Source organism: Mesorhizobium sp. WSM4313 (assembly GCF_002294725.1).
Classification (GTDB): domain Bacteria; phylum Pseudomonadota; class Alphaproteobacteria; order Rhizobiales; family Rhizobiaceae; genus Mesorhizobium.
This window is the reverse complement of the sequence record NZ_NSFT01000005.1, coordinates 335,604-391,383: the sequence shown is the minus strand read 5'-3', so window position 1 is coordinate 391,383 and position 55,780 is coordinate 335,604. Positions and strand designations below refer to the sequence as shown.

56 protein-coding genes and 1 tRNA gene (2 of these 57 only partly in view) are annotated in these 55,780 nt (G+C 64.6%); 31 read left to right on the top strand and 26 right to left on the bottom strand.

Features of this window, described 5'->3' with window-relative positions; all coding sequences use genetic code 11:
* Positions 1–69 carry the 3' end of a methyltransferase domain-containing protein gene (locus tag CK219_RS15050; protein ID WP_095767515.1) on the top strand. 804 nt of this gene lie to the left of the window's left edge, so only the last 69 of its 873 coding nucleotides appear in the window; its start codon lies beyond the left edge, outside the window; the stop codon is at positions 67–69.
* Positions 70–86: 17 nt separating this feature from the next.
* On the opposite strand, the gene CK219_RS15045 is transcribed toward CK219_RS15050, so the two are convergent.
* From CK219_RS15045 to argJ, 5 genes are all read right to left on the bottom strand, one after another.
* Positions 87–266 carry a Flp family type IVb pilin gene (locus CK219_RS15045; RefSeq protein ID WP_095767573.1) on the bottom strand — a complete coding sequence of 60 codons (180 nt, stop codon included), beginning with the start codon at positions 264–266 and terminating at the stop codon, positions 87–89.
* Between the two features lie 111 nt (positions 267–377).
* Complete coding sequence (locus CK219_RS15040) at positions 378–698, bottom strand: hypothetical protein (protein WP_095767514.1); 321 nt, start codon at positions 696–698, stop codon at positions 378–380.
* A 164-nt stretch (positions 699–862) separates the two neighbouring features.
* Positions 863–1,285, bottom strand: coding sequence for a (deoxy)nucleoside triphosphate pyrophosphohydrolase (locus CK219_RS15035; RefSeq protein WP_095767513.1), 423 nt, complete (start codon positions 1,283–1,285; stop codon positions 863–865).
* The gene (locus tag CK219_RS15030; RefSeq protein ID WP_176477018.1) at positions 1,282–2,061 is read right to left on the bottom strand and encodes a GNAT family N-acetyltransferase; all 780 of its coding nucleotides are present in this window, start codon (positions 2,059–2,061) and stop codon (positions 1,282–1,284) included. The genes CK219_RS15035 and CK219_RS15030 overlap by 4 nt, the downstream gene beginning before the upstream one ends.
* Complete coding sequence (gene argJ / locus CK219_RS15025; protein WP_095767512.1) at positions 2,061–3,302, bottom strand: bifunctional glutamate N-acetyltransferase/amino-acid acetyltransferase ArgJ; 1,242 nt, start codon at positions 3,300–3,302, stop codon at positions 2,061–2,063. Before argJ ends, CK219_RS15030 begins: the two co-directional genes overlap by 1 nt.
* Before the next feature lie 191 nt (positions 3,303–3,493).
* Here argJ and CK219_RS15020 point away from each other — a divergent pair, with 191 nt between their 5' ends.
* The gene (locus CK219_RS15020) at positions 3,494–4,087 is read left to right on the top strand and encodes a TetR/AcrR family transcriptional regulator (protein WP_095767511.1); all 594 of its coding nucleotides are present in this window, start codon (positions 3,494–3,496) and stop codon (positions 4,085–4,087) included.
* Positions 4,088–4,147: 60 nt separating this feature from the next.
* Here CK219_RS15020 and CK219_RS15015 read toward each other — a convergent pair whose 3' ends face one another.
* A complete protein-coding gene (locus tag CK219_RS15015; RefSeq protein WP_095767510.1) occupies positions 4,148–5,065 on the bottom strand; it encodes a peptidylprolyl isomerase in 918 nt (305 codons plus the stop codon).
* A 263-nt stretch (positions 5,066–5,328) separates the two neighbouring features.
* Here CK219_RS15015 and secA point away from each other — a divergent pair, with 263 nt between their 5' ends.
* The gene (secA, locus tag CK219_RS15010; protein WP_095767509.1) at positions 5,329–8,061 is read left to right on the top strand and encodes a preprotein translocase subunit SecA; all 2,733 of its coding nucleotides are present in this window, start codon (positions 5,329–5,331) and stop codon (positions 8,059–8,061) included.
* 102 nt (positions 8,062–8,163) lie between these two features.
* Here secA and CK219_RS15005 read toward each other — a convergent pair whose 3' ends face one another.
* Positions 8,164–10,749, bottom strand: coding sequence for a LuxR family transcriptional regulator (locus CK219_RS15005; RefSeq protein WP_095767508.1), 2,586 nt, complete (start codon positions 10,747–10,749; stop codon positions 8,164–8,166).
* Between the two features lie 243 nt (positions 10,750–10,992).
* Here CK219_RS15005 and CK219_RS15000 point away from each other — a divergent pair, with 243 nt between their 5' ends.
* From CK219_RS15000 to CK219_RS14975, 6 genes are all read left to right on the top strand, one after another.
* Complete coding sequence (locus tag CK219_RS15000; protein WP_095767571.1) at positions 10,993–11,265, top strand: DUF4242 domain-containing protein; 273 nt, start codon at positions 10,993–10,995, stop codon at positions 11,263–11,265.
* A 52-nt stretch (positions 11,266–11,317) separates the two neighbouring features.
* Entirely contained in the window at positions 11,318–11,527 is a 210-nt protein-coding gene (locus tag CK219_RS14995; protein WP_245340484.1) for a hypothetical protein, read from the top strand.
* A 254-nt stretch (positions 11,528–11,781) separates the two neighbouring features.
* Positions 11,782–12,234 carry a hypothetical protein gene (locus CK219_RS14990; protein ID WP_095767569.1) on the top strand — a complete coding sequence of 151 codons (453 nt, stop codon included), beginning with the start codon at positions 11,782–11,784 and terminating at the stop codon, positions 12,232–12,234.
* A 277-nt stretch (positions 12,235–12,511) separates the two neighbouring features.
* Positions 12,512–13,915, top strand: coding sequence for a lipopolysaccharide biosynthesis protein (locus tag CK219_RS14985; protein ID WP_095767507.1), 1,404 nt, complete (start codon positions 12,512–12,514; stop codon positions 13,913–13,915).
* Positions 13,915–15,195, top strand: a complete 1,281-nt coding sequence (locus CK219_RS14980; RefSeq protein ID WP_095767506.1) for a GNAT family N-acetyltransferase — start codon at positions 13,915–13,917, stop codon at positions 15,193–15,195. The genes CK219_RS14985 and CK219_RS14980 overlap by 1 nt, the downstream gene beginning before the upstream one ends.
* A 71-nt stretch (positions 15,196–15,266) precedes the next feature.
* Positions 15,267–16,427, top strand: coding sequence for a YncE family protein (locus tag CK219_RS14975; RefSeq protein WP_095767505.1), 1,161 nt, complete (start codon positions 15,267–15,269; stop codon positions 16,425–16,427).
* A gap of 100 nt (positions 16,428–16,527) precedes the next feature.
* On the opposite strand, the gene CK219_RS14970 is transcribed toward CK219_RS14975, so the two are convergent.
* A tRNA-Leu gene (locus CK219_RS14970) sits at positions 16,528–16,612 on the bottom strand.
* 332 nt (positions 16,613–16,944) lie between these two features.
* Here CK219_RS14970 and CK219_RS14965 point away from each other — a divergent pair.
* Both CK219_RS14965 and CK219_RS14960 read left to right on the top strand, forming a co-directional pair.
* The gene (locus CK219_RS14965) at positions 16,945–17,535 is read left to right on the top strand and encodes a YqaA family protein (RefSeq protein ID WP_095767504.1); all 591 of its coding nucleotides are present in this window, start codon (positions 16,945–16,947) and stop codon (positions 17,533–17,535) included.
* 23 nt (positions 17,536–17,558) lie between these two features.
* Complete coding sequence (locus CK219_RS14960; RefSeq protein WP_095767503.1) at positions 17,559–18,077, top strand: disulfide bond formation protein B; 519 nt, start codon at positions 17,559–17,561, stop codon at positions 18,075–18,077.
* A gap of 162 nt (positions 18,078–18,239) precedes the next feature.
* Here the strand turns inward: CK219_RS14960 and CK219_RS14955 are convergent, their stop codons facing one another.
* Both CK219_RS14955 and CK219_RS14950 read right to left on the bottom strand, forming a co-directional pair.
* Positions 18,240–18,797, bottom strand: a complete 558-nt coding sequence (locus CK219_RS14955) for an HNH endonuclease (protein ID WP_095767502.1) — start codon at positions 18,795–18,797, stop codon at positions 18,240–18,242.
* 111 nt (positions 18,798–18,908) lie between these two features.
* Entirely contained in the window at positions 18,909–19,568 is a 660-nt protein-coding gene (locus CK219_RS14950) for a DNA-3-methyladenine glycosylase (RefSeq protein ID WP_095767501.1), read from the bottom strand.
* A 91-nt stretch (positions 19,569–19,659) separates the two neighbouring features.
* Here CK219_RS14950 and gluQRS point away from each other — a divergent pair, with 91 nt between their 5' ends.
* The gene (gene gluQRS / locus CK219_RS14945) at positions 19,660–20,526 is read left to right on the top strand and encodes a tRNA glutamyl-Q(34) synthetase GluQRS (protein WP_095767500.1); all 867 of its coding nucleotides are present in this window, start codon (positions 19,660–19,662) and stop codon (positions 20,524–20,526) included.
* A gap of 4 nt (positions 20,527–20,530) precedes the next feature.
* On the opposite strand, the gene CK219_RS14940 is transcribed toward gluQRS, so the two are convergent.
* Positions 20,531–20,788, bottom strand: a complete 258-nt coding sequence (locus CK219_RS14940; protein WP_245340483.1) for a hypothetical protein — start codon at positions 20,786–20,788, stop codon at positions 20,531–20,533.
* Positions 20,789–20,971: 183 nt separating this feature from the next.
* On the opposite strand from CK219_RS14940, the gene CK219_RS14935 reads away from it, so the two are divergent.
* Positions 20,972–21,862: a DMT family transporter gene (locus CK219_RS14935; RefSeq protein ID WP_095767498.1), complete on the top strand. Its 891-nt coding sequence runs from the start codon at positions 20,972–20,974 to the stop codon at positions 21,860–21,862.
* A 151-nt stretch (positions 21,863–22,013) separates the two neighbouring features.
* Here the strand turns inward: CK219_RS14935 and CK219_RS14930 are convergent, their stop codons facing one another.
* Positions 22,014–22,865 carry a YihY/virulence factor BrkB family protein gene (locus CK219_RS14930; RefSeq protein WP_095767497.1) on the bottom strand — a complete coding sequence of 284 codons (852 nt, stop codon included), beginning with the start codon at positions 22,863–22,865 and terminating at the stop codon, positions 22,014–22,016.
* 58 nt (positions 22,866–22,923) lie between these two features.
* On the opposite strand from CK219_RS14930, the gene CK219_RS14925 reads away from it, so the two are divergent.
* From CK219_RS14925 to CK219_RS14895, 7 genes are all read left to right on the top strand, one after another.
* The gene (locus tag CK219_RS14925; protein ID WP_095767496.1) at positions 22,924–23,790 is read left to right on the top strand and encodes an SDR family oxidoreductase; all 867 of its coding nucleotides are present in this window, start codon (positions 22,924–22,926) and stop codon (positions 23,788–23,790) included.
* A 25-nt stretch (positions 23,791–23,815) separates the two neighbouring features.
* Positions 23,816–24,007: a twin transmembrane helix small protein gene (locus CK219_RS14920; RefSeq protein ID WP_095767495.1), complete on the top strand. Its 192-nt coding sequence runs from the start codon at positions 23,816–23,818 to the stop codon at positions 24,005–24,007.
* A 20-nt stretch (positions 24,008–24,027) separates the two neighbouring features.
* Positions 24,028–24,609, top strand: a complete 582-nt coding sequence (locus tag CK219_RS14915; protein ID WP_095767494.1) for a cob(I)yrinic acid a,c-diamide adenosyltransferase — start codon at positions 24,028–24,030, stop codon at positions 24,607–24,609.
* 21 nt (positions 24,610–24,630) lie between these two features.
* Positions 24,631–25,434: a rhomboid family intramembrane serine protease gene (locus tag CK219_RS14910; RefSeq protein WP_095767493.1), complete on the top strand. Its 804-nt coding sequence runs from the start codon at positions 24,631–24,633 to the stop codon at positions 25,432–25,434.
* Positions 25,435–25,596: 162 nt separating this feature from the next.
* Positions 25,597–26,346 carry an electron transfer flavoprotein subunit beta/FixA family protein gene (locus CK219_RS14905; RefSeq protein WP_095767492.1) on the top strand — a complete coding sequence of 250 codons (750 nt, stop codon included), beginning with the start codon at positions 25,597–25,599 and terminating at the stop codon, positions 26,344–26,346.
* A 24-nt stretch (positions 26,347–26,370) separates the two neighbouring features.
* Entirely contained in the window at positions 26,371–27,300 is a 930-nt protein-coding gene (locus tag CK219_RS14900) for an electron transfer flavoprotein subunit alpha/FixB family protein (RefSeq protein ID WP_095767491.1), read from the top strand.
* Between the two features lie 200 nt (positions 27,301–27,500).
* The gene (locus CK219_RS14895) at positions 27,501–28,379 is read left to right on the top strand and encodes a 3-hydroxybutyryl-CoA dehydrogenase (RefSeq protein ID WP_095767568.1); all 879 of its coding nucleotides are present in this window, start codon (positions 27,501–27,503) and stop codon (positions 28,377–28,379) included.
* 30 nt (positions 28,380–28,409) lie between these two features.
* On the opposite strand, the gene CK219_RS14890 is transcribed toward CK219_RS14895, so the two are convergent.
* The 3 genes from CK219_RS14890 to CK219_RS14880 all read right to left on the bottom strand — a co-directional run bounded on the left by CK219_RS14890 (position 28,410) and on the right by CK219_RS14880 (position 31,729).
* Positions 28,410–30,308, bottom strand: coding sequence for a PAS domain S-box protein (locus CK219_RS14890; protein ID WP_245340482.1), 1,899 nt, complete (start codon positions 30,306–30,308; stop codon positions 28,410–28,412).
* 243 nt (positions 30,309–30,551) lie between these two features.
* Positions 30,552–31,190, bottom strand: a complete 639-nt coding sequence (locus tag CK219_RS14885) for an NrsF family protein (protein ID WP_095767490.1) — start codon at positions 31,188–31,190, stop codon at positions 30,552–30,554.
* Positions 31,187–31,729: a sigma-70 family RNA polymerase sigma factor gene (locus CK219_RS14880; protein ID WP_095767489.1), complete on the bottom strand. Its 543-nt coding sequence runs from the start codon at positions 31,727–31,729 to the stop codon at positions 31,187–31,189. The genes CK219_RS14885 and CK219_RS14880 overlap by 4 nt, the downstream gene beginning before the upstream one ends.
* A gap of 203 nt (positions 31,730–31,932) precedes the next feature.
* On the opposite strand from CK219_RS14880, the gene CK219_RS14875 reads away from it, so the two are divergent.
* The 3 genes from CK219_RS14875 (at position 31,933) to CK219_RS14865 (ending at position 35,765) form a co-directional block, all read left to right on the top strand.
* The gene (locus tag CK219_RS14875) at positions 31,933–32,937 is read left to right on the top strand and encodes an iron ABC transporter substrate-binding protein (RefSeq protein WP_095767488.1); all 1,005 of its coding nucleotides are present in this window, start codon (positions 31,933–31,935) and stop codon (positions 32,935–32,937) included.
* 174 nt (positions 32,938–33,111) lie between these two features.
* Entirely contained in the window at positions 33,112–34,686 is a 1,575-nt protein-coding gene (locus tag CK219_RS14870; RefSeq protein WP_095767487.1) for an iron ABC transporter permease, read from the top strand.
* Positions 34,683–35,765, top strand: a complete 1,083-nt coding sequence (locus CK219_RS14865) for an ABC transporter ATP-binding protein (RefSeq protein WP_095767486.1) — start codon at positions 34,683–34,685, stop codon at positions 35,763–35,765. The genes CK219_RS14870 and CK219_RS14865 overlap by 4 nt, the downstream gene beginning before the upstream one ends.
* A 151-nt stretch (positions 35,766–35,916) precedes the next feature.
* On the opposite strand, the gene CK219_RS14860 is transcribed toward CK219_RS14865, so the two are convergent.
* The 5 genes from CK219_RS14860 to CK219_RS14840 form a co-directional block, all read right to left on the bottom strand.
* Positions 35,917–36,714, bottom strand: a complete 798-nt coding sequence (locus CK219_RS14860; RefSeq protein WP_095767485.1) for a phosphodiesterase — start codon at positions 36,712–36,714, stop codon at positions 35,917–35,919.
* 48 nt (positions 36,715–36,762) lie between these two features.
* Positions 36,763–37,863: a sn-glycerol-3-phosphate ABC transporter ATP-binding protein UgpC gene (ugpC, locus tag CK219_RS14855; protein WP_095767484.1), complete on the bottom strand. Its 1,101-nt coding sequence runs from the start codon at positions 37,861–37,863 to the stop codon at positions 36,763–36,765.
* Positions 37,864–37,874: 11 nt separating this feature from the next.
* Entirely contained in the window at positions 37,875–38,789 is a 915-nt protein-coding gene (locus tag CK219_RS14850) for an ABC transporter permease subunit (RefSeq protein WP_095767483.1), read from the bottom strand.
* Positions 38,790–38,797: 8 nt separating this feature from the next.
* Positions 38,798–39,682, bottom strand: a complete 885-nt coding sequence (locus tag CK219_RS14845; protein WP_095767482.1) for an ABC transporter permease subunit — start codon at positions 39,680–39,682, stop codon at positions 38,798–38,800.
* A 169-nt stretch (positions 39,683–39,851) separates the two neighbouring features.
* On the bottom strand, positions 39,852–41,204 hold the full coding sequence (locus CK219_RS14840; protein WP_095767481.1) for an extracellular solute-binding protein: 1,353 nt from the start codon (positions 41,202–41,204) through the stop codon (positions 39,852–39,854).
* 240 nt (positions 41,205–41,444) lie between these two features.
* On the opposite strand from CK219_RS14840, the gene CK219_RS14835 reads away from it, so the two are divergent.
* Positions 41,445–42,485, top strand: coding sequence for an endonuclease/exonuclease/phosphatase family protein (locus CK219_RS14835; protein WP_095767480.1), 1,041 nt, complete (start codon positions 41,445–41,447; stop codon positions 42,483–42,485).
* A 9-nt stretch (positions 42,486–42,494) separates the two neighbouring features.
* Here the strand turns inward: CK219_RS14835 and CK219_RS14830 are convergent, their stop codons facing one another.
* Entirely contained in the window at positions 42,495–43,178 is a 684-nt protein-coding gene (locus tag CK219_RS14830) for a TlpA disulfide reductase family protein (protein ID WP_095767479.1), read from the bottom strand.
* A 32-nt stretch (positions 43,179–43,210) separates the two neighbouring features.
* Here CK219_RS14830 and argH point away from each other — a divergent pair, with 32 nt between their 5' ends.
* The 5 genes from argH to CK219_RS14805 all read left to right on the top strand — a co-directional run bounded on the left by argH (position 43,211) and on the right by CK219_RS14805 (position 49,996).
* On the top strand, positions 43,211–44,611 hold the full coding sequence (argH, locus tag CK219_RS14825) for an argininosuccinate lyase (protein ID WP_095767478.1): 1,401 nt from the start codon (positions 43,211–43,213) through the stop codon (positions 44,609–44,611).
* A 153-nt stretch (positions 44,612–44,764) separates the two neighbouring features.
* Positions 44,765–44,971, top strand: coding sequence for a lipoprotein (locus CK219_RS14820; RefSeq protein WP_095767477.1), 207 nt, complete (start codon positions 44,765–44,767; stop codon positions 44,969–44,971).
* A gap of 54 nt (positions 44,972–45,025) precedes the next feature.
* Positions 45,026–46,294: a diaminopimelate decarboxylase gene (gene lysA / locus CK219_RS14815; RefSeq protein ID WP_095767476.1), complete on the top strand. Its 1,269-nt coding sequence runs from the start codon at positions 45,026–45,028 to the stop codon at positions 46,292–46,294.
* Positions 46,295–46,323: 29 nt separating this feature from the next.
* A complete protein-coding gene (locus CK219_RS14810) occupies positions 46,324–47,265 on the top strand; it encodes a threonine/serine dehydratase (protein WP_095767475.1) in 942 nt (313 codons plus the stop codon).
* A 115-nt stretch (positions 47,266–47,380) separates the two neighbouring features.
* Complete coding sequence (locus CK219_RS14805; RefSeq protein WP_095767566.1) at positions 47,381–49,996, top strand: TIGR02302 family protein; 2,616 nt, start codon at positions 47,381–47,383, stop codon at positions 49,994–49,996.
* Positions 49,997–50,032: 36 nt separating this feature from the next.
* On the opposite strand, the gene CK219_RS14800 is transcribed toward CK219_RS14805, so the two are convergent.
* Positions 50,033–50,905 carry a LysR family transcriptional regulator gene (locus CK219_RS14800; protein ID WP_095767474.1) on the bottom strand — a complete coding sequence of 291 codons (873 nt, stop codon included), beginning with the start codon at positions 50,903–50,905 and terminating at the stop codon, positions 50,033–50,035.
* Between the two features lie 73 nt (positions 50,906–50,978).
* Here CK219_RS14800 and CK219_RS14795 point away from each other — a divergent pair, with 73 nt between their 5' ends.
* Entirely contained in the window at positions 50,979–52,001 is a 1,023-nt protein-coding gene (locus tag CK219_RS14795) for a permease (protein ID WP_245340481.1), read from the top strand.
* A gap of 52 nt (positions 52,002–52,053) precedes the next feature.
* On the opposite strand, the gene CK219_RS14790 is transcribed toward CK219_RS14795, so the two are convergent.
* Positions 52,054–52,938: a LysR substrate-binding domain-containing protein gene (locus CK219_RS14790; protein WP_095767564.1), complete on the bottom strand. Its 885-nt coding sequence runs from the start codon at positions 52,936–52,938 to the stop codon at positions 52,054–52,056.
* A gap of 187 nt (positions 52,939–53,125) precedes the next feature.
* On the opposite strand from CK219_RS14790, the gene CK219_RS14785 reads away from it, so the two are divergent.
* Entirely contained in the window at positions 53,126–54,091 is a 966-nt protein-coding gene (locus tag CK219_RS14785) for a DMT family transporter (RefSeq protein WP_095767473.1), read from the top strand.
* Here CK219_RS14785 and CK219_RS14780 read toward each other — a convergent pair.
* The 3 genes from CK219_RS14780 to CK219_RS14770 all read right to left on the bottom strand — a co-directional run.
* A complete protein-coding gene (locus CK219_RS14780; protein ID WP_095767472.1) occupies positions 54,074–54,445 on the bottom strand; it encodes a response regulator in 372 nt (123 codons plus the stop codon). The genes CK219_RS14785 and CK219_RS14780 overlap by 18 nt on opposite strands.
* An 80-nt stretch (positions 54,446–54,525) precedes the next feature.
* On the bottom strand, positions 54,526–55,068 hold the full coding sequence (hpt, locus tag CK219_RS14775) for a hypoxanthine phosphoribosyltransferase (protein ID WP_095767471.1): 543 nt from the start codon (positions 55,066–55,068) through the stop codon (positions 54,526–54,528).
* A 178-nt stretch (positions 55,069–55,246) separates the two neighbouring features.
* Positions 55,247–55,780 carry the 3' portion of a hypothetical protein gene (locus CK219_RS14770; RefSeq protein ID WP_095767470.1) on the bottom strand. The gene runs 99 nt beyond the window's last position, so the window shows 534 of its 633 coding nt (coding positions 100–633); its start codon lies off the right edge, out of view; it ends in the stop codon at positions 55,247–55,249.

Genomic DNA, 55,780 nt, shown 5'->3' with positions numbered 1-55,780 from the left:
AAGCCGCTCAAGCCGGGATCCGCCAAGGTCTCGCTCAAGGCGGTCCTGGAGAACCCGTCCAGGACCTGAGCGCCCCCGTGATGCCGTCAGTGAGCGAAGGCGTTGGCAAGCTTGCTGTTGTTGTCGGTGAACAGCCACACCAGCCCGTCTGCCGCCTGTTTGACCCCGGCAATGATGGCCAGCGACAACACCGCGACGATCAGACCATATTCGACGGCCGTAGCGCCCGTTTCGTCTTGGATGAATTGCTGCAGCAGGTTTTTCATGATCATCGATCCCTAATGCAGAAACTCTAATGTCCTACCCGTTAAGAAAGGTTAACGGCAAAAGCTTAACAGCGAGTGAAACGCCGTCGCGCCGGAAAATCATTAACCAAGTCAGCACTCGCCGCTGCGGCTGCCGTCGTTGCGGATGACGCAGATTGAACTGGGCAAGGGCTGCAGCACGCTGCGGCGCACCGTATATGTATTGGGGCGATGGCCGATCGATCCGGTCGCGGTCATGTCGAGCCCGCCCGCGAAGCCGTCGCGAACGCTCTGCGGCCGGGTCTGGTTGTCCAGGAAAGGCGTTGCGATCAGCGCCAGCGCCACCGCCGCCGAGCCGAAGAGAAGCGTGATCCGCAGGATGCCCATGCCGGCGTCCACCGCGCGAAATCCGCGGTCGGGCCGGATCGAATCCCAGTCTCTTTCAAGGCTCATGCCGTGTTTCCCAGTCATCGACGATATCGCCGCGCGAAACGGCCTCGCGCAATTTTTCACGTCGAGATAAATCTTCCATTAACGCTGACTAAACCAGTTCCCGGAACGCCCGGAAACACTCGGCCGCCCGGGAAACGCCGACCTGCCGCCAAGTCGGCGCGAAACTACAAAAGATCGATGAGGAACTGGATCAGCGGCGCGTCGGCCGGCGGCATCGGATAGTCGCGCATCTGCCGCGGCCTGACCCATTTGAGCCCCTGGCCTTCCCGGGGCTGCGCGATACCACGAAAGCGGCGGCAGACATAGAGCGGCATCAAGAGATGGAAATCGTCATAGGAATGGCTGGCGAAGGTGAGCGGCGCCAGGCATGGGATCTCGGTCTCGATGCCGAGTTCCTCATGCAACTCGCGCACCAGGCACTCCTCCGGCGTCTCGCCGGGCTCGACCTTGCCGCCTGGAAACTCCCACAGGCCGGCAAGCTGCTTGCCTTCCGGGCGCTGCGCCAGAAGCACGCGCCGGTCGGTATCGACCAGCGCGCAGGCGGCGACCAGCAGCAGTCGCTTTCCGGCCGGCTTGACCTCGCTCATGCGCCCGGCGGCCGACGATAGTGGTAGCGATAGACTTCCTCGAAGCCGAGCGACCGATAGAGCGAGAGCGCCGGCAGATTGCCGGCCTCGACCTGTAGCCAGGCCTCGCGCGCGCCGCGCAGCCGTGCCCATTTCAGCGCCGACAGGATGAGATTGCGGCCATGGCCCTTCTTGCGCGCCGACTTTTCGGTGGCGACCTCGAACAGACCCGCGAGATCGCCGTCATGAACGCAGATCAGCGTCGCCAGCGGCTCGTTGCCGTCCTCGAGCGCGAACAGCCCCGCTTCCGGCTGGATGGCGCCGATGACCTCGGACAGGCCGGGCCGCAGCGAGGCGTCCGAGCCGCTCGTCCTCAGCGAAGCGCCGATGAAACGGCTGATGTCCTTGAGCGGAATCTGGTCCATGGCCGCGCCAAGCTCGACCTCCTTCAGCGGCAACCGCATCACCAGGGATTCGTCGAACATGTTCCAGCCGGCCTTGTCGAGATGCGTGGACAAGACCTGTCCCGACAGCGGCGACATGCGAAAGGTGAGCGGCCTGCCATAGGCGTCGAAGCGTCTTGCGGCGCGGCCGATGCGCTCTTCGATGGCGTGCGTGTCGCCCGGATCGAGCGGATTGACGGAGTTGAGGCGCTTGGCGGGGAGACCTGCTGTCAGCCGCACGACCCAGGTCCCGTCATAATGGACGGCGGCCGCCGGCCAGGCGCGAAAACCCGCCGCCTCGTAGCGACGCACAACCGCGAGCACGCTTGCCGGATGCCTCGACACCGGCGCCATCAGCTCCGGTAATCGCCATTGATGGCGACATATTCCTTGGTGAGGTCGCAGGTCCACACCGTCGCCTTGCCGCGGCCGATGCCGAGATCGGCGCGGATGCGGATATCGTCGCGCTTCATATAGGCCGAGGTCGCTTCCTCCGAATAGGCCGGATCGCGCTCGCCCTCATGCGCCAGGCGGTTGTCGCCGAACCAGATCGACAGCCGGTCGCGGTCGGCCGGCTCGCCGGCCTTGCCGACGGCCATGACCACGCGGCCCCAATTGGCGTCCTCGCCGGCGACGGCCGTCTTGACCAGCGGCGAGTTGGCGATCGAGAGCGCGATGCGCTTGGCCGAGCGGGCGGATTTCGCGCCGGTGACGGTGACCTCGACCTGCTTGCGCGCGCCCTCGCCGTCGCGCACCACCTGCAGCGCCAGCGACTTCAGCACCTTGCGGAGCGCCCGGCGGAAGGCGCCGAGCCGCGCATCCTTGGGATCGCCGATCGGCGGCGCGCCGCGCGCCGCGGCCTTGCCGGTGGCGAAGAAGAGCAGCGTGTCGCTGGTCGAGGTGTCGCTGTCGACGGTCACCGCATTGAAGGTCTTGGCCGTGCCGCGCGACAGCAGGTCCTGCAGCACGGGAGCTGCGATCGGCGCGTCGGTGGCGATGAAGGAGAGCATCGTCGCCATGTCGGGCGCTATCATGCCGGCGCCCTTGGCGATGCCGTTGATGGTGACGTCGGTGTCGCCGAGTTTGACCGTCGCCGTCGCCACCTTCGGATAGGTGTCCGTGGTCATGATCGCCTTGGCCGCCTCGGTCCACTGATCCGGCCTGCCGTCCTTGATCAGGCCGGCGAGCAGATGGCTGAATCTGGTCGTGTCGAGCGGCTCGCCGATGACGCCGGTCGAGGCCAGGAACACCTCGCTCTGCGAACATCCGGCGGCCTTCGCCGCCGCCTCGCCGGTCAGCGCGGTCGAAGCCTGGCCCTTCTTGCCCGTGAAGGCGTTGGCATTGCCGGAATTGACCACCAGGACACGCGCCTTGCCGGCGGGCAGGTTCTGACGGCAGAAGTCGACGGGCGCCGACGGGCATTTCGACCTGGTGAACACGCCGGCGACAGCCGTGCCCGGATCGAAGGCCATGGCCAGCAGGTCGGTTCTGTTGCGGTACTTGATGCCGGCTTCGGCGGTCGCGATGCGCACACCCTCGATGACCGGCATCTTCGGATATTTCTTCGGTGCGAGCGGCGAAATCGTAGCAGACATCGGTATCCCGGAGCGGCAAGAACACGAAAGGAAGGAAGCCGGTTTGCCCGATAGCGCGCGCCGGCGCAAGAGGCGTTCTGGCCGCGCCTTCCCGGCTTGGCCGGCGGCCTTGCAATTGGAAACACGTCGTTTCGTTTCGTCGCTGAAGACAATATGATCAGCTGCAGATTCACCGGCCAAGGAAGACCTCGATGGGCGAAGCCGCCGCTCGCGGGCGCAAGTCGATCGGCGCAAAACGCAGTCCCGAGAGCGCCGATGCCATCCTCAACGCCGCCGAGGCGGTGTTGCGCGAGGCGGGCTATGCCGGCTTCTCGATCGAGGCCGTCGCCCGGCGGGCGCGGGCGGGAAAGCCGACCATCTATCGCTGGTGGCCGAGCAAGGCGGCCCTGCTGATCGAGGTTTACCAGCGGCAGAAGCGCGTCGAGACGCCCGACACCGGGAACGTCGAGGACGATCTGGCCGGCTTCCTCGAGAACCTGTTCGCGCATTGGCGCGACACCCCGTCGGGCAACATCTTCCGCTCGCTGATCGCAGAGGCGCAGTCGGACGAGACGGCCGCGGCCGCGCTTGCCGAATATTCAAAAGGACGCCGCAGCCATACCGGCCGGATGATCGAGCGGGCCAAGGCGCGCGGCGAGGTGGCGGCCGACGTCGATGCCGGGATCGTGGCCGACCTGGTCGCTTCTTTCGCCTGGCGGCATCTGCTGACCGAACGGCTCGACGAGGACAAGGCGGCGATCCGCGCCGCCATTCGCTACATCACGCGGGGCATAATGAACGCTTGACCCCCGAAAGCGAAAGGGCGCCCAAAGGCGCCCTTTCAGAATTATTCAGCCGCAAGCGGATTACTTGCCGGCTTCCAGCGTGTCGATGTCCTTCTTGAGCTTCTCGTCCGGGATCTCGACCTTGGCGGCCGCGCGCAGCTCCTTGACCATGGCGAAATACTTGTCGCGGATCACCGCCTGCTTGGCCTGGTCCTTGACGTCGTCGAAGGCCGGCGGCTGCTTGGCGCGCTTGTCCTCGACCTTGATGACGTGCCAGCCGAACTGCGACTGCACCGGCTCCTTCGAATATTTGCCGACGTCGAGCGCGAACGCCGCCTTGTCGAATTCCGGCACCATCTGCCCCGGGCCGAACCAGCCGAGATCGCCGCCGCTGGTCTTGCCGCTCGGGTCGCTGGTGTGTTCGTTGGCGAGCTTCTGGAAATCGGCGCCGCCGTCGAGCTGCTTGATGATCGCCTCGGCCTCTTCCTTCGTCTTCACGAGGATGTGACGGGCATGGATTTCGTTGACCGGCGGCGTGTTGGCGATCTCCTGGTCATAGCGGGCGCGCACTTCGGCGTCCGTCACCTTGTCGACCACTTCCTTCTCGACGACCTCGCCATGCAGGGCTCGTGCCTGCAGGAAAGCCATGCGACGCTGGAAGTCGGCGTCCTTGTCGAGGCCGCTGTCGACGGCCTTCTTGGCCATGACGCGGATTTCGATCGCCGCTGAGAGGGCCGCCGCGCGGCGCTGTTCAGGCGGCAGTTGCGCGAACTGCTGCGACAGTTCGCCTTCGGCGAGCCGAAGATCGGCCTCGGTCAACTTCTCGCCATTGACGGTGGCGATCACGGCATTGGGATCGACCGGAGCAGCCGCGGGCGCCGTGGCGTCCGGCTGGGCGGGCTTGGTCTCTTGCGCCATCAGCGGCGACAGGCAAAGGGCCGAGAGCCCGAAGGCCAGACCGAGACTGGCGAGCGAGGCGCGGCGGATCGACAGGGACATCAAGATAAACTCCAATGGGGATTGCCAATAAGGATCGCGTGAGCGGAAGGGTTCCAGATCAGTCGAATTGTGGCGGAATTTGGCGCTGCCGATAGGGCTAACGCGGCGTTGACATCGATTGAGCCCCCTCTTATCTGTCCAACGACTTGGCGTCCAGAACCGTTTTCCGGGCGCTTTTTGCGTTTGTCCGCACTCACGCGGATTTGATGGGCCCGCCAGGTGCCTGTCGCAAACGGCTAAATTGCTATCGAAAGGGCCATTGGATGGTCAGTCTCGGCGGTCTCGCCCGTAAGGTTTTCGGTTCTTCCAACGACCGCCGCGTCAAGTCGACCCGGCCAAGGGTCGAAGCCATCAACGCCATGGAAAACGAGATGCGGGCGCTTTCCGATGCCGAGCTCGCGGGGCGCACGGAAAAGTTCCGCCAGGATCTCGCCAACGGCGCTGCGCTCGACGATCTCTTGGTTCCGGCCTTCGCCACGGTGCGCGAGGCCGCCCGCCGCGTGCTTGGCATGCGTCCCTTTGACGTGCAATTGATCGGTGGCATGGTGCTGCACAATGGCGGCATCGCCGAGATGCGCACCGGCGAGGGCAAGACGCTGGTCGCCACCTTGCCGGTTTACCTCAATGCGCTCGCCGGCAAGGGCGTGCATGTTGTCACCGTCAACGACTATCTCGCCAAGCGCGACGCCGAATGGATGGGCCGCGTCTACAAATTCCTCGGCCTCAACGTCGGCGTCATCGTCCACGGCCTTTCCGACGAGGAACGCCGTGAGGCCTATGCCTGCGACGTCACCTATGCCACCAACAACGAGCTCGGCTTCGACTATCTGCGCGACAACATGAAGTATGAGCGCTCGCAGATGGTGCAGCGTGGACACTCGTACGCCATCGTCGACGAGGTCGATTCCATCCTGGTCGACGAAGCGCGCACGCCGCTGATCATTTCCGGTCCGCTCGAAGACCGCTCGGAAATGTACAACACCATCGACGCTTTCATGCTGAAGCTCGGCCCGGCCGACTATGAGGTCGACGAGAAGCAGAAGACGACGATCTTCACCGAGGACGGCACCGAGAAGCTGGAAAACATGCTGCGCGACGCCGGCCTGTTGAAAGGCGAGTCGCTCTATGACGTCGAGAACGTCGCCATCGTCCATCACGTCAACAACGCGCTGAAGGCGCATCTGTTGTTCCAGAAGGACAGGGACTACATCGTGCGCAACGGCGAGATCGTCATCATCGACGAGTTCACCGGCCGCATGATGCCGGGCCGCCGCTATTCGGAAGGCCTGCACCAGGCGCTCGAGGCCAAGGAGCACGTTCAGATCCAGCCCGAGAACCAGACGCTGGCCTCCGTCACCTTCCAGAACTATTTCCGCCTCTACAAGAAGCTCGCCGGCATGACCGGCACGGCGCTGACCGAGGCGGAGGAATTCGGCAACATCTACGGCCTCGAGGTCACCGAAATCCCGACCAACCTGCCGGTCATCCGCAAGGATGAGGACGATGAGGTCTACCGGACGGTCGAGGAGAAGTACAAGGCGATCGTCAGGGAAATCCGCGAAGCCAGCGCCAAAGGCCAGCCGACGCTGGTCGGCACCACCTCGATCGAGAAATCCGAGCAGCTGGCCGAGCGCTTGCGCAAGGACGGGTTCAAGGACTTCGAAGTGCTGAACGCCCGTCACCACGAGCGCGAGGCGGCCATCGTCGCCCAGGCCGGCAAGCCCGGCGCCATCACCATCGCCACCAACATGGCCGGCCGCGGCACCGACATCAAGCTCGGCGGCAATGCCGAGATGCGCATCGCGGAGGAACTTGGAGACATGCCCGAGGGCCCCGAGCGCGAGGCCAGGGAAAGGGAAATTCACGCCGACGTCGAGCGCCTGAGGGAAAAGGCGCTGGCTGCCGGCGGCCTCTATGTTCTGGCCACCGAACGCCACGAATCGCGCCGCATCGACAACCAGCTTAGAGGTCGTTCAGGAAGGCAGGGCGATCCCGGCCGCTCGAAATTCTTCCTGTCGCTGCAGGACGATCTGATGCGCATCTTCGGCTCCGAGCGCATGGACGGCATGCTGCAGAAGCTCGGCCTCAAGGAAGACGAGGCGATCATCCATCCCTGGATCAACAAGGCGCTCGAGAAAGCGCAGAAGAAGGTCGAGGCGCGCAACTTCGACATCCGCAAGAACCTCCTGAAATATGACGACGTTGCCAACGACCAGCGCAAGGCGGTGTTCCAGCGGCGCATCGAGCTGATGGACGGAGAAGGTCTCGCCGAAACCATTGCCGAGATGCGCGAAGGCGTCATCGAGGAGATCGTCGCCAAGAACATCCCCGAAAACGCCTATGCCGAGCAGTGGAACGTCGCCGGTCTCAAGGAGGAAGTGGCGCAGTACCTCAACCTCGACCTGCCGGTCGAGGAATGGGTCAAGGAAGAAGGCATCGCCGAGGACGACATTCGCGAGCGCATCACGGCCGCCGCCGACGCCGCCGCCAAGGAGCGCGCCGACCGCTTCGGCCCCGATGTGATGAACTATGTCGAACGCTCGGTGGTGCTGCAGACGCTCGACCATCTGTGGCGCGAGCACATCGTCAACCTCGACCATCTGCGCTCGGTCGTCGGCTTCCGCGGCTACGCCCAGCGCGACCCGCTGCAGGAATACAAGAGCGAGGCCTTCGAGCTGTTCCAGGCCATGCTCGGCAATCTGGAGCAGGCCGTCACCGCACAGCTGATGCGCGTCGAGCTGGTGCGCCAGGCGGCCGATGCGCCGCCGCCTGAAGCGCCCGAGATGTTCGGCAGCCATATCGACGGCTCCACCGGCGAGGATGATTTCCAGGGCGGCGAGACCGCGCTTCTGGTGCGTCAGGACACCAACGCCGTCGTCGCACCGGAAAACCGCGATCCGAAGAACCCCGCGAGCTGGGGCAAGGTCGGCCGCAACGAACTCTGCCCCTGCGGCTCCGGCAAGAAGTACAAGCACTGCCACGGCACGTTCGCCTGACGCCTATTTCCTTCTCCCCGTTCAACGGGGAGAAGGTGCCCGAAGGGCGGATGAGGGGCAGCGCCGGGGCCGGCGGTTTCCTTCAGGTGCAGAAAACAAGCCTCACACCAGACCCGACGCGCGCGCCGCGGCAGCCGCTTCGCCGCGCGAGATGACCTCCAGCTTCTCCAGCACGGCCGAAACGTGGTGATCGACCGTCTTGGGCGAAATGGTCAGATGCGCGGCGATCTTCTTGTTGGAAAAGCCTCGCTCGAGAAGTTCCAGGACTTCCATCTGGCGCTGCGTGAGGCCGGCCTGGTTGGCGCGCGTCGCCTGTCGCGGCCCTCTCGCGATGTGACTGACGCCGCTTTCCCGCATGAGGCTGCGCGCCTGCTGCGCGACCGCCCTCGCGCCAAGGTCCTCGAAAATGGCGAGTGCCTCGCGCTGCGCCGCTTCGTCGCCGAGCAGCAAGGCCATTGCCTGTTCGAAAGGCGCCCCCATTTCGGCCCATAGGCTGGCGGCGGCGCGCCAGTCGCCCGTCAGTTGCAGGCGGTGCGGCTCCGCCATGCCGTCCGTGTCGCCGGGTTCGGATCCCGGCGACAACAGTTCCCGCCAGGTGGCAAGTTCGCCGAACACGGCCGGCGTTGGCGCGAGATTTTCGGCAACCGCGATCAGCCGCAAGGCTTCCTGCTTGTCGGCTTGTCCAAGCCAGGCCGATTCGGCCAGCACCTGGGCAAACGCCACGAGGCGCTGCAGCTCCATGCCCTTGTCCAGGAACCGCCTCATCTCTTCGACGATCGGCTCGGCCGACGGGTCGCCGCGGCGGATGCGCAATTGTGCCAGCGCCACCAGCGACGGATAGCGCACCAGCGGCGTCGTTGCGTCGTCGTCGACAACCTCATGCGCCATTGTCGCGGCGTCGTTCCAGAAGCCGCGGCGAAGCAAAAGCTGCGCCTGCACGCCGCGCATGTAGTCGCGCCATGTCGCGAGATCGTTCTCGACGCAATAGCCGATGCCGCGATTCAGGAACGACGCCGCCTCCTTGAAGTTGAGCCTGTTCATCTCGACGCAGGCGCAGTTCGTGAAGGCGCGCGCCGCATGCTCCTGGTAGTTGCCCGACAGCGCAATCCCAAGGCTGCGGGCGAGATCGCGCCGCCCCTTGGCAAAATCCAGCCATTGTCGGGCGGCGCCGACATTGTTCAGCGCATGACACAGAATGTCCGCCCGGTTGAGCCGCTCCGCCAGCTCGACCGCCTTGCCGCCGAGCGAAAGGGCGTCCTCGAGCCGCTCGGCCAACATCGCCAGTTGCGAGAGGTTCGAATAAGCCATCGCCAGCTCGGCGCTGTCGGGCGCGGTCTCCAGAAGCCCCACGGCCTGCTCTCCGAACCGATCCGCTGCCTCGCGATCGCCGAGCAGATAGGCAAAGCGCGAGAGGCATCTGAGGCTGTCGCCTTCCTTGAGCCGGTCGCCCAGCGCCTGGCGCAGCTGGCGCGCCCGGCCTTGCGCCTCCATCGCCGCCTCGACGCGGCCGATCAGGTGGCACTCGAAGGCATGCCCCTCGTAGAGCTCCGCCCGCTTTTCGATCGGCAGGATATCCGCATAGCGCAGCGCGACCTCGTAATAGCCCGCCGCATCGCGATGCGCGCCGACGCGGGATGCCTCGCGCGCGGCAACCGGCGCGAGCTCGCGCACCACGTCAAGGTTTTGTGCTTCCACGGCATGATGCACCAGCCTTGCGGTGGCGACTTGCGGATTTTCCCGTAACGCCGCCAGCGCGCGCTCATTGTACTCGCGTCGTTTGCTGGGCGTCAGCGCCATCTCGATGGCCGTGCGGGCGATCTCGTGCCGGAAAGCATAGCCATCGCCGAAATCCTCGAGGAGGCCGTTGGCGACGCATTCGGCGAGCTGGCCGGCGGCGGCGATCCCGCAAAGGCCGCTCAGCGCCCAGGCATCGGCGCGGCGCGGAAACACCGAGACCGCGTCGAGCATCGAGCGGGCGCCGGGCGACAATCTTTCGGCGCGCGCCAGCACGGCGTCGCGGACGCTCGCCGGCAACGCGCCATCGACCGCGGCGGCGAGCAGCTCGGTGACGAAGAAGGCGTTGCCCGCCGTTGCGCGGTAGATCGCGTCGCCGTCGCGCGCGGCCGCCGCGGCGAGCGAGAGCACCGCGCTTTCGCTGAGCAGCGGCACTTCTATGCGTTGGATGTTGCCGGCCGGTATCTCGCCGAGCGCCCGGCGTACGCGCATCTGTCCTTCGCTGCGGTCGGTGCGCGCCGTGATCAGAAGCAGGATGTGCGTGTTTGCAATGCGCCGGCCGAGGAAACGCACGAAATCGAGCGTCGCGTCATCGGCCCAGTGCAGGTCCTCGATGACGAGCAGGGATGGACCTTTCGCTTCGAAAACGTCGAGCGCCTCGGAAAACAATGGCAGCCGCTGCACCTGGCTGTCGTCGATCGCTCGCGGTGGCTCCCACTGCGCCTCGCGCGCCAGATCGTAAAGCGGCCCCAGGGGATCGGGAATGGAGAGATCCTCGCAGGCGCTGCGAAGCACGGTCAGGTCCTTGCCCAAGCGGCTTGCGAACGCCTCGGCCAGCGCCGTCTTGCCGGCGCCGGCTTCTCCCGACAGGACCACGACGCGGCCGCGGCCGCCTGTTGCATCCGCCAGCAAGGCATTCATTTGCTGCAGTTGCGTCTGCCGTTCCAGAAGCATCGTCACTCTCTCACGAAATCAGAATTTCCATCGTGGCGGGCCGCCGCCGCGATAACGCGGGAAACGGCACCGAAATGTGACTTTCCACACACTGAGGTGCCATCTTCCACATAAAACGTCGCAAAGATAGGGAATCGTCCCGGTCAATATGGGGAATGGCTCCGATGCGCGCCTGCCGCGAAGGTGATTTCTGCTGGGTCGCGCTTGAACCGAGCGCAATTCACCAATGAAAGGAAACCGATCGTGCCTCGTTACCTGATTGAACGTACCTTCCCCGATGGGCTTCACGTGCCGATGAACGATGCCGGCGCAACCGCGATGGGCGGCGTCATCGCCCGCAATGCCGAGAAAGGCGTCACCTGGGTGCAATCCTTCGTCTCGCCGGACAAGAGCAAGAGCTTCTGCATTTACGATGCGCCCTCGCCGGAGGCGATCCGCAGCACCGCGCAGAAGAATTCGCTTCCCGTCGACAAGATCACGGAGGTCCGGGTCCTCGACCCGTACTTTTATCGCTGATCGGGCAGATCATGTCGGGCAGACCATACCCGTCGCCGGCGGACCTGACGCCGTGCCAGAAGACGAGGCTGCATCCGCCGCGGCGGACATCGTCCCGTCACGGCGCGGCTTCATGCGACGGGCTGTGTCGGCGTTGCTTTCGCCCCTGCGAAACCGGCGACGCCTTCTGCCGCCGCAGGACGGCTACCTGAGACGCGACATCGGCCTGCACGAGCGGGAAAACCCGCGCGAATACTGGGAATATTGGTGGCATCACAGCTGATCCCGCACCGGGCTATTCCAGGAAGACTGCGCAGTGGTTTTCCGTCCGGAATTGCGCAAAACAAAGACTTGGAGCGGTTCGTTCGGTGAACCGCTCTGGTCAGGATCAGCGACCATCCCTTTTAGCGACAGCGCCGCCGGCGTTCGGAGTTGGCTTACCGGTCGACTGCCGCCGCTTGCGCGCCTCAATTGGAGAGACAAATGAACATTCAGACCTTAATCAAATGCGTTATCGGCGCTTCTGCCTCGATCATCATGCTGATGGCGGGCGCGGCCACGGCCGAAACCGTCAATCCGCTCGCCGAAAAGGTGCGGACGCTCGACAGCCGCTTCGAGGACGTTGCCGTGGCGAAAGCCGAAGGCTACGCGCCGATCCCCTGCGCCAGCGGCCTCACCGGCGGCGCCATGGGCATCCACTACGTCAACGCCGCCTATTTGAAGGACGACGCCGTCGACGTCGCCAAGCCGGAAGCGGTGATGTACGAGCCGATGGCCGACGGCACACTGAAGCTGATCGCCGTCGAATACATCACCGCGAAGGGCCCGGCCTCGCTCGAAGGCCATCTGTTCAACTTCAACACCGCGCCCAACCGCTACGGCCTCGGCCCGTTCTACGAGTTGCATGTCTGGGCCTGGAAGCAAAACCCCACCGGCGCCTTCGCCGACATGAACCCGAATGTGTCCTGCGACGCTATGCAGGGGATGTAGGGCGCCTCTTGCCTTCTCCCCTTGTGGGGTCCGAAGGACGGGCGAGACCCGTGGCTCGCCCCGGGCGGTGGATCGGCGCGATAGCGCCGAGACGGATGAGGGGTGTTCCAGCGGAGTGAGAGGTCTGCGTTCCCTGGAACACCCCTCATCCGTCGCCTTCGGCGACACCTTCTCCCACAAGGGGAGAAGGAAAAGCCCGCACCCCACCCATCCTTTCTTAAGGTGTTTCGGATAGACCGAAACCTTGGAAAGAGGCGGAAAACGGAGAGTATTCGGGGTGCGCTTTTCCGCGGCAACGACTGCCGGGCGGTTCCTGCCGCAGCGCTGGGCGCTGCGCATGCGGCCATTGCTTGGCCGCATCGATGCCGTGCTGTCCACCGCCGACGAGCGCGGCGAAGCCGGGCGCATGTCGCTGATCGCCTTCTCCATCCGCATCGTCAGCGCCTTCATCGCCTTCGTCAGCCAGGTGCTGATGGCACGCTGGATGGGCTCGTTCGAATACGGCATCTCGGTGCTGGTCTGGGTGACGATGGTCATCGTCGGCAATCTCGCCTGCCTCGGCTTCCACACCTCGGTCATCCGTTTCATTCCCGAATATCGCGAGCGCGGCATGCTGGCCGAGCTGCGCGGCATCGTGCAGGCGAGCCGCCTTTTCGTGCTCGTCGCCTCGACGCTGGTGGCAGGCCTCGGCGCGCTTGGCGTCTGGCTCGCCTCGGATTGGATCGAGAACTACTACGTCATCCCCTTCATCCTCGGCGTCATCTGTCTGCCGATGATCGCGCTCGGCGATCTCCTGCAAGGGCTGGCGCGCGCCAATTCCTGGGCGCTGCTGGCGCTGTCGCCCACCTATCTGGTGCGGCCGGTGCTGATCCTGGCGTTCATGGCGCTGATGCTTGGCCTGCACTATGTGCCCGACGCCAAGACCGCGATCTTCGCCTCCATCGCCGCAACCTATGTCACCACGCTGGGTCAGTTGATGGCCGTCACCTCGCGCATGGAGAAAAAGATCCCGGCCGGGCCGATGGCGGTGCATTTCGGCCAGTGGATCCTCGTCTCGCTGCCGATCTTCCTGGTCGAGGGCTTCTTCTTCCTGCTCACCAATGCCGACGTGCTGATGGTGGGCGCCTATCTCGACCCCAATGACGTCGCGGTCTATTTCGCCACGGTGAAGACGCTGGCGCTCGTGCATTTCGTCTATTTCGCGGTCAAGGCCGGCGTTGCACAGCGCTACGCCCAGTTCACGCATGGCGAGCCGCATCGGCTCGCCGCCTTCGCCCGCGAGACCGTCTCCTGGACCTTCTGGCCCTCGCTGCTGATGGCGCTCATGGTGCTGGCGCTGGGCGAGCCTATGCTGGTGCTGTTCGGTCCCGAATTCGCCGCCGGCTACCCGCTGCTCTTCCTGCTGGTGCTGGGCGTCGTGGCGCGCGCCGCCGTCGGCCCCTGCGAAAGCCTGCTCACCATGAGCGGCAACCAGAACATTTGCGCCGCCGTCTATGCCATGACGCTTGCGCTCAACATCGGCCTCAACGTGATCCTCATTCCGCTGTTCGGCCTCTGGGGCGCGGCAATCGCCACCAGCCTCGCCATGGTCTTCGAGGCCAGCGCGCTCTCCTTCACCGTCTGGCGCAAGCTCGGCATCGTGATGGCGATCTTCGTGCCCGCAAACAAGGAAGTCGCCTGATGGCCGCCGTCCCGTTGCTCGAAGAGACCAGCGGCGGCACCGCCGGCGCCATGGTTTCCAACCTTGCCGGCCTGGCGCGCGAGGTCGACCCCGCCCATATCGAGCTCTTCGCCAGCAACAGGCCGGAGCGCAAGCTCGCCATCTACCCGGCCTCGGCCGGCTTCGACCTTGTCGAGGAGCTTGACTATCTCAGCGCCCGCACAATCGAGCCGAACGTCTTCTTCAACCCGCGCTTCCTGGCGCCGGCGATGCCGCGGCTGGAAGACCGCGAGGTGCGGCTGGCCGTCATCCGCGACGGCGACGAATACCGCAACCGGCTGCGGCTTCTGGCGCCGTTCTCGGTCGAGCGGCCGGCGATCCCGCTCGGCGTCCCGGTGATGCGCGCATGGTCGAGCCCGTTCGGCCCGCTCGGAACGCCGCTGGTCGATCGCGACGATCCGGTCGGCGTCATCGAGGATTTCTTCTCGATGCTGTCGCGGCCGCATCTCAAGTTGCCCAAGGTTTTCGTGCTGCCCGATATGCGCCTTGACGGTCCGGTGGCGAGTCTGCTCACCTCCTTTGCCGACAGCCGCGGCTTGACCATGGTGACCACCGGCAAGGTCGAGCGTCCGGTGCTCGATAGCGACGCCGACGGCGAGGACTACCTCAAGGCATCGCTGCGCGCGCATCACTATCGCGAATTCCGCCGCCTGAAGCGGCGTCTCGCCGACCTCGGCAAGCTGGAGCACACCGTGGCGCGCGGGCCGGACGAGATCCGCCACGCCATCGAAAGCTTCCTGACGCTGGAAGCGGCCGGCTGGAAAGGCCGCGAGCGCACCGCGATGGCGATCGACCGCTACCGCGCCGCCTTCGCCCGCGAGGCCGTGCACAGGCTGGCCGAGCAGGACATGTGCCGCATCCACCTCTTGACGCTCGACGGCCGCACCATCGCCTGCCTGGTCGTCTTCGTCGAGGCCGGCGTCGCCTATACCTGGAAGACGGCCTATGACGAGGCGCTCTCCGCCTATTCGCCGGGCACGCTCTTGATGATCGAGGTGACCAGGCAGCATCTCGACGATCCCAACATCGTCATGACCGATTCCTGCGCGGTTCCGGACCATCCGGTGATGAGCCGTCTGTGGAGCGAGCGCAAGCCGATGGGCACGCTGGTGATCGGGCTGACGCCGGACGCCGACCGGCTGGCCCGTCAGGCCGCCTCGCAACTGCATCTCTACCGCGAGACCCGCAACATGGCGCGCATCCTGCGCAACCGCATGCGGAGCCTGCTGAAAAGACGCTAAATGGGCGGCGAGACACCGGCTATGGCTTGCGGCGGCCGGACCCGGCCTGCCTTCACCACAAAGCACTTCAAATGATCGATATCGTCCTGCGCTTCGCCCGCCTTTGTGCGCCGCTTGTCCTGCTCGCCATGTTTCCGGCTCGAGCCGTGGCCGACACCTGCCCGGAGGATTGCAGCGATCCGCCCCCTCCCCCGGTCAACATCTACAGCCAGACCACGGCCGGCCATCTGAGCCCCGCCACCGCCGGCGCACTGCCACGCGTCTATGTGCCGAACCGCTCCTCCAACTCCGTCTCGGTGATCGACACCGTCACCTTGAAGGAGGTCGGCCGCTTTCCGGTCGGCAGCAAGCCGCAGCATGTCGTGCCGTCCTGGGATTTGAAGACGCTGTGGGTCGCCAACAACGGCACCGGCAGGAACGGCAGCCTTACGCCGATCGACCCGATGACGGCCAGGCCCGGCCAGCAGATCCCGGTCGACGACCCCTATAATCTGTATTTCATGCCGGACGGCAGCGCGGCAATCGTCGTCGACGAGGCGATGGAGCAGCTCGATTTCCGCGATCCGACGACCATGGCGTTGAAATCCAGCCTGCCGACGCCGACTTGCCCGGGGATCAACCATGCCGACTTCTCTGCCGACGGCTCCTACGCGATCTTCACCTGCGAATATGGCAACGGCGGCCTGGCCAAGATCGACCTGAAGAACCAGAAGTTGCTCGGCCATCTCGACTTCTCCAGGATGGGCATGCCGCAGGACATCCGCCTATCGCCCGACGGGAAGGTCTTCTACGTCGCCGACATGATGAATGACGGCGTGTTCCTGGTCGACGGGGACAGTTTTCGGGAAATCGGCTTCATCCACACCGGCATCGGCGCGCACGGCTTCGTCGTCAGCCGCGACGGCAAGCGGCTCTACGTCTCGAACCGCGGCTCGCACAGGATGGAGCAGGGCAAGGCCAGGGGCCCGGGCAGCATTACGGTGATCGACTTCGCCACCCGCGCCGTGATCGCGCAATGGCCGATCCCCGGCGGCGGCAGCCCCGACATGGGCAATGTCAGCGCCGACGGCAGGCAGCTATGGCTGTCGGGCCGCTTCGACAGCGAGGTTTATATGATCGACACCACCAGCGGCGCCGTGACGAAAATCCGCGTCGGCGCCGAGCCGCATGGCCTGACGGTGTGGCCGCAGCCGGGGCGCTACTCGCAGGGGCATACGGGGAATATGCGGTAGGGCATTCGGGATGGCCTGCCATGCGAAGCTCGTAGGGGCAATGGCCTGCCACCCGAAGCAAAAAGGGTGGCCTGCCATGCGAAGCTCGCAGAGCGAAGAATGGTGCCCCTAGCCGGGATCGAACCAGCACTCCTTGCGGAACTCGATTTTGAGTCGAGCGCGTCTACCAATTCCGCCATAGGGGCTCAGGCCGGGCGGCCTGGATGGGCGCGGACTATACGGGCGGATGGGTGTTCGTCAACTGGCCTGTTGCGGATTTGCCGGCGCCGCTTCGGCCAAACAGCATCCGGCGGTCTTGTAAGGACCGCCGCCATTGTGCGCCGCAGGAAATCTTTCTAGAGAGGCGAATGTTTAAGGTGCCCGGTCGATAATGGCGGCTGCGGCGCTTTGGGTCCTTGTTTCGTCCGTGCCGGTGGCCGAAAACCGCTGCGCCGTTTGGGCGACATGCATTAGGTAATTCCAGGAAAAGCGCAGCGGTTTTCCGTCCGGAATTGTGTCAATCGCATTAGGAGAGCCGATGCTTCGCGGACTTTACGACTGGACCCTGTCGCTGGCGGCGCGCAAATCGGCCGAATGGTGGCTGGCCTTCATTGCCTTCGTCGAAAGCTCGGTCTTCCTGGTGCCGGCCGACGTGCTCTTCCTGCCGATGGCGCTGTCCAAACCCCAGCGCGCCTATCGCTATGCGCTGATAGCCACGGTCGCTTCGGTCCTGGGCGGCGTCGCCGGCTGGTTCATCGGCCACTATGCCTATGAGGCGGTCGCCAAGCCGGTGCTCGAATTCTACGGCAAATATGACGAATTCGAGCGGTTGCGCACCTCGTCCGGCGTCGGCTTCATCATCCTGATGCTGGTCACCTCGGGCGCGGCCCATCTGCCGCCGATCAAAGTGGTGACGATCCTGTCGGGCGTCATCGGCGTCAATCTGTTGCTCTTCATCGGGCTCGCGATCGTGGCGCGCGGCGCGCGTTTCCTGCTGCTTGCCTGGCTGCTTCGCCGCTATGGCGAGGAGATCAGAGAGTTCATCGAAAAGCGCTTGGGATTGATTGTCGGCGCCGGCGCCACTGCCCTGATTTTGCTCTATATCCTCGTCAGATACGCCCACGGATAGCGACGCAACAACGGACCCGATAGATGACCGCGACCATGAATGCCGATACCGGACGCCAGCGCATGCGCGCGGCGCTCTTTCTCGCCGTCGCCATGGCCGCGACGGTCGGCTCGGCGCTCGCCTTCCAATATATCGGCGGCTACATCCCCTGCCATCTCTGCCTGGAGCAGCGCACGCCCTACTATATCGGCGTGCCGCTGATGGTGCTGGCGGCGATCGCCTCGATGCTGCGTGCGCCGGCCTGGGTGACGCGCGGGCTGCTCGCGATCGGCGGCTTGCTGATGCTCTACGGCCTCTATCTCGGCGTCTATCATTCGGGCGTCGAATGGGCATGGTGGCAAGGTCCGGCCGACTGCACCGCCGGCGCCGGTCCGGTCGACACTGGCGGCAAGGGCGTGCTCGACGCGCTCGACAAGTTCGTGCCGCCCTCCTGCGACAAGGCCGCCCTTCGCATCCTCGGCCTGTCGCTCGCCGGCTGGAACGCCATCGCCAGCCTCGTCCTCGCCGCCGTCGCCTTCCGCAGCGCGCTCGCGCGGGACTGAGCCGGCACCAAAGCGGCGGCGCGAGATCGTTCACAGAATTCGGCAGGATGAGTCGTTTGAAGTGAGCGTCGAGAACCGGAGCGGAGCGTACTTACAGTACGTGAGCACCGGAAGCGCAGACGCTTGCTTCAGACGGCCAGCCTCCCGAATTCTCGAACGATCTCAAGGTTCGAGTTCGACATCCCAGTAGAGATAATCCATCCAGCTTTCATGCAGATGGTTGGGCGGGAACAGGCGGCCGTTGTTGTGCAGGTCGTGCATGGTCGGCTGATAAGGCTTTTGCAGCGGCCACATCTTGGCCTGGGCCGGCATCATGCCGCCCTTGCGGAGGTTGCAAGGCGAGCAGGCGGCGACGACATTCTCCCACGTCGTCGCTCCGCCGCGATGGCGCGGGATGACATGGTCGAACGTCAGATCCTCGGGCGTTCCGCAATACTGGCACTGGAAGCGGTCGCGCAGGAACACGTTGAAGCGCGTGAAGGCGGGATGCCTGGACGGCTTCACATAGGCTTTGAGGCTGACCACGCTCGGCAGCTTCATCGAGAAGGTCGGCGAAGAGACGGCGTGCTCGTATTCGGCGACAATGTTGACCCGGTCGAGGAAGACGGCCTTGATGGCGTCCTGCCACGACCAGAGCGACAGGGGATAATAGCTGAGCGGACGGTAGTCCGCGTTCAGCACCAGCGCGGGAAGCCCATCCGGAGATACGGCAACCGTCACGTCCTTCGCCTCCTTGCTTCTAGAACCGAACGGCGCGGATACTGTAAGCCCGACATGACAGGGATGTGAAGCGGATTGTCGTGCGTCGAAATCGCCAAAACCGCATGATTTTCAGGCTTTTTTTGCCATTTCGACAGTCGGCGCCGCATCCCTGCCCTTCAATTCCCGGTAATAAGCCCAAAAAAGCCGCGACGCGACACCCCGCCATGGGCTCCATGATTCGGCCAGCCGGATAAGCATTTTCTCCGGCGGACGCGGGTCGATTCCGAGCGCATGGCCGACCGCCGTCTGCAAGGCGACGTCGCGCGCGGGAAACACATCCGGGTGCCCGGCGGCAAACAAAAGGTAGCATTCGGCCGTCCATGGGCCGATGCCGGGCACGGCCGTCATCGCCGCGATCGCCTCGCCGGCGTCCAGCGTGCACAGGTGATCGAGATCGAGCCCGCAGGCCACCGCTTCGGCGACGGCGAGCAGCCCGCGCTGCTTCGGCCGCGACAGCCCGGCCTCGCGAAACACGCCCTCGCCGGCGGCAAGGATTGCTTGCGGCGTCAGCGGGTCGACAAGCTTCACCAGCCGCCCGAAGATGGCGTCGGCGCTGGCGCGGGAAACTTGCTGTGAAACGATAATGGAAGCGAGGCTCTGAAAGCCAGGTTCCGACAGCCGCAGCGGCACTTCGCCCGCCCGGCCGCGCACGGCCGCCAGCCGCGGATCGATCCGGCAGAGCGCGTCGAGCCCTGTCGCAATGTCATCCAGCGAGGCGATGCGTTGCACGTTGCTTGTTCCCAGGGCGCCCGCGAAATGGCAATTGATGGCTAACTAGCAACCGGCGGAAGCGCCTTTCAACCCGAATACCGCCCGAGATATGACACTCCTGACATTCCGCTTCGCGCCGAGCCCCAATGGCCAATTGCATCTCGGCCATGCCTACTCGGCTCTGCTCAACCAGCGCATGGCGGCGCAGGTCGGCGGGCGCCTACTGCTGCGCATCGAGGATATCGATGTCCTGCGCTGCACGCCCGAATTCGAAGCCGGCATTTTCCGCGACCTCGAATGGCTGGGATTGCGCTGGGAAGAACCGGTGCGCCGCCAGTCCGAGCATTTCGCCGAATACCGGGAGGTGCTGGACCGGTTGATCGCCGAGGAACTCGTCTATCCGGCCTTCATGAGTCGCGGCGAGATCCGCGCCTTTATCGCCGAGACCGGCGGCCGCGACTGGCCGCGCGATCCGGACGGCGTGCCGCTCTATCCGCCGCTCGACAAGCACTTGCCGATGAAGGAACGCAAGCGGCGGATCGCGGACAACATGCCTTTCGCCTGGCGGCTCGACGTCGAGGCGGCGATGGCGCGCGTCACGGCCGGCCTGTGGGTGGAGTTCACCGACGAGACGATGTCGGCGACGCGAGCAATCGAAGCACAACCGCGGGCCTGGGGCGACGTCATCGTCGCCCGCCGCGACATCCCGACCAGTTACCATCTCGCCGTCGTCGTCGACGACGCGCTGCAGGCTGTCAGCCATGTCGTGCGCGGCCAGGACCTCTATTCGGCGACCGGGGTGCAGCGCCTGCTGCAGCAACTGCTCGGCCTGCCGCAGCCGCGTTATTTCCACCACCGCCTGATCCTCGGTGCGGACGGCAGGAAACTGTCCAAGAGCTTCAAGGACACCGGCCTGGCCTCCCTCCGGGAGGCGGGCATGTCGCCGCAGGACGTCAGAAGATTGGTCGGTTTTTAGCTGGCTAGAAGCGCGCCATCCCGGCCTTGATCAGCGCCAGCACGCTGATGAAGACAAAGGCGCCGCCCAGCCCGCAGGCCACCGCCAGCTTGAGATCGCTCAGGCTGATGCCATGCTTGTTTGCGACCCCCACCGCGACGAAAAAGCCGAAGATGAACAGCAGTGTGTTGCCGGTCGGGCCGAAGCCGCTCTCCCCCATGATCGCGTCGAGCGCCGTGCCGAAGAAGAAGCCGAAGCCGGGGATGATCGCGAAGGCGAACAACAGCCAGGTCGTGTCCAGATGCAAAAACATGCCCCACCATGGCGCGGCGATGCGCCATGCCCCTCTTGGCACGGTTTGATGAATTCAACTTAGCTTATGGATCAACCGTTTCGTTTTGCTTGCGGGATTGAACGGCATTAGAGCAATTGCCGTCATCAACCGTTCATCCCGGCAGCCTCCCCCATGCAGAGCATCAAGCGGTTCATTCCCGCCTCCTTCGTCGTTCTGTGGGCGACCGGCTTCATTGGCGCGCGCTATGCCATGCCCTGGGCGGAACCCTTCACCTTCCTTGCCATCCGCTTCGTGATCGCGGCGGCCCTGTTCGCGGGGCTGACCGTTCTGCTTGGCTCGCGCAAGGCGACGCGCGAAGAGGCGCTGCACGCAACGGTGGCCGGCGTCCTCATGCATGGTGTCTATCTCGGCGCCGTCTTCTGGGCGATTCACGGGGGCATGCCGGCCGGGTTTTCGGCGCTGATTGTCGGCCTGCAGCCGTTGATCACCGCCGTGCTCGCCGGAAAGTTCCTCGGCGAAGCGATCCTGCCGCGCCATTGGGCCGGTCTTGCCGTCGGCCTTCTCGGCGTCGTCATCGTGCTGTGGCCGAAGCTGGGGGCGCTGGGCGGCGGCGTCACGCCGGCGACGCTGACGGCTTCGCTCGTCTCCGTGCTCGGCATGAGCGCCGGCACCATCTGGCACAAGCGCTATGCCTCAGGCGGCGATCTGGTGTCGGCGACGATGTGGCAGTATGTCGGCGGCTCCGCCGTGATGATCCTGGGCTCGCTCGCCTTCGAGACCCGCGCCGTCACCGTCAATGGCGAATTGATCTTCGCCATGGCCTGGCTGGTCCTGGTGCTGTCGGTCGGCGCCATATTCCTGCTGATGGTGATGATCAGGGACGGTGAGATGTCGAAGGTCGCCTCGCTGTTCTATCTGGTGCCGGCCGTAACCGCGGTCATTGCCTGGGCGCTTTTCAATGAGCAGCTCAATCTGCTGCAGATCGCCGGCATGGCGATCGCCACGCTCGGCGTCGCCCTGGCGACGGCGCGGCAGGCGAGGAAAGGGGAACTGGGGAATTGAAGAACTGGGGAACTGGAGAATTGAGGAATTGAGGAATTGAGGAATTGAGGAATTGAAGAAGAAGGGGGGAGCCAAGCGTCGGCGCATTTTCTCCAGTTCCTCAATTCTTCAATTCTCCAGTTCTTCAGTTCCTCTTCTGACCGGCGCCAACTCACCCAACCCGCGCTCGGGCTTCGAGATAACGGCTGATCGCGGCGTTGAGCTCGCCGCCGAGGATGAAGATCGCCGAGATGATGTAGAGGAAGACGACCGCGATCATGATCGAGGCGAGCCCGGCATAGGTCGTCACATAGGACGAGAAATGGTCGAGATAGGTGGCAAAGATCGTCGACCCGACCAGCCAGGCGACCAGCGTGAAGACGATGCCCGGTATGATCGAGACGAAGCGCCGCTTGCCGGCCGGCAGCCAGATATGCACGGAGAACAGCCCGATGACGATGACCGTCGAGGCGATCACGTAACGCCAGATGGTGATCGTGCCCATATACGGCTTGATCCACTCCAGATGCGCCTCCGCCAGCCGTGCGAGCAGCGGCGCGAACACCAAAAGCACGCTGATGGCGAGAAAGCAGGCGGTGGCGATCAGGACGAAGATGATGCTTTGCACCCGGCGGTGGATGATGCCGCGCGTCTCGGTGACCCGATAGGCGCGGTTGAGCGAAGTGCGCAGGGCTTCGATGCCGTTGGAAGCGAAATAGGCCGCAAGCAGCACGCCATAGGTCAGAAGGTCGGTGCGGCGCACCGTGAGCACGTTGAGCACCTCATGCGCGATCGGCTTGGCGATCTGCTCCGGCCATGTGTCGAAGACCAGATGCACGGCCGTGTCGGCGAAGGCGCGCGCGCCGAGGAAGCTGGCAAGCGTGGTGGCGAAGATCAGGAACGGAAACAGTGCCATCAGCGAGGTGATCGCCAGATGGCTGGCCATCGCCCAGCCGTCATCAGTGTTAAAGTGGCCTATCGCATCGTAGAGCACGCGCTTGAGGGCGACGATATTCCGCAGCAAGGGCCTGCGCTCCGCTCGATTGTGTCAACGCCGCGAATATGGGAAGTGATTGCGGTAAATGGCAACCCCAGGTCTCACAACGCGCCCCGCGGCAGAAGAGTTGCGCACCGTCATCGTCACCGGCGCCTCCTCCGGCATCGGCGCCTATTGCGCGCGGGCGTTGAAGGCGGACGGCTGGCGGGTCTTCGCCACGGCGCGCAAGCCGGCCGACATCGCAGCCCTCGAGGCCGACGGCCTGGAGGCCTTCTATCTCGACTATCGCGAGCCCGAATCCATCGCCGCCTTGGTCGATGCAGTGCTGGAGCGCACCGGCGGCACTCTTGACGCGCTCTTCAACAATGGCGCGTATGCCCAGCCCGGCGCCGTCGAGGACCTGTCGGTCGCAGCACTTCGCGAGCAGTTCGAGGCCAATTTCTTCGGCTGGCACGACCTCACCCGGCGCATCGTTCCGGTCATGCGCCGCCAGGGGCACGGCCGGCTCGTCCACTGCTCTTCGATCCTCGGGCTGGCGCCGGTCCGCTTCAGGGGCGCTTATTCGGCCTCCAAGCACGCCATCGAAGGCCTGATGCTGTGCATGCGCCAGGAGCTCGAAGGCAGCGGCATCCACCTATCCTTGATCGAACCGGGACCGGTGAGGTCGAAGATCGCCAGCAATGGCCTGCCCTGGTTCGTGAAGAATATCGACGTCGAGAATTCCGTCCACCGCGCCGATTATCAGGCGCAGCTCGCAAGGCTTCAGGCGGGCGGCAGCGTGTCGAAGCTGAAGCCGGGACCGGAGATCGTGCACAGGGCGTTGCGCCACGCGCTTCTGTCACAGCGCCCGCGCCCGCACTATGTGGTAACGCTGCCGGCCAGGATCGGCGCGGCGCTGAAACGCATCCTGCCGGCCTCCCTGCTCTACCGCGTGCTCGCCAGGCGCGCCTGACCGAACCTGAACCGGAGCCAGCCAGATGCTCATCATCTTCAAGATTCTCGCCATCGTCGCGATGGCCGCCGTGGTGATCGTGCTGGTTCGCGGCCTGATCAACATGATGCGCGGCGGCTCCGGCTTCACCTCGAACAAGCTGATGCAGGCGCGCATCATGCTGCAGGCCGTGGCCCTGGCGCTGCTGTTGCTGGTTGTCTATTTCACGCGCAAATAGAGGATCTCAGAGGGCACGGCGTGGTCAAGCTCAACAAGATCTATACCCGCACCGGCGACGACGGCACCACCGGGCTCGGCACCGGCGAGCGGCGGCTGAAATCCGACCTGCGCGTCGACGCCTATGGCACCGTCGACGAGGCCAATGCCAGCATCGGCATGGCCCGCGTCCACACCGGCGCCGAGCATCCGGCGATCGACGCCATGCTGTCGCGCATCCAGAACGATCTGTTCGATCTGGGAGCCGACCTCGCCGTGCCGGATGACGGCAGGCCGCTGGAATACGAGCCGCTGCGCATCGTCGCGGCCCAGACCGACCGCGTCGAGCACGACATCGACGCGCTCAACAAGGAGCTGCAGCCGCTGAAATCCTTCGTGCTGAACGGCGGCACGCCCGCCGCGGCCGCCCTCCATCTTGCCCGCACCGTGGCGCGCCGCGCCGAGCGCCTGATGGTGGCGCTGGCGCAGGATCCGGCCGAGCATGTCAACCGCGAGGCGCTCAAATACATCAACCGCGTCTCGGATTTCCTGTTCGTCGCCGCCCGCGCGGTCAATGACAATGGAAAGGCCGACGTGCTATGGGTTCCCGGCAAGAACCGCTGAAACCGCAGGCGGGAGGGTCCGATGTTCATCCCGCTTTACGACACCAACAGGCTGCGTCACATCCGGCTGCAATATGTGACGATCGGCCTAATCGTGGCGAACGTGCTGGTCTACTTGGCGACCACGCTCGGCGGTGAGAACTTCACCAATGCCGCGGTTCTCGGTCTCGGCTTCATCCCGTCGGTGGTTCACGACAAGGTCGAGCTCTCGCCCGAATTCGTCGTCATCCCCGAGAGCCTGAGCTACCTCACCTATTCCTTCCTGCATGCCGACATCTTCCATCTCGGCGGCAACATGCTGTTCCTCTGGGTGTTCGGCGACAATGTCGAGGATGCGCTCGGCCATATCCGCTATCTGATCTTTTACCTTGCCTGCGCCATCGCCGGCGCCTTCTTCCAGGGGTTGGTGGCCTGGGATTCGCAGGTGCCGTTGATCGGCGCTTCGGGCGCCATCGCCGGGGTCGTCGCCGCCTACCTGATCCTCTACCCCCGGGTGAAAGTCTGGGTGCTGGCCTTTGCCCGCATTCCGTTGCGCATCCCGGCCTTCATTCCGCTGATCCTATGGATCCTGTTCCAGATCGTGATGTTCGCAGCGGCCGGCGAGGACCAGATCTCCTGGGCATGCCATATCGGCGGCATCATCGCCGGATCGATCCTGGTGCTGGTGCTGCGCAGCCGCGGCGTGCCGCTGCTGGCCGGCGCCGACGGCGAGCCGGACCCGACGCCCAACATCCAGCAGCCGCCTGTTCCTGTCGAGCCGGCCGCGAGCGATCCGGCGCAGCCGGCGGCGCAATGGGGCCGTGGAGCAGCGGCGCCCCGGGACTGAACCGATTTGGGTGCGTCGTGGGATATTGACGCGCCGATTTGTCGCCACTACGGAAACGGCACAGCTGGGCGGATATTCCGTCCGCGATGTCGGCTTTCGACAACTCTGACAGGGCGCACGCTGCTATAGCGCCCCGACTATCTCAGGAGAGGTGACAGGAAAATGAAGATCCTTGTGCCCGTGAAGCGGGTTGTGGACGCCAACGTCAAGGTCCGGGTGAAGGCCGACGGACTGGGCGTCGAGCTTGCCAACGTCAAGATGGCGATGAACCCGTTCGACGAGATCGCGGTCGAGGAAGCGATCCGCATCAAGGAAGCCGGCAAGGCTGAAGAGATCATCGTCGTCTCGGTCGGCCCGCAGCAGGCGCAGGAGACGCTGCGCACCGCGCTCGCCATGGGCGCCGACCGTGCCATCCTGGTCAAGACCGACGAGCAGACCGAGCCGCTGGGCGTCGCCAAGGTGCTGAAGGGCGTGGTCGAGGCGGAAGCGCCCGGCCTCGTCATCCTCGGCAAGCAGGCGATCGACGACGATTCGAACCAGACTGGCCAGATGCTGGCGGCACTGCTTGGTTGGCCGCAGGGCACCTTCGCGTCCAAGATCGTGCTCGAAGGCGATCAGGCCAAGGTGACGCGCGAGGTCGACGGCGGCCTGCAGACAGTGGAATTGAAGATGCCGGCGATCGTCACCGCCGACCTTCGCCTCAACCAGCCGCGCTATGCCTCGCTGCCCAACATCATGAAGGCCAAGAAGAAGCCGCTCGACGAGAAGAGCCCGGCCGACTACGGCGCCGACGTCAAGCCGCGCCTCAAGGTGATCAAGACCGAGGAGCCGGGCGGCCGCAAGGCCGGCGTCAAGGTGAAGTCGGTGGCCGAACTGGTCGAGAAGCTGAAGAACGAAGCCGGCGTGCTTTAAAGCGATCGGGAAAGGACAAAGAAAATGGCAATTCTCCTCATCGCCGAACATGACAATGCAAGCCTTTCCGACCAGACCGCCAAGGCGCTGTCGGCGGCGCTGCAGATCGGCTCCGATGTCGACGTGCTGGTGGCCGGCAAGGGCGCCAAGGGCGTGGCTGATGCCGCCGCCAAGCTGAAGGGTGTACGCAAGGTGATGCTGGCCGAGGCCGACGAGCTTGCCGAGCGTCTCGCCGAGCCGACGGCGGCGCTGGTCGTTTCGCTCGCCGGCTCCTATGACGCGATCGTCGCGCCCGCGACCTCGTCGGGCAAGAACATCGCGCCGCGCGTGGCGGCACTCCTCGACGTCGCCCAGGTGTCCGAGATCATCGAGGTTGTCTCGCCCGACACCTTCAAGCGGCCGATCTATGCCGGCAACGCCATCCAGACCGTGCAGTCGACCGACGCCAAGAAGGTCATCACGGTGCGCACCGCGTCCTTCGCGGCGGCGCCCGAAGGCGGCTCGGCCGCGGTCGAGACGGTCGGCGCCGCTGCCAATCCAGGCCTCTCCTCCTTCATCGAGAACAAGCTCTCCGAGAACGACCGTCCGGAGCTGACCTCGGCCAAGATCATCATCTCGGGCGGCCGCGCGCTTGGTTCCTCGGAGAAGTTCCAGGAAGTCATCCTGCCGGTCGCCGACAAGCTCGGCGCCGCGGTCGGCGCCTCGCGCGCCGCAGTCGACGCCGGCTATGCACCGAACGACTGGCAGGTCGGCCAGACCGGCAAGGTGGTCGCGCCCGACCTCTACATCGCCGTCGGCATCTCCGGCGCCATTCAGCACCTGGCCGGCATGAAGGACTCGAAGGTGATCGTCGCCATCAACAAGGACGAGGAAGCCCCGATCTTCCAGGTCGCCGATTACGGCCTGGTCGGCGATCTCTTCGTCATCCTGCCGGAGCTGCAAAAGGCGCTTTGACGCCACCGGTTCTGGCATATTAAAATCGGAAGGGTGGGGTAGACGAAGTCGCCCCGCCCTTTTAGTTTGCACTGCACAAAAAGCGGGCCATCAAGGCCTGAAGCCAATCCGGCGGTTTTGCGTCCGGGTTGCAGGAAATGAACAACAGGAGCGTTTCCGCGCTTCAAGACGCGGAAGATGCTCCGGACGGGATCGGGGTCATGAGCAAGATCGAGACGATCGGCATTGTCGGCGCGGGTCAGATGGGTGGCGGTATCGCCCATGTCTCGGCGCTGGGCGGCTACAAGGTCCTGATCCACGACGTGTCGGCTGACCGTATCGAGAAGGGCATCGCCACCATCAGCGGCAACATGGCGCGCCAGGTCGGCTCCGGCAAGCTCGAGGAGAAGGCGCGCAACGAAGCAATGGCGCGTATTTCCGCCGCCCCGGCTATGGCCGACCTCGCCGCCGCCGACCTGGTGATCGAAGCGGCGACCGAGGATGAGACGGTGAAGCGCAAGATCTACGCGCAGCTCTGCCCGCAGCTCAATCCGGAAGCGATTCTGGCGACCAACACCTCGTCGATCTCGATCACCCGGCTTGCCGCCCAGACCGACCGTCCCGAGCGCTTCATCGGCATTCACTTCATGAACCCGGTGCCGGTGATGAAGCTGGTCGAGCTGGTGCGCGGCATCGCCACCGAGGATCAGACCTTCGAGGCCGCCAAGACCTATGTGAAGCACCTCGACAAGACCATCACCGTCTCGGAGGATTTCCCGGCTTTCATCGTCAACCGCATCCTTTTGCCGATGATCAATGAGGCGATCTACACGCTCTACGAAGGCGTCGGCACGGTCGACGCCATCGACACCGCCATGCGGTTGGGAGCCAACCATCCGATGGGACCGCTGCAGCTCGCCGACTTCATCGGCCTCGACACCTGCCTGTCGATCATGCAGGTGCTGCATGAGGGCCTGTCGGACTCCAAATACCGCCCGTGCCCGCTGCTGGTGAAATATGTCGAAGCCGGCTGGCTCGGCCGCAAAACCGGTCGCGGCTTCTACGATTATCGCGGCGACCATCCGGTGCCGACGCGCTGATCTTCTGCGGCTGAACCTTTTCGACGCGGCTCAGGACGCCGCGGCGAGCGGCGGAAGTGGCACGCCGCCGTTCGAGATTTCGCCTGTCGAAACTTCGTCGGGCGCGGCGGAAACGCAGCCGCGCCCGGCCGCCTTGGCGGCATAGCAGGCGGCGTCGGCGCGGGCGATGATCTCGTCCACTTCGCCGCAACCGGCGCGGATCGGCGCAAGCCCGATGCTGGCGCCGATCGAATGCGGGCGCCCGTCCCAGCTGAAATCGAGATTGCCGATGGCGTCGATGATCGAGCGCGCCGCGATCGGCCCGCACGCCGCGGCGCCCGATTTGAGGACGACGGCGAACTCGTCGCCGCCAAGCCGCGCGACGATGTCTTCCGGGCCAAGCACATTGCGCAGGGCGTCGGCCACGCGCTTGAGCAGCGCATCGCCCGCGGCATGGCCGCCGGTGTCGTTGACCGCCTTGAAGTGATCGAGATCGACGAACATGAACTGATGCTCACCGCCATTGAGGCGGCACTGGTCAACGAGATCTTCCATGATGCGGATGAAGCTCGAGCGATTGGCGAGCCCGGTCAGCGCGTCGTGGGCGGCGGCGTAGGCCAGCTGGCGCTGCAGGGCGCGCGCGTCGCTGAAATCCTGGAAGACGATAACGAGGCCGCAGAACTCGTCGCGGTCGTTCATGATCGGCGACACCACCTGGCGGATGCTGCAGCGCGTGTCGTCGCGCCGGACAAGCACAGCGCGCGTGTTCTGGTCGCAGTGCGGCTGCTCGCTCGCGGAAGGGCGCGAGAGCCCGATTTTCTGCCCGCTTTCCTCGTCGACCGCCCAGTAGACGTGGCCGAGCAGCTTGCCCAGGGCCTCGCCGACCACGACGCCGGTGAGTTTTTCCGCGACCGGATTCATAAAGGTGATGCGGTTGGCGGCATCGGTGCAGATCACCGCATCGCCGATCGACTGCAACGTCACCCTGAGACGCTCTTTCTCGTCGGCCAGCATGGCCGCCGAAACCATCAGCCGCGCCTCGGCCTCCTTGCGTTCCGTGATATCGGTCAGGCTGCCGATTGCCCGGATCAGCCGGCCCTCGCCATCGCGCTCGATCGCCTTGCCGCGGTCGAGAATCCAGACCCAGCGGCCGTCCTTGTGCCGCATCCGGAACTCGGCCTCGAAAAAGGGCGTCTCGCCGGCAAGGTGCGCGCGATCCGCCTCGGCGACGCGTTCCTGGTCGTCGGGATGGATCATGGCCAGCCAGCGATCGGGGTCGCCGTCGAGCTCGCCATCGGCATAGCCCAGCATCTTCACCCAGGTTTCGGAATAGGTGGTGCCGCCCCTGCGCATATCGAGGCTCCAGATACCCTGTCCGGCACTGGTGAGCGCGAAATTCCACCGGTCTTCTGCCTCGGCGATGCGCGCCTCGGCCTGCTTGCGCGCATCGATGTCCTCGATCTGCGACACCAGATAGAGCGGACGACCTGTCTCCTCTTCACGGATGACCGAGCCGGCGAGCTGCGCCCAGACCGGGGTGCCGTCCTTGCGCAGATACCGCTTCTCGAAATGGAAGGAGTGGATCTTGCCTTCCTTCAGGCTCGTCATCGTCTCGCGGCCGATCTGCAGATCGTCGGGATGCGTGATCTGGAAGAAGGTCAGCGCCTCGATTTCCGAGCGGGTGTAGCCGAGCATGTCGGCGAAGGCAGGATTGGCCTGAAGGATGCGGCCATCGAGGCCGACAATGGCGACGCCGATCGCCGAATCCTCCATGGCCCGGCGGAAGCGTTGCTCGCTCTCGGCAATCTGCCGGCGGTCGTCGATGATCTTGCGGATGAACAGCGCCGAGACAAACAGCGTGACGGCCGTGACGGCGACGGATATCTGCAGGCAGACCTTCAACGCGTCCGTGCCGAGTTCCAGCGCCGGCAACAGGACCGATGCGGTCAAGGCAACGAGTCCGGCTGCCATCAAGACGGGCACGGCGCGCTTGCCGGCCCGCGGACCTTTCCAACTCAACCACGCCACAATGCGATCCCACCCAATGCGCGACTGCGCGTTGCCACAACTCTGGCGGATCGATTTTAAGGAATGGTTGCACGAGCGGCAGCGGCTGCTCCGATAACCGGCAAACAATTGCCGGTATGATTAAGGTACTGTTTCAAAACTGTACCGAAGGATCGGTGTCTAATCCTACCAGCGGACGAAAAACCGTCCGCCTAGCGCGCCGAGCGCGGTCAGGAAGGCGATCGCGACCGTATACCAGGTGGCGACGAAGAGGGGCGAATCATCGAAGCAATGCGCGGCGTAGAAGGTCGCCGCGAGCCCGCCGGCGAGCAGGCCGGCCACCGCGCCCGCCAACACCGGCCGCGTCGGCGCGCCATAGCGCAGCATGCCGAGGAAGATAGCCAGCGGGCCGATGCCGATCAGCGGGATGAAGCTCATGCAGATCATCATGTTCGAGCCGATAAGCCGCTTGCCCCAATCGGCCTCGGGCACGACGAAAAGCTCGAGAACCACCGCCAGCACCACCAGAAGCGGCGCGGCGATCATCCAGGCCGTCGCCCGCCTGGTCGAGGCGCCCGGCATCGACAGCGCGCGGATCAGCGCGAAGGCACTGGCGGCGAGCGTCAGCGTGAACACGAATTTGGACATGAAGCGCATCGTGTGCATGGCCGGCATGATGTCGGGACGCGGCCCGATGGTCGCAAAGAAGACCATCGCCGCGATCGCCATGGCCACGCCGACCGCCAGCCACCAGGCCCTGTCCATCGGCATCGCCTCGTCGCGGGCATCGGCGTCGAGCGCCTTGATGAGATCCTCTGTCCTCATGTCGCTGTTCGTCCAAATCTTTTGGCGATCGCGGCCAGGCCGCGATGCAGCGACACGCGCACCGCCGTCTCGCTGATGCCGAGCTTGCTCGCCGTCTCGCCGATCGAATGGCCATCGACCGAGATCGATGCCACCACGGAGCGTTGCGCCGGCGGCAGGCCGTCTAGCGCCCGATTGATGTCGCGCTCGCTCACTGTTTCCGCCTCCGGCTCGGCGAAGGTTTCGGCGATCTCGTCGATCTCGACCTCGATGCGCCGCCCGCGCCGGCGGAACGCATCGATCAGCTTGAAGCGGGCGATCGCATAGACCCAGGGCAGCACCGGCGCATCAGGCCGCCAGGTGTGGCGTTTGACATGAATGGCCAGCAAGGTTTCCTGCACGACATCCTCGGGATCGACCCCGCCTTGAACGATCTTGCGCCGGACAAAGCCGCGAACGAGGGCGGCGATCCCGTGCAGAAAGTCGGCATAAGCCCTTTCGTCTCCCGCGATCGCGGCCCTGAGCAGCCGGGAAAGCTCGGCCTCGTCCTTGCCGGTCACAAGAGTTTACCCCCAATGTTCGCGTCTCGGCCCTGGTTTGTTACGTGGCCGGCGAAATAATGTCCAAGCCAAACTGCCGCAAAATCACGAAAGTTTGCGGAAAGGCGACCGATTGAAGCAGGATCACAATGTTGACTATAACAATCATGTATTGGTAGGTGCAGCCGTGCCCAAACCCCTGTCTCGAATTGAGGACGATGCCCATGAAAATTGCCCTTTCCACGCTTGCCGGCGCCGCGTTGGCGCTCGGCCTGATCGCCGGCCCGGCCAAGGCCGAGGATCAAGGCATTATCGTCTACAATGCCCAGCATGAGAGCCTCGCCAAGGAATGGGCAGCGGGCTTCACCAAGGAAACCGGCATCAAGGTCACGCTGCGCAATGGCGGCGACAGCGACTTCTCCAACCAGATCGTCGCCGAGGGAGCGGCCTCGCCGGCAGACGTGTTCCTGACTGAGAATTCGCCGGCAATGGCGCTGGTCGAAGCCGCCGGACTGTTCGCGCCGGTCGACGCCGATACGCTGGCGCAGGCTCCGCAGGAATACCAGCCGTCGACTGGCAAATGGGTCGGCGTTGCCGCCCGCAGCACCGTCTTTGCCTATAACAAGGTCAAGCTGAAGGAAGACCAGTTGCCGAAGTCGCTGCTCGATCTTGCCGATCCGAGCTGGAAGGGCCGCTGGGCCGCCTCGCCGTCCGGCCCCGACTTCCAGGCCATTGTCAGCGCCCTGCTCGAGCTCAAGGGCGAGGCCGCTACCGCCGACTGGCTGAAGGCGATGAAGGAGAATTTCACCGCCTACAAGGGCAACTCAACGGTGATGAAGGCGGTCAATGCCGGCGAGATCGATGGCGGCGTGATCTATCACTATTACTATTTCGGCGATCAGGCCAAGACCGGCGAAAACAGCCGGAATGTCGCCCTGCATTATTTCAAGAACCAGGATCCGGGCGCCTTCGTGTCGATCTCCGGCGGCGGCGTGCTGGCGTCGAGCAAGCACCCGAAGGAAGCCCAGGCATTCCTGAAGTGGGTGACCGGCAAGGGCGGCCAGGACGTGCTGAAGACCGGAACGTCCTATGAATATGCGATCGGCAAGGATGCCCAATCCAACCCTAAGCTGGTGCCGCTGACTGACTTGCAGGCGCCGAAAGTCGATCCGGCGAGATTGAATTCCAAGAAGGTCATCGAGCTGATGACGCAAGCCGGCTTGCTTTAGTTCGCGTTCGTCCTAAAAGGGCGAACGACCGTGCTCCCGCGGGAGTTTGCCTTCCGCGGGAGCGTTTTGTTTGGAGATCGCCTCGTCGATGACAGTCGACTGCGCTTCGACCCGCCCGAGTGTCACATCGCACCGCTTCCGCCGGCAGGCGGAGGCGACCCAGCGGCCTGCCTGATGCAATCGGCGATCGACATGATGCCGGCAATGCTGCCGGCGGCCGGGATGAAGAAGCGCCGGTCCGCGTCGTGGATCACGCTCGCCGCGGCCCTCATCTCGCTCGTTGCGCTGCTGCCGCTCGCCTTCATCGTCTGGGTCGCGATCCAGACCGGCTGGGACACCGTGGTGGCGTTGATCTTTCGCCCGCGCGTCGGCGAATTGCTGGTCAACACCGTGCTCCTCGTGGTCGTCACGGTGCCGATCGCCATCGTGCTGTCGGTGGCGCTGGCCTGGCTGACAGAGCGCAGCGACCTGCCGGGCAACCGCTGGTGGTCCTGGCTGTCGGTCGCACCGCTCGCCATCCCCGCTTTCGTGCACTCCTATGCCTGGATCAGCTTCGTTCCGGGCCTGCACGGGCTGTGGGCCGGCGTGCTGGTCTCCGTGATCGCCTATTTCCCATTCCTTTACCTGCCGATCGCCGCCGCGCTGCGCCGCCTCGATCCGGCGCTGGAAGATGCGGCCGCGGCGCTTGGCCTTGGCCCGTGGCGGGTCTTCGCGCGTGTCGTGCTGCCGCAGCTCAGGCTCGCCATCTGTGGCGGCTCGCTGCTGGTCGGCCTGCATCTCTTGGCCGAATACGGCCTCTATGTCTTCATCCGTTTCGACACCTTCACCACCGCGATCGTCGACCAGTTCCAGTCGACCTTCAACGGTCCGGCGGCCAACATGCTGGCCGCCGTGCTGGTGGTCTGCTGCCTCTTCCTGCTCGCCCTCGAGGTGATGATACGCGGCGAGGAGCGCTATGCCCGCGTCGGTTCCGGCGCCGCGCGCAAGCAGCAGCGTGCTCGCCTCGGCCGCGCCACCTTGTTCTGCCTGCTTTTGCCGGCCGGCGTCGCGCTGCTGTCGCTCGGCGTGCCCTTCGTCACGGTCGGCCGCTGGCTGCTCGCTGGCGGCACCGAAGTCTGGCGGTGGGACGAGATCGGCCTGGCGCTCGGCCAGACGCTGTTCCTCGCCATTGCCGGCGCGGTGCTTGCAACGCTGGCCGCCATGCCGATGGCCTGGATTTCGATCCGCGCGCCGGGGCCGCTGCAACGGCTGCTCGAGAGCTGCAACTATATCGTCGGCGCGTTGCCGGGCGTGGTCATCGCGCTGGCGCTGGTGACCATCACCGTGCGCGTCGCGCTGCCGCTCTACCAGACGCTGTTCACCATCCTGTTCGGTTACGCGCTGATGTTCCTGCCGCGCGCGCTGATAAGCCTGCGAGCCTCGATCGCGCAGGCGCCGGTGGAGCTGGAGCGCGCCGCCTCCAGCCTCGGCCGTCCGCCGGTCAAGGCGCTGTGGTCGACGACCATCCGCCTTTCGGCGCCGGGCGCCGCGGCCGGCATGGCGATGGTGGCGCTCGGCATCACCAACGAGCTCACCGCCACCCAGATGCTGGCGCCCAACGGCACCCGCACGCTGGCGATGGCATTCTGGTCCTATAGCGGCGAGATCGACTACGCCTCCGCCGCCCCTTACGCGCTGATCATGGTGGCGATGTCATTGCCGATGACCTGGTGGCTCTACATCCAGTCGAAGCGGATGGCCGGACGATGAGCTTTCTCGAACTCAGCGGCGTCGCGAAAAGCTACGGCCCGGTGACGGCGCTCGCCGGCGTCGACCTTGCGGTGGAAAGCGGCAGCCGCACCGCGATCGTCGGGCCTTCCGGCTGCGGCAAGACCACCTTGCTCAGGCTGATCGCCGGTTTCGAGGCGCCGGACCGCGGCCGCATCGCACTCGACGGCAAGGTGCTCGCCAACGGCGGCGCGGCCGTGCCCGCGCATCGCCGCGGCATCGGCGTGGTGGCCCAGGACGGTGCCCTGTTCCCGCATCTCACCATCGCCGACAATATCGGCTTCGGCATCCCGCGGAATGCCGACAAGCGAGCCGAGCATATCGTCGAGCTCGCCTACATCGTGGGGCTGGACAAGGCGATCCTGAAGCGCCGGCCGCACGAGCTTTCCGGCGGCCAGCAGCAGCGCGTGGCGCTTGCCCGCGCCATGGCGATGAAGCCCCGGCTGATGCTGCTTGACGAACCGTTCTCGGCGCTCGACACCGGGCTTCGCGCTTCGATGCGCAAGGCGGTGGCCGAGCTTCTGGAGGAGGCGGGCATCACCACCATCCTGGTCACGCACGATCAGGCCGAGGCGCTGTCCTTCGCCAGCCAGGTGGCGGTGATGCGCGAAGGGCTGTTCTCGCAGGTCGGCACGCCGCGAGAGCTCTATTTCCAACCCAGGGACAGGATGGTCGCCGAGTTCCTCGGCGACGCCATCATCGTGCCGGCCAGGATCGCGGACGGCTTCGCCGTATCGCGGCTCGGCCGCATCGCCGTCGACACGAAGGGACGGCGCGATGTCGCCCGCATCATGCTGCGGCCCGAGCAGATCCTGCTCAAACGGACCTCGCGCGAAGGCATGTCGGGCACACCCGACATGCTGTTCGGCGAAGTGACGGACTGCGAATTCGCGGGTTCGGTCTGCACCGTCGCGGTGCGGCTGCTCAACAGCCCGGACCCGCCCGATGCGGCCGCCATCGGCAACACGCCGCTGATCCTGCGCAGGACGGGCATGGACGCGCCGGAGATCGGCGAGATCGTGCGCTTGACCGTCACCGGCAAGGCGCATGTCTTTGCCTAGGTCGGGGTTGAGGCGTGTCGATATTCAGGTCAGGCCGAGCCGAAAACGGCGGGTTTCGAGAACCGGAGCGGAGCGTACTTGAAGTACGTGAGCACCGGAAGCGCAGGAAACCGCCGTTTGCAGGCCGGCCTCACCTGAATATCGGCATGCCTCAGCGCACGCGCTGCCCAGTTGCAGGCGACCAAAGCGGCCATTGCTCCAGGAAATCAACGCTGTGGATGACCACGCGCTGCCCATCGATCAGGATAATCGAATAGGCGGGCGGCGCCTGCTCGACCACTTCGTCGCCGACCAGGTCAAGCATGAACCGGGCATGCAGGCCGCGCTGCACCGAGAACGGAATGCCGGCGACGGTGCCGGCGATGTCGCGATGGACATGGCCGAAGAAGATGTAGCGGACATTGCCGTGGCGGGTCAGCACGTCGATGAGCCGCTGCGGCTGTTCGAGGCCGAGCGGGTCGAGCAGAGTGAGGCCAAGCTCGACGGGTGGATGATGCAGGAAAATATAAACGGCCTTGCCTGCCGCCTCGCCAAGCCGTGCGTCGAGCCATGCAAGCCGGTTGTCGCACAACTCGCCGGTGACGCGGCCCTCCGCCATGCTGTCGAGAAAGACGAGGCGCCCTTCCGGCGTGTCGAGCACCGACTGCACGAAGCCGTTGCCGTCCGTCCCGTTATCCGGAAAGGCGGCGATCAGATTGGCGCGCCGGTCGTGGTTTCCAGGCAGCAGCTGGTAAGGCACAATGAGCCGGCTCAGCGCCGATTTCAAATCGGCATAGCTCTCGGCCTCGCCGTCGTCGGCCAGATCGCCGGTGAAGATACAGAGCGCCGCATCTCCATGTCGAGCATTGATATGATCTATGCAGCGATCGAGCCGCTCGTTCAGATTCGCGCCATAGCGTATCTGGCGCCGACGATCGAGATGGACGTCGGTGACCTGGATGATCTTCATTCCGTGAACCCTCAGATAATTTGCAAAGTCAGCCTTGCAAGGCCCGCCTTACAGCACCGGTTCCGGCACCGAGGCCTTGAACACGTCGAGCCTGCCGCCCGTCTCCGAGGAGAAAAAGTGCAGGTCCGCTTCGGCGAACTGCAGGCCGATCGTGCTGCCCGGTTCGGAGTGGACGATCTCCGACGTCACGACAGAGAACGGCGCGCCGTCGAGATCGACATAGACGGCGCGGCCGGCGCCCAATTCCTCGATGAGGTCGACGGTCGCCGCAAGCGCTCCCGGCGTGCCCGGCGCCACCATGCGCACCGCCTCCGGCCGGATACCGACCGCGACTTTCGCGCCCACAGGAACGCCCGTGCGCGACACGTTGAGCTTGCGGCTGCCTCCGAGCAATGACAGCCCGTCGAGCGTGACGGTGCCTTCGAGCATGTTCATCGCCGGCGCGCCGACAAAGGTGGCGACGAAGCGGCTCGCCGGCCGGCTATAGACTTCCGCCGGTGTGCCCACCTGCTCGACACGGCCGCCATTCATCACCACCAGCCGGTCGGCCAGCGTCATCGCCTCGACCTGGTCGTGCGTGACGAAGACGGAGGTGGCGCTGAGGCGCCGATGCAGCTTGCGGATCTCGGAGCGCATCTGCACCCGCAGCTTGGCGTCGAGGTTGGAGAGCGGCTCGTCGAACAGGAACACCTTCGGCTCGCGGATCATGGCGCGGCCCATGGCGACGCGCTGGCGCTGGCCGCCGGAGAGCGCCATCGGCTTGCGGTCGAGCAGGTGCTCCAGTTCTAGGACCCGCGCCACCGCCTGGACGCGCTGAGCGCGTTCGGCCGACGGAACGCCGGCGACCTTCAGCGAATAGCCGATGTTCTGGGCCACGCTCATATGCGGGTAGAGCGCGTAGTTCTGGAACACCATGGCGCAGCCGCGCTCGCGCGGCTCGAGCTTGTTGACCACCGTGCCGTCGATCGCGATCGTGCCGTCGGAAATCTCTTCCAGCCCGGCAATCATTCTAAGCAGCGTGGACTTGCCGCAACCGGACGGCCCGAGGATGACGACGAATTCGCCCGAAGCGAAGTCGAGGTCAACGCCATGCACGACCTGCGTCTTGGCGTAGTTCTTCTTGACGCCGCGAATGGCGATGGAGGCCATTTTCCGTCTCCCTATTTTTCAGTGGCGATCAGGCCGCGCACGAACCAGCGCTGCATCAGCACCACGACGATCAGCGGCGGCAGCATGACGATCAGCGTGCCGGCCATGGCGATATGCCATTCCGGCGCGCCGCCGACATTGGGGATGAGCTGCTTCAGCTCTGTCACCGCCATCGCATGCGACTGGTCGGTGGTGATAAGCAACGGCCACAGATACTGGTTCCAGGCCCACAGGAACATGATGGTGCCGAGCGCCGCCATGTTGTTGCGCGATAGCGGCAGCAGGATATCGACGAAGAAGCGCAGCGCGCCGGCGCCGTCCATGCGCGCCGCCTCGGTCAACTCATCCGGCACGGTCAGGAAGAACTGGCGGTAGAGGAAGGTGCCGGTGGCGGTCGCGACCAGCGGCAGGATCAGGCCGCTATAGGAATTGAGCAGTCCCAGGCTGAGCGAAACCTGCACGCCCGAGACCTTTTCGATCAGCCAGGAGAGGCCGGTCAGGTCCATGATCGCCTGATAGGGCTCGAGCACGTTGGCGACCACCGCGTAGGTCGGCACGATGCGCACCTCGAGCGGCAGCATCAGCGTGATGAAGATCAGCCAGAACATCAGCATGCGGCCGGGATAACGGAAATAGACGATCGAGAAGGCGGTCAGCGCCGAGATGATGACTTTCCCAGCGGCCACGCCAAACGCCATGATGAAGGAGTTGAGCAGCTTCGGACCGAGGTCGGCGGTCGTCCAGGCCGTCCTGATGTTGACCCAGAAATCGCTGCCCGGCAGCAGCGACATCGGCACGTCGTTGACGTCCTTCAGATTATGCGAGGCGGCGATCGCTACGATGACGAACGGCGCCACGCAGAACACGAAGCCGACGAACAGGATCAGATGCGTGAAGAAATTGAGGATCGGGGTGCGCTCGACCATGGCCCGCCTCAACGATAATGCACGCGCCGCTCGATGAAGCGGAACTGGACGATGGTGAGCGCGATGATGAGCAGCATCAGGATGATGCTCTGCGCGGCGGCGCCCGAATAATCGAGGCCTTTGAAGCCGTCGGAATAGATCTTGTAGACCATCAGATTGGTGGCGTTGGCCGGTCCGCCTGCGGTCATGATGTCGACGATGCCGAAGGAATCCTGGAAGCTCTCGGTGATGTTGATGACCAGCAGGAAGAAGATGGTCGGCGTGATCAGCGGAAACTGGATATCCCAGAAGCGCCGGATGACGCCGGAGCCGTCCATCGCTGCCGCCTCGATCAGCGAGCGCGGAATCGCCTGGAAGGCGGCGAGGAAGAAGATGAAATTATAGCCGACATATTTCCACGAGAAGGCGATGATGATCGAGGCCATGGCGTCGGTGCCGTCAAGGCCGGGGTCCCAGGAGCCGGGCCAGACCTGGTTGACCACGGCCATGAAGCCGGCTTCCGGTGCCAGGATGAAGCGAAACGCCAGCGCCAGCGCCGGTGCGGCGATGCCGTAAGGCCAGATCAGGACCACGCGGTAAAGCCATGAGCCGGCAAGCTGGCGGTCGGTCAAGGCGGCGAGCACCAGCGCGATTGTCATCGCAAGTCCCGTGCTGATCCCGGCAAAGATCATGCTGGCGGTGATCGAGTCCCAGTAGCTGGCGTTGGACAGGATCGAGCGGAAATTGTCGAGCCCGACCCAGATATTGCCGCCGCCCCAGGGCTGCTGCAGCGTCAGCGACCAGTACACGGCCTGCCCGGCCGGCCAGTAGAAGAAGGTGAAGATCAGAATTAGCTGCGGCACCGCGAACAGGATGCCGATCGTCCATTTGCTGAAAGTGACGCGTTTTTCCATCGATCCGCCGATGTCGTTGAACCGCCAACCCGCTCGCGCGGCACAAGACTAAGGCATGTCTCCCGAAAGTGGGAACCGGTTTCGGGAGACAAAGACATGCCCAAATCAAAAACCCATATGAAATGGCCGCCCGTCGATGCTCGGCGGGCGGCCGTTCCAGTATCCGGGATCAGGGCAGGGTCTTACCCGGATAGGTCTGCTGGAAGCGCTCGAGGATCGCGTCGCCATTCTTGACCAGCGCGTCGAGGCCTTCCTGCACGCTGACCTTGTTGGCGAAGATCGCCTGCATCTGCGTGCCGAATTCGGCGCGAATCTGGGTGAAGTTGCCGAGGCGGATGCCGCGGGTGATCTCGGTCGGCTCCGACGCGGTCAGGCTGGCGATCGCCACTTCGCGGCCCTTATAGGGCGCCTTGTCGTAGAAGCCGTTGGACTTCATGAAATCGAAGCCCGACTTCGTCACCGGGATATAGCCGGTGTTGGTCGACCAGAACAAAGCGGTCTTGGGGTCGTGGATGAAGTTGAGGAACGCTGCCGCGCCCTTGTAGTCGGCGTCCGACTTGCCCGACAGCACCCACAGCGAAGCGCCGCCGACCAGCGAATTCTTGCGCTCGGTGCCGGCATAGACCGGCAGCTCGGCCACGTCCCATTTCATGCCTTCCTTCTGGGTGCGGCCGACGGTGCCGTGATCGCCGACCGAGGTCAGGATGAGCTGGCAGGTGCCGGTGGCGAAGGCCTGAACCATGTCCTGGCCGAGGTCCTTGGACTTGATCTTGACCAGGCCGGCGTCATACCACTTCTTGAGATCGGTGACGTACTGGACGAACTTGGTCTTGTTGACTTCGAGACGAGCGTCGAGACCGTCGTAGCCATTGTTCTTCGTGGCGATCGGCTGGTTGTGCAGCGCCGAGAACTGCTCCATCAGTTGCCAGCTTTCATTGGCCGAGATGTTGATCGCCATCGGGCAATCATAGCCGGCGTCCTTCAGCGCCTTGAGGTCGGCGGCGACGTCTTCCCAGGTCTTCGGCGCCTCGGTCTTGCCGATCTTGGCGAAGGCGTCCTTGTTCCAGTACATCAGCGCCGTCGACGAGTTGAACGGGAAGGACAGCATCTCGCCCTTCGACGTCGCGTAGTAGCGGGCGATGCCCGGGAAATAGTCGCTATAGTCGATCTTGTAGCCGTTCTCCTCCATCAGCTTGTCGGCGGGCTTGTAGGCGCCCGACAGCATCATGGTGGCAGTGCCGACGTCATAGACCTGGACGACGGTCGGCTGCTTGCCGGCGCGGAAGGCGGCGATCGTGTTCTGCAGCGTGGCGTCGTAATTGCCCTGGCTGGTGCAGACGACCTGGTAGTCCTTCTGGGAATCGTTGAAGTTCTTGCACAGCGTGTCGACGACGCGGGCGAGATCGCCCGAAAGACCGAACCAGAAATCGAATTTGACCGGCTCCGCAAATGCAGGAACCGCAAGCGCGGTGCTGAGCGCGCCGGCGGCAAGGGCGGCAAAGCCCCGCTTGAAGATCGTCATGGTTTTTCCCTCTTGAGTGGCAGTGTGACAAGGTTTTGCGCAAGTCCTTGCCCGCTCTCATAGAGAAGGTATGTGACAGTTCTGTTGTGGGCTCGAAGCCCTCGTGGACAGCCAGTCTCTCCTCCCCTGGCAGCGGTCGCGCCGGCATGAAAACGTCACATCGGCGCTTTAGAGAGCTAGGGCGCCGCCAGGCGGCGAAAAGGCCTCCGTGATTAACCGGCTAACTGGATGAGAAGAGACATGCTGGTCCCGCAGCTCACGCACGTGCCCGTCGCCGCCCGCAACGCCATGCGGGACGGACCGCGCGACAGCGCCGCCCATCTGCGCCACGCCGCCGCCGTTCCCGCCCTCGGCGAGATCGAGATCGGCGGCAAGGCGTCGCGCGAGAGCGCCGGCGAAAGCCTGACCGTCATGGCCTGGAACGTCGAGCGGCTGCGTCATGTCGATGCCATCGCTACTACGATCGCCGGCCGGGCGCCGCACGTCGTGCTGCTGTCCGAAGTCGACAAGGGCATGGCGCGCTCCGGCAACGGCCATCTTCTGAGCCGGCTTGCCGATCGTCTAGGCCATTCCTATGCCTATGGCGTCGAGTTCCTCGAACTCGGCACCGGCAATGAGGCGGAGCAAGCGGCAAATGGCGGCGCCGAGAACGTTGAGGGCTTCCATGGCAACGCCATAACCAGCGCCGTCCCGCTGCTGCGGCCTTTCCTCGTTCGGCTGGATGCGGCCGGCGCCTGGTTCCTGCCGGAGCACGGCCAGCCGCGCATCGGCGGCCGCATGGCGCTTGGCGGCCAGGTGATGGTGGGCGAGCGCCGAGTCACCGTCGTCTCGGTGCATCTCGAGAACCGTACGACGCCTGCCGGCCGTGCCGACCAGACGCGCCACCTCCTCGACGCCATCGACAGGTATGACGCGGAAGCGCCGGTCCTGATCGGCGGCGACTTCAACACGCTGACCGCCACCTATGAAGAGCGTCACGCCGATCCGGCCGCATGGCAGGCGCGCATCGACGCCGAACCGGACCGGCTGATGTGCCCCGACCGCCACGAGCCCCTCTTCGCCGTCATGGCCGGGCGTGGCTACGATTGGCGCGACGCCAATGCGTTCGACAGGCCGACGCAGCGGCGCCCGGCGGGCGACAGAACGCCCACCGGCCATATCGACTGGTTCTTCACCCGCGGCCTTGCGGCAAGCGCACCGGAGACACTGCCGGCGGTGTTGCCGGACGGCAGCCCGAGCGCCGACCACGAGGCGCTGGTGGTTACGGTCAGGATAAGATAGCCGTCGCGATCAGGGTTCGAGCGCCGCTTCCACCAGCCGCTTGGCGTCGGGGCTCGACCATTCGGCCGGGCCGTTCATATGCGCTATCAAGCAGCCTTCTGCGTCGATCAGCATGGTCACGGGAAGCCCGAGCGCCAGCCCGCGCGTCTTCGCTTCATTGAACAGCGCGATCGTCGGATCCCGGTAGAAGCCGAGCGTCTCGACGCCGATTTCCTTGAGGAACTTCTTCGGCTTCGCGTCGTCGCCGGTGTCGACATTGACCGCGACGACCTCGAAGGCATTGCTGCCCTTTTCCTTCTGCAGCGCATCGAGCGCCGGCATCTCGGCGCGGCACGGTGCGCACCATGTCGCCCACAGATTGAGCAGCACGGTCTTGCCGGCGTGATCGGCGATGGTCATTGGCTTGCCGTCGGGGCCGTTGAAGGCCAAGCTCTTCAGCGATTGCGGCGGATCGGCCGGCTGTAACGCCGCGACCTGGCCGACGGCCTTGGCGGCGACCTGCTTGGCGCGGGCGGCCTTTGGCGTGCAGGCGGCATCGTCCTTCCCGGCGACCGCGACGGCCTTCTCGGGAGCGTTGTTGCCAGAACCGCTCTCGCTGACATATACCGCGACCGCGCCGGCCAGCACGCCCGCCACCAAAGCGGCGAGGATGAGGCGCGTAGTCGGAAAAAACAATCTCTTGCCGTCTGCCATTTCAAAACTGCTCCGGAGCACGGGTTATAGCGATGACCGACAAGAAGGCCAGCAACCAGATGTGGGGCGGACGTTTTGCCTCGGGTCCGGCCGCGATCATGGAAGCGATCAACGCGTCGATCGGCTTCGACCGCAAGCTCTATGCGCAGGACATAAGCGGATCGATCGCCCATAGCGAGATGTTGGCTGAAACGGGCATTATTTCGGCCGCCGATCAAGAAAAAATCGCTCACGGGCTGAACACGATCCTGAAAGAGATCGAGGCCGGCACGTTCGAATTCTCGACCAGGCTGGAAGACATCCACATGAATGTGGAAGCCCGCCTAGCCGACCTGATCGGCCCGGCGGCCGGCCGCCTGCACACCGCGCGCTCGCGCAACGACCAGGTGGCGGTCGACCTCAGGCTCTGGGTCAAGCAGGAGTGCCAGCGCGTCGCCGAAGCGCTGAAGGACCTGATCGGCGCCTTCCTCGAACGCGCCGAGGAGCACGCGGCGACCGTCATGCCCGGCTTCACCCATATGCAGGCCGCACAGCCGGTGACCTTCGGCCACCATTGCATGGCCTATGTCGAGATGTTCGGCCGCGACCTGTCGCGCGTCCGCGACGCCATCGAGCGCATGGATGAAAGCCCGCTGGGCGCGGCGGCCCTTGCCGGGACCAGCTTTTCCATCGACCGCCACATGACGGCGAAGGCTCTCGGTTTTCGCGAACCGACGCGCAATTCGCTGGACAGCGTCTCGGACCGCGATTTCGCGCTCGAATTCCTCAGCCTCGCCGCGATCTGCGCGACGCATTTGTCCAGGCTGGCCGAGGAGATCATCATCTGGTCGACGCCGCAATTCGGCTTCATCCGGCTCTCGGATTCCTTCTCCACCGGCTCCTCGATCATGCCGCAAAAGAAGAACCCGGACGCCGCCGAGCTGGTGCGCGGCAAGACCGGCCGCATCAACGGCCATCTTGTCGGCCTGCTGACCGTGATGAAGGGCATGCCGCTGACCTATGGCAAGGACATGCAGGAAGACAAGGAAGCGGTCTTCGACGCCGCCGAGACGCTCGACCTGATGCTGGCGGCGACCGCCGGCATGGTGCGCGACATGACCGTCAACGCCGCCGCCATGAAGAAGGCCGCAGGCGCCGGTCACGCCACCGCGACCGATCTTGCGGACTGGCTGGTGCGCAATCTGGGCCTCCCCTTCCGCGAAGCCCATCATGTCACCGGCCGCGCCGTAGCGCTCGCCGAGGAGAAGAAGCTCGGGCTGGAGAAGCTCTCGCTGGACGACCTGCGCTCCATCCATCCCGGCATCACCGACAACATCTTCTCGGTGCTTGCCGTGCAGAATTCGGTGAAGAGCCGCACAAGCTTCGGCGGCACCGCGCCGTCGGAAGTGCGAAAGCAGATCCGCTACTGGAAAAAGCGGCTCGCCAAGGCTTAATGCATGTCGCCCAGAAGTGTGCAGCGGTTCTGGGAGAACGACATGCATCAAAACAAAGATTTAAAGCGCGCCGCGCTTTAAATTGCCGGGATGCAAAGCGCTGAGAACTCGGCTAAAAGCGCAGCACGCAATCAGTTTCGAACGGATGGATCGATGACCCGTAGCAGGATTTTGGTGACGCTGGCGCTGCTGGCTGCGGTAGTCACCGTCACGGCCTGCGGCAGGAAGACCGGCCTCGACACGCCTTATGAGGCGGCGGAGCAGGCGCGCAAGGACGCCGAACGCGCCAAGCAGCCGGTGCCGCCCGAGCCGGAAAAACCGGTCAAGGACAGGAAGTTCATCCTCGATCCCCTGCTGTAGAGCCGGTGAGATTGACCCGGTCCCATCGAGCTTCAACTTTCCGGAACCAACACCGTGAACCATTTCGACTACCGCGACGGCGTGCTTCATGCCGAGGACGTCGCGATCCCCGACATCGCAGCCGAGGTCGGCACGCCCTTCTATTGCTATTCGACCGCGACGCTGACCCGGCACTTCCGCGTCTTCAAGGAGGCTTTTTCCGGCCTCGACGCACTGGTCTGCTACGCCATGAAGGCGAATTCCAACCAGGCCGTGCTGAGGACGCTGGCCAAGCAGGGCGCAGGCGCCGACGTGGTCTCCGAAGGCGAATTGCGCCGCGCTTTGGCCGCCGGCATCCCGGCCGGCAAGATCCTGTTTTCCGGCGTCGGCAAGACCGTGCGGGAAATGGACTTTGCCCTCAATGCCGGCATTCTCTGCTTCAACGTCGAATCCGAGCCTGAGCTGGAGCTTTTGTCGGCGCGCGCCGTGGCCCTCGGCAAGGTGGCGCCCGTCTCGCTGCGCATCAATCCGGATGTCGATGCAAGGACCCACAAGAAGATCTCGACCGGCAAGGCCGAGAACAAGTTCGGCATTCCCTGGCAGCGCGCGCGGCAGGTCTATGCCCGCGCGGCTCAATTGCCGGGCATCAGGGTGACCGGCATCGACACCCATATCGGCAGCCAGATCACCGAATTGCAGCCTTTCGACGATGCCTTCGCATTGCTGGTCGAGCTGGTCGGAGCGCTGCGCGCCGACGGGCATGAGATCGAGCATGTCGATCTCGGCGGCGGCCTCGGCATTCCTTACCGCGTCGACAACAGCCCGCCCCCTTTGCCCGACGCTTACGCCGAAATCGTCAGGAAGCACGTCACCAAGCTCGGCCTGAAGGTGATGTTCGAGCCCGGCCGCCTGATCGTCGGCAATGCCGGCATCCTCGTGTCTGAGGTCATCTACGTGAAGGAGGGCGACGCCAAGAACTTCCTCGTCGTTGACGCCGCCATGAACGACCTGATCCGGCCGACGCTCTATGACGCCTTCCACGACATCAGGCCGGTGGTGCAGCCGCCTGCTTCGGCGCCGCGTATGAAGGTCGACGTCGTCGGGCCGGTCTGCGAGACCGGCGATTTCATCGGCCTCGACCGCGATCTTCCGAGATTGAAGTCGGGCGACCTGATCGCGGTTTCCACCGCCGGCGCCTATGGCGCGGTGCAAGCCGGCACCTACAACACCAGGCTCCTGGTGCCCGAGGTGCTGGTCGACGGCGACCGTTTTCATGTCGTGCGGCCGCGCCAGACCTATGAGAACCTGATTGGATTGGATTCGGTCCCCGACTGGCTGAAGTAACCGAGCGGCGCGCCTTAAGGAGCTGGCCCATGCTGGAAAAAAAGACGATCACGCGCGAACGCATCGGCGCCGTGGAGTCGCGCATCCGGCCCTATGTACGCCACACGCCGGTCATGCGCGTCGACATGGCGGATTTCGACCGGCCCGCCTTTCCGGTCGACCTGAAGCTCGAATGCCTCCAGCATTCCGGCTCGTTCAAGGCGCGCGGCGCCTTCACCAACCTGCTCGAACGCCGAGTGCCCGAAGCCGGCGTGGTCGCCGCGTCCGGCGGCAATCATGGTGCCGCCGTCGCTTACGCCGCCATGAAGCTCGGGCACAAGGCGACCATCTTCGTGCCCGAGGTCAGCCCGCCAGCGAAGCTCGCGCGCATTCGCGGCTACGGCGCCGAGCTGATCGTCGGCGGCGCGCGCTATGCCGAAGCGCTGGCCGCCAGCGAAGACTTCGCGGCCAGAACCGGCGCCTTGCAGGTGCACGCCTTCAACCAGGAAGAAACGCTGCTCGGCCAGGGCACGCTCGGCATGGAGATCGAGGCCGATCTGCCTGGGATCGACACGCTGCTGGTCGCGGTCGGCGGCGGCGGCCTGATCGGCGGCATCGCGGCCTGGTTCTCGGGGCGCATCCGTATCATCGCCATCGAGCCGGAAGGAGCCCCGACGCTTTACCGCGCCCTGGAAGCAGGAGAGCCGGTCGATGCGCCCGCCGAAGGCATCGCCGCCGATTCGCTGGCGCCGAAGCGCGTCGGCGAATTGATGTTTCCGATCGCCGAGGCCTTCGTCGAGCGCTCGATCCTGGTCAGCGACGACGACATCGTCGCGGCGCAGAAGGCGCTGTGGGACCGCGTGCGAATCATCGCCGAGCCGGGCGGCGCCGCCGCCTTCGCCGCCATGCTTTCCGGACGCTATGTGCCCGGAGACGGCGAGCGCGTGGCGGTCCTCGTCTGCGGCTCGAACACGAATCTCGCCAATTTCTGATCATAACCCGGCCAAACCGCTTCACGTTTTTTGGAACCCGCCTCGCCTTTGCCGTGTTTGCTGGTATCCTTCTGGCGATGACGTCCGGGCTATCGTGCCCGGGCAGGAAGGGCCGATGACCGAACGACCCATTTCCAGCGGCGAACGCAGCCGGGCCAGCGATGGACGCGGCTTTGCAGGGCGCTTGGCGCTCAGCCGGTTGGCGACGCGAGCCTCGATGACCTTCGAGCGCGCCTGGCCGCTCGTGCTGCCGCTGCTGGTCGTCGCCAGCCTGTTCTTCAGCTTTTCGTGGTTTGGCCTGTTCCCGCGCCTGCCGGATGCGGCGCGCGTCGGCCTTTTGATCCTGTTCGGGCTGGCGGCGGTCGCCGCGCTCTACCCGCTGCGCTTCTTCCGCATGCCCTCGGCAGCCGAGATCGACCGGCGCATCGAGGCGGCGAACGAATTGCTGCACAGCCCGGTGCAGGTGCAGACCGACCGACCGAGCGGCGCCGAGAGCATCTTCTCGCAGGCGCTGTGGCGCGAGCACCAGAAGCGCATGGCCGAACGGCTTTCCAGCCTCGGCGCCGACCGGCCGCGCACCGGCGTGCCGGACTACGACCGCTGGGGCTTGCGCGCCGTGGCGGGGCTGCTGTTCGTCACGGCGCTTGCCTTCTCCTTCGGACCCTTTGGCGGCAGGGTCAGCGACGGTTTCGTCGCGCGCGCCTCGCATGATGCCGTGCCCCCGCGCATCGACGCCTGGGTGACGCCACCTGCCTATACCGGCAAGGCGCCGGTGTTCCTGACGGCCGATGCCAACCAGGCCGTCCAGACCTTTTCCGTTCCGCAAGGCAGCGACATCTCGCTGCGCGTCACTGGCGGTTCGGGCGAGGAGACGCTGAGCTATGCCGATCAAGGCGGCAATGACCGCGCCATCGAGCCCGCCGCGCCGAAAGGTCCCGCGCCTGCCGCCGGCCAGACCGCACCAAAAGTGCGCCAGTTCTCCGGCAAGCTGAACACCAACGGCACGTTGACGCTGAAATCCGGCGAAGGCGATCTCGGCCACTGGGCCTTTGCCGTCATTCCCGACAAGCCGCCGACGATCCGCTTCGTCGGCGAGCCGAAGCGCGCCGTCAACGGCGCCATCGAGCTCAATTACGAGATCGCCGACGACTGTGGTGCAGCCTCCGCCAAGGCCGTTTTCGAGCTGTCGGATCCGCCCGCCGCCAACGCGCATCCGCTCTACGGCGCGCCCGACATGCCATTGACGCTGCCGCGCCGCGGCGGCAAGCCGAGCGCAGCCAAGACGACCAAGGACCTGACCGAGCATGTCTGGGCCGGCAGCAACATCAAGCTGACGCTCACTGCAACGGACGACGCCGGCCACACGGCCACCAGTGAAACCAAAACGCTTGTCATGCCGGAGCGGCCCTTCGCCAATCCGCTGGCTAGAGCGGTGATCGAACAGCGCCGGCTGGTGGCGCTCGACACCAATGCCAAGCCGCGCGTTCTCGACCTGATGGATGCGGTCACACTGCGGCCCGAGGACACGTTCGACAACATGTCGAACTATCTCGCCATCATGAGCGCGAGGAGCCGGCTGAAGCTCTCTGAGAGCGACGATCAGTTGCGCAACGTCGTGTCCTATCTGTGGGAGATCGCGCTCGGCATTGAGGAAGGTAATCTGTCGGCCGCCGAGCGGCGGCTGCGCCAGGCGCAGCAGGCGTTGCAGGACGCCATCAAGAACGGCGCCAGCGATCAGGAGATCGAAAAGGCGATGAAGGAACTGCGAGAGGCGATGAACCAGTTCCTGCAGGAATTCGCCCAGCGAGCGCAGCAGAACCCGAATGCGCCGCAGATGCAGCAGAACGGCCGCGAGCTGCGCCAGAGCGATATCGATCGCATGATGGACCAGATCGAGAATCTGGCCAAATCGGGCGATCGCGACAAGGCCCAGCAGCTTCTTTCCGAGCTGCAGGACATGATGAACAACCTGCAGGCCGGCCGCCAGCAGCCGGGCGGCGAGCAGGACAGCGAGATGCGCCAGCAGATGGACAAGCTCGGCGACATCATGCGCCGCCAGCAGGAAATGATGAACGACACCTTCCGGCTGGACCAGATGCAGCGCGGGCAGCGTGGTGAAAGCGGCGAGCAGCAGCAGCTTGGCGAGGATGGCGAACAGGGCCAGTCCGACGACCAGCAGCAGCGGCCCGGTCCCGGCCAGGACCGCGATCCGCTGGGCCGGCCGAAAATGTCGCCGAAGGATTTGGCCGATGCGCTGAAGCAGCTGCAGGAAGGCCAGGGCCAATTGCAGAGCGAGCTCGATCAGTTGAAGAAAGGCCTCGAAGGCCTGGGCATGGAGCCCAATGAGGGCTTTGGCGAGGCCGGCAAATCGATGGGCAATGCCGAACAATCGCTCGGCCAGGGCGACGGTGACCAAGCCGTCGGCCACCAGGGCCGCGCACTGGAAGCGCTGCGCCGCGGCGCCAAGGAAATGATGAAGCAGATGCAGGCCATGCAGGGCGACCAGGGCGGCAGCGAGCAGGGCGGCCGCCAGCAGGACGCCGATCGCGACCCGCTGGGACGACCGCGCGCCACCAACGGTCCCGATGACGGCACCTCGGTCAAGGTGCCCGACGAGATCGACGTCCAGCGTGCCCGCCAGATCCTCGACGCGATCCGCAAACGGCTCGGCAACGCGCTCAGCCCCGATATCGAGCGCAGCTATCTCGAACGGCTGCTGGAGCTGAAATAAAGCTCACCCGTTCCGTTGCGCGCGGTGGCGCATGGGCTAACTTCCCTCGAATGTCCGTGAGATGATCGCGGCCAATTTGTCGGCTAGGTGTCGAGGAGCTTTCGGTGAGCCACTGAGCACCAGATGCGTTTCACCTAGCTGGGGCAGCTTCTCATCCGCCAACGCCCTGATCCGATCCGTCAGCGTGCTTTGCGGCAATACGCCGACCGCGACGCCCGCAGCGATCGCGGCCCGAACCCCTGAGACGCTCTGACTGGTGCAAACGATCTGATAGTCCAGTCCGGATTTCCGAAGGAGGTCGAGACAGCGCTCTCTCCACCAGCAAGCCTTGTCGAACAGCGCCACGGGCAGAGGTCGCCGGGTCTCGACACTATGGAAAGCGGAGCCGGCCCACACGGCGCGCTCACTATGAACAATGACGTCCCCGTTCGAGACGCGCTCAGGCGAGTGCAAGGCGATATCCAATTCGCCGGCAGCAAGCGCATGCGGAAACTCTATGCTCGAACTGCATCGCACGAAAATTCGAGCTGCAGGCTCCTCCGCCGTGAAGGTGGCCAAAATAGACGGTAGAACCGTGTCGCCATATTCCTCGGGTATACCGAGTCGGACTTCCTCCTCGGCTGGCGCCCCGCGCAGATCGGCCACCACCTGGTTCAGCATTTCGACCACATCGCGGGCGACGGGCAGCAAGCGCTCGCCAGCAGCAGTCATGGCGACTCCGCGCCCATGCCTATCAAATACCCGTTGCCCGATGGCACTCTCCAGCTTCTGCACTTGGAGGCTCACAGCGGACTGCGTTCGAAACAGACGAGCCGCGCCGCCGCTAAGACTCCCTGCCTTGGCAACAGAGAGAAACGTACGCAGCAATTCGCTGTCCAGTTGAGCGCTTTTCCCATCGTCAATACTCATAGCTGATATTTAAGCTATTCGTTTCACATATGGAAGCCGGTAATCTATGGGATAGCACGAAGAGAGTCATGCCATGACCGTCGCGCTCCCGAGGCTTCAAAGAAGGCAACTCATGTGGGCGACCGCGGCTGTTTTGACAGTTGCTGTCGCGCTCACGTGGCCGCAACGGGCATATGGGACGCTCCAATTTGTCCTGCAGAGTGTTATGGATGTCGCGTTGATGGTTGCAGCTGGGCTAATCATCTCGGCATGGGTTGCGGCCAGTGGAGCGGCGACCATTACAGCGCGATGGTTCAAAGGGCGCCCGGTCGCAACTGTTTTGATCGCGTCGGCAATCGGCACCGTGACACCTGTGTGCGGCGTGACGGTGCTGCCGCTCACGACGGGGCTTCTTGCTTCCGGTGTTCCGCTTGCGCCCATTATGGCATTTTGGCTTTCCTCACCTGTTACCGGACCCACCATGCTCACCGCGACTTGGGCGCTGCTAGGTCCTGGTTTTGCCATCGGAAAGATGCTGGCAGCCTTTGTTTTGGGAGTCTTTTCAGGCGTGATGACAGCTCTGCTGGCCCGCACGCAGATGGTCCAAAACCCGTTGCGGACATCGGGAATCGGGCAGGTGGGATTGTGTGGTACATGCATGCCAACAGGGCATTATTTCAAAATCTGGCGCGACCCGGCGCGTATGCGTGGATTTGGAGAGAATCTGGTTTCCACGACTAAAACCGTCGTAATTTGTTTGACGTTCGCCTTTTCGGCTGAATTCCTGCTGCGCGATCTTCTGCCGCCCGAGGTCCTCACCGCTTATGTCGGTGCAGACTCTCATTATGCCATCCCCCTTGCCGTGCTGGTCGGCGCACCAATGTATCTCGATGGTCTTGCGGCACTGCCGCTGGTCCAAGGTTTGCTTGCTCTCGGCATGTCACCCGGTGCGGCAATGGCGCTACTCGTCTCAGGGGGCGCAGTGAGCATTTGGGGCGTCATGGCAGTCGCTTTGGTCCTCAGACCGGCAACGATCGTCCTGTTCGTCGCGCTCGCGGTTTCCGGATCATTAGTCATTGGCTATGTCTTCCAGGCGCTCTGGACGCTTTTTTCGTAAGCACCGAAAGCCGCAGGGCGAGATGACCCGCCGGATTGAGCGCACTCCGGCTCTAAAGCCCGGCCGCCGCGCCCGCCTGCCTGGTCAGCATGAACGCCTCGCGTATGGCGTTCTCCATGCCGTCGATCGCTTCGCCGGTCGCCAGCGGATTGCGGTGCAGGACGACGTTGGAGGAATCGATATCGCCGAAACCGTCGGCGGCCGTCAGTTCGCGGCAATCAGGCGGGATGTTGCTGCGCGAGATCGGCGCGATCGCCAGGCCGGACGTGACGGCGAGCGTCAGGCCGCCATTGGTATCGCTGGTGTAGGCGACGCGGTAGTCGAGGCCGCGCTGCTGCAGCGACTTGATGGCGAAGTCGCGGCACCAGCCGTTGCGGCTGTAGAGCGCGATCGGCACCGGCCGTTCCTCATGCATGTGGTGCAGCGTCGAGGTCACCCAGACCGTCGGGTCGTGCATCAGCACCTCGCCGCCGGAAGAGCCCTCCCATTCGAACACCACCGCGAGGTCGAGCTCGCCGGCCGCGAGCGCCCGCACCTGCGAATCCGAATGCGCGTAGCGCACTGTGACCTCGACGCGCGGATGGCGCTTGGCGAATTCGCCCAGCGCCCGCGACAGGATCGAACGGCCGTACTCGGCCGGAATGCCGATGCGCACCAGCCCGCCCAGCGGCGGCGCCACCAGCGAGGCAGCGGTCTCGTCCAGCAGCGAGACGATGCGGCGCGCGTTGGCGATGAGCTCGCCGCCGCGGCGCGTCAGCGCCACGCCGCGCGAGCCGCGCTCGAACAGATTGTCGCCGACCATGTCCTCCAGCTTCTTCATCTGCATGGATACGGCCGATTGCGTGCGCCCGGCTTTCTCCGCCGCGCGGGTGAAATTGCCGGTTTCGGCCACCGCCACGAAGGTGCGCAAGAGATCGCTGTCGAGGACTGGTCGCATCGAGTCGCCATAAGCAAAGTTGATTGCTGGCATCATTCCAATTCGTTTGCCAGATGTCAAACGCCGCAAGATAGTCATGACACCCATTGGATATGCGGCCGCGAAATCGGTCGCGGACCAATCGAAGAGTCCTCACTCGTACCCGCTGCCTGAAAATGGTGGCGGGTTCTTTTTCGCTGGATAGATCATGCAGAACCGGACGGTGCTTGGCATTCTAAGCCTCTGCCTCGGCGTGCTGGTTTTTTCACTGCAGGATCCGCTGGTGAAGGCGGTTTCGGGCGGCTATCCGGTGACCGAGGTGATGGCGATCCGCGCCATCGTTGCGCTGCCGATCCTGATCGTGCTCGTTCAGGCCAATGTCGGCCTGAAGGCGGTGCTGTCGAAGCGGGCAGGCATGCTGACGCTGCGCGCCTTCATCCAGTTCTCGTCCTACACGGTCTATTATCTGGCGATCGCCGCCTTGCCGCTGGCCGATGCGGTGGCGCTCTATTTCATGGCGCCGCTGTTCATCATGGCGATGGCGGGTCCCTATCTCGGCGAGCGCGTCTCATGGAAAACCCTGTCGACGGTGCTGATCGGCTTGGTTGGAGTGCTGGTGATGGTGCGCCCCGGCGCCGGCGTGTTCGACTGGGCGGCGCTGCTGTCGCTGGGCTCGGCCTTCCTCTACGGCTTCTCGCAACTGATGGCGCGCCGTATCGGCGACACCGAATCATCGACCGTGATGGCCTTCTATCAGAACGGCGCCTATCTCAGCGGCGCCATCGCCGTCGCAACCGTCTTCCACCTTGCCGGCATCACCCATGCGGCGCATCCGAGCGTCGAATTCCTGGTGCGGCCATGGATATGGCCGACAATGCCGGACTTCCTGAAGATGGCCGCCTGCGGCCTCGTCGCGTCCGCCGGCATGATCCTGCTCTCGCAGGCCTACCGGATGGCGCCCGCCAACCGCGTCGCCACGTTCGAATATACCGGCATCCTGTGGTCGCCGCTGTGGGGTTTCCTGTTCTTCGCCGAAGTGCCGCGCGAAACCACGGTGCTGGGCGCGGCGCTGATCATCGGCGCCGGCCTGCTGGCACTCAGCGGCGGGCGTCGGCGAAGTGCGGCGCCGGCCGCCGCTGTCACGGCCGATGCGGTCTCAAGCGAAGCAGCTTAATGCCTTGCCGACGCGGCCACGGATCTCGGCAAGCGTGAACGGCTTCTGCACGACGTCGAGGATGATGCCGTCGAGTTCCTCCGCGCGCTCGCGCTGGTCGGCATAGCCGGTCATCAGCATGATCCGCATCGTCGGGAACTCTCTTGCAGCCGATGCCGCCATCTCGATGCCGTCCATTTCCGGCATGCGGATGTCGGACACCACCAGATCGAAACCGCCGCGCGCCTGCCGGATCATCTCCAGCCCCTGCGCGCCGTCGGTGGCGATGGTGACATTATGGCCATCGCGCTCGAGCGCGCGGGCAGCGAGGGTGCGGACGGACTCATCGTCCTCGACGATCAGAAGCTTTGCCATGCCGAGATAGATGCCGCCGAAACGTTGATGTTTTCTGAAAATTCTAACGATCGGCGGCTTTTCGGAATGGCGCCGCCTTCTCAGGCGTCGCCTTTCACCACCCCGACAAACGGCAGCTCGCGGAACGCATGGGCCACATCCATGCCGTAGCCGACGACGAAATAGTCTGGGCAGTCGAAGCCCACATAATCGGCGTTGAGCGAGGTCTGGCGGCGCATGCGCTTGTCGAGCAGCACCGCGATGGCGCAGCTCTTGGCGCCGCGCGAAAGCATCAGGTCGCGGGTGTAGGAAAGCGTCTTGCCGGATTCCAGTATGTCGTCGATCAACAGCACGTCGCGGCCGGCGACTTCGTTGTCGATGTCGCGCAGCACCCTGACCTCGCCGCTGGTTGTGCCGGCGCCGTAGCTGGAGATGAAGATGAACTCGACTTCCGGCGACAGGCCGACATCATGCATGGCGCGGATGAGATCGGCGGCGAAGACGAACGAGCCCTTGAGGATCGAGATCACCAGCAGGTCGTGGTAATCGCGCCCGGCGATTTCCTTGGCGAGTTCGAGATTGCGGCGCGCGATCGCCGACGCCGAAAACAGGACCTCGATGTCCTTGCCGCGTACAACTGGCATTCTTTTGTCCTTCAAAACCACCTAGGACGCCAGGCGCTAGGTGTGTCGAGATTCAGGTCAGGCCGAGTCGAGAACGATGGCTTCCGAGAACCGAAGCGGAGCGTACTTGAAGTACGTGAGCACCGGAAGCGAAGGAAGCCCTCGTTCGCAGGCCGGCCTCACCTGAATATCGACACACCTAGCCGGCGAAGATTACGGAGACTGTCCTGACGCCGTCTTTAGGCACATCGAGGCGGCTCGAAAAGCCGAATCTTTCGCCCGGGCCCAGCGAACGGTTCGATGTCCCCAGCCTGTAGCGGATGATATTGGCGTTGTTATCGGTGACGCGAATTTCGAGCGGCGGCAGCGTTTCCGACTTCATCCCGTCATTCGCCGCCTCGCCATCCACGAACAGCACAGGCTTCAATCCCGACGCATCGATGCGCGACGTCACGCCGGAGATGGTGAGCGCGCTCGCCGGCGCGTCGGTCGTCCAAAGGGGGCTTTGCCGGACCAGCGCATGACCACCCGACACCCAGAAGGATGCGAGCGCTATGCCGGCGCCGGCTATCCAGAACAACGGACCGCCACGCGAGGATCGCGACGGCGCCGCCTCCGGTCTGCGCAGCATGCCCATGCCGCCGATCGATGGCGTCGACGGCATCTGCGGCGGCGGTGCCGATTCTGGATAAGCGGCAAAACGCGGCAGCACCACATAATCGGCATCGACGAT

Excerpts from the sequence above, each read along its gene's own strand:
- gluQRS (WP_095767500.1), top strand. The coding sequence starts at position 19,660 with ATGACACTCCTGACATTCCGCTTCGCGCCGAGCCCCAATGGCCAATTG.
- argJ (WP_095767512.1), bottom strand. The coding sequence starts at position 3,302 with ATGTCTGCTACGATTTCGCCGCTCGCACCGAAGAAATATCCGAAGATG.
- CK219_RS14925 (WP_095767496.1), top strand. The coding sequence starts at position 22,924 with ATGGCAACCCCAGGTCTCACAACGCGCCCCGCGGCAGAAGAGTTGCGC.
- CK219_RS14790 (WP_095767564.1), bottom strand. The coding sequence starts at position 52,938 with ATGCGACCAGTCCTCGACAGCGATCTCTTGCGCACCTTCGTGGCGGTG.
- CK219_RS14810 (WP_095767475.1), top strand. The coding sequence starts at position 46,324 with ATGCTGGAAAAAAAGACGATCACGCGCGAACGCATCGGCGCCGTGGAG.
- CK219_RS14910 (WP_095767493.1), top strand. The coding sequence starts at position 24,631 with ATGTTCATCCCGCTTTACGACACCAACAGGCTGCGTCACATCCGGCTG.
- CK219_RS14840 (WP_095767481.1), bottom strand. The coding sequence starts at position 41,204 with ATGACGATCTTCAAGCGGGGCTTTGCCGCCCTTGCCGCCGGCGCGCTC.
- CK219_RS14870 (WP_095767487.1), top strand. The coding sequence starts at position 33,112 with ATGCAATCGGCGATCGACATGATGCCGGCAATGCTGCCGGCGGCCGGG.
- CK219_RS14795 (WP_245340481.1), top strand. The coding sequence starts at position 50,979 with ATGACCGTCGCGCTCCCGAGGCTTCAAAGAAGGCAACTCATGTGGGCG.
- CK219_RS14920 (WP_095767495.1), top strand. The coding sequence starts at position 23,816 with ATGCTCATCATCTTCAAGATTCTCGCCATCGTCGCGATGGCCGCCGTG.
- CK219_RS14935 (WP_095767498.1), top strand. The coding sequence starts at position 20,972 with ATGCAGAGCATCAAGCGGTTCATTCCCGCCTCCTTCGTCGTTCTGTGG.
- hpt (WP_095767471.1), bottom strand. The coding sequence starts at position 55,068 with ATGCCAGTTGTACGCGGCAAGGACATCGAGGTCCTGTTTTCGGCGTCG.
- CK219_RS14885 (WP_095767490.1), bottom strand. The coding sequence starts at position 31,190 with ATGAGGACAGAGGATCTCATCAAGGCGCTCGACGCCGATGCCCGCGAC.
- CK219_RS14820 (WP_095767477.1), top strand. The coding sequence starts at position 44,765 with ATGACCCGTAGCAGGATTTTGGTGACGCTGGCGCTGCTGGCTGCGGTA.
- CK219_RS14875 (WP_095767488.1), top strand. The coding sequence starts at position 31,933 with ATGAAAATTGCCCTTTCCACGCTTGCCGGCGCCGCGTTGGCGCTCGGC.
- CK219_RS14800 (WP_095767474.1), bottom strand. The coding sequence starts at position 50,905 with ATGAGTATTGACGATGGGAAAAGCGCTCAACTGGACAGCGAATTGCTG.
- CK219_RS15035 (WP_095767513.1), bottom strand. The coding sequence starts at position 1,285 with ATGAGCGAGGTCAAGCCGGCCGGAAAGCGACTGCTGCTGGTCGCCGCC.
- CK219_RS14845 (WP_095767482.1), bottom strand. The coding sequence starts at position 39,682 with ATGGAAAAACGCGTCACTTTCAGCAAATGGACGATCGGCATCCTGTTC.
- ugpC (WP_095767484.1), bottom strand. The coding sequence starts at position 37,863 with ATGGCCTCCATCGCCATTCGCGGCGTCAAGAAGAACTACGCCAAGACG.
- CK219_RS14830 (WP_095767479.1), bottom strand. The coding sequence starts at position 43,178 with ATGGCAGACGGCAAGAGATTGTTTTTTCCGACTACGCGCCTCATCCTC.
- CK219_RS14900 (WP_095767491.1), top strand. The coding sequence starts at position 26,371 with ATGGCAATTCTCCTCATCGCCGAACATGACAATGCAAGCCTTTCCGAC.
- CK219_RS15030 (WP_176477018.1), bottom strand. The coding sequence starts at position 2,061 with ATGGCGCCGGTGTCGAGGCATCCGGCAAGCGTGCTCGCGGTTGTGCGT.
- CK219_RS14780 (WP_095767472.1), bottom strand. The coding sequence starts at position 54,445 with ATGGCAAAGCTTCTGATCGTCGAGGACGATGAGTCCGTCCGCACCCTC.
- CK219_RS15020 (WP_095767511.1), top strand. The coding sequence starts at position 3,494 with ATGGGCGAAGCCGCCGCTCGCGGGCGCAAGTCGATCGGCGCAAAACGC.
- argH (WP_095767478.1), top strand. The coding sequence starts at position 43,211 with ATGACCGACAAGAAGGCCAGCAACCAGATGTGGGGCGGACGTTTTGCC.
- CK219_RS14785 (WP_095767473.1), top strand. The coding sequence starts at position 53,126 with ATGCAGAACCGGACGGTGCTTGGCATTCTAAGCCTCTGCCTCGGCGTG.
- CK219_RS15045 (WP_095767573.1), bottom strand. The coding sequence starts at position 266 with ATGAAAAACCTGCTGCAGCAATTCATCCAAGACGAAACGGGCGCTACG.
- CK219_RS14860 (WP_095767485.1), bottom strand. The coding sequence starts at position 36,714 with ATGAAGATCATCCAGGTCACCGACGTCCATCTCGATCGTCGGCGCCAG.
- CK219_RS15005 (WP_095767508.1), bottom strand. The coding sequence starts at position 10,749 with ATGCTTCTGGAACGGCAGACGCAACTGCAGCAAATGAATGCCTTGCTG.
- CK219_RS14965 (WP_095767504.1), top strand. The coding sequence starts at position 16,945 with ATGCTTCGCGGACTTTACGACTGGACCCTGTCGCTGGCGGCGCGCAAA.
- CK219_RS14905 (WP_095767492.1), top strand. The coding sequence starts at position 25,597 with ATGAAGATCCTTGTGCCCGTGAAGCGGGTTGTGGACGCCAACGTCAAG.
- CK219_RS14990 (WP_095767569.1), top strand. The coding sequence starts at position 11,782 with ATGCTGATGGCGGGCGCGGCCACGGCCGAAACCGTCAATCCGCTCGCC.
- CK219_RS15040 (WP_095767514.1), bottom strand. The coding sequence starts at position 698 with ATGAGCCTTGAAAGAGACTGGGATTCGATCCGGCCCGACCGCGGATTT.
- CK219_RS14960 (WP_095767503.1), top strand. The coding sequence starts at position 17,559 with ATGACCGCGACCATGAATGCCGATACCGGACGCCAGCGCATGCGCGCG.
- CK219_RS14865 (WP_095767486.1), top strand. The coding sequence starts at position 34,683 with ATGAGCTTTCTCGAACTCAGCGGCGTCGCGAAAAGCTACGGCCCGGTG.
- CK219_RS14805 (WP_095767566.1), top strand. The coding sequence starts at position 47,381 with ATGACCGAACGACCCATTTCCAGCGGCGAACGCAGCCGGGCCAGCGAT.
- secA (WP_095767509.1), top strand. The coding sequence starts at position 5,329 with ATGGTCAGTCTCGGCGGTCTCGCCCGTAAGGTTTTCGGTTCTTCCAAC.
- CK219_RS14980 (WP_095767506.1), top strand. The coding sequence starts at position 13,915 with ATGGCCGCCGTCCCGTTGCTCGAAGAGACCAGCGGCGGCACCGCCGGC.
- CK219_RS14975 (WP_095767505.1), top strand. The coding sequence starts at position 15,267 with ATGATCGATATCGTCCTGCGCTTCGCCCGCCTTTGTGCGCCGCTTGTC.
- CK219_RS14835 (WP_095767480.1), top strand. The coding sequence starts at position 41,445 with ATGCTGGTCCCGCAGCTCACGCACGTGCCCGTCGCCGCCCGCAACGCC.
- CK219_RS15015 (WP_095767510.1), bottom strand. The coding sequence starts at position 5,065 with ATGTCCCTGTCGATCCGCCGCGCCTCGCTCGCCAGTCTCGGTCTGGCC.
- CK219_RS14850 (WP_095767483.1), bottom strand. The coding sequence starts at position 38,789 with ATGGTCGAGCGCACCCCGATCCTCAATTTCTTCACGCATCTGATCCTG.
- CK219_RS14895 (WP_095767568.1), top strand. The coding sequence starts at position 27,501 with ATGAGCAAGATCGAGACGATCGGCATTGTCGGCGCGGGTCAGATGGGT.